Below are 55,907 nucleotides of genomic sequence, written 5' to 3'. Positions count from 1 at the left end.
CTGCACGACGCCATCACCATTGATGGCAAGGTGATCAAGCGCGAAGAGGCCGCCGAAACGGTGCGCCGCGTGATCATGTACAACAAGCCCGACGGCGAAATCTGCACACGTGACGATCCGGAAGGCCGTCCAACCGTGTTCGACAAGATGCCGCGTCCCAAAGAAGGCCGCTGGATCAATATCGGTCGCCTCGACATCAACACCACCGGTCTGTTGATGTTCACCACCGACGGTGAACTGGCCAACCGCTTGATGCACCCCTCCTACGAAATGGACCGCGAATACGCCGTACGTGTGCGTGGCGAAGTCGACGACGAGATGATCGAGCGCTTGAAGACCGGTGTCGTGCTGGAAGACGGCCCGGCGCGTTTCACCGACATTCAGCAGGCGCCCGGTGGCGAAGGCTTCAACCATTGGTACCACTGCGTGGTGATGGAAGGTCGTAACCGTGAAGTGCGGCGTCTGTGGGAATCCCAAGGCCTGGTGGTCAGCCGCCTGAAACGCGTGCGTTTCGGCCCGGTGTTCCTCAACTCCGACTTGCCGATGGGTCGCTGGCGCGAAATGAGCCAGCAGGAAGTCGACATCCTGGCGGCCGAAGTGGGTCTCAAACCAGTGGCGATGCCGCAGATGACCGCCAAGAGCAAGGACAAGCTGGAGCGGATGCAGCGTAAGTCCTCGCGTCCGATGGGCAAGACCGAGCGCGTGCGTACGCTGCGTCCGGCTGCTGAAGGTGCACCGACTGCTGCGCGTCCATCCCGCGAACCGCAGCTCGAAGGCGAGCGCCCGGCGCGCAAGCCAGCGCCGCGTCAGGACGGTGAGCGTGGCCCACGCACACCGCGCCCGGCCAATGGTCGTACCGAGCGTGGTGAAGGTCGCAGTGCTCCGGCAGGTCGTGGCACCCCGGTCGCCGAGCGTCCGGCCGACACCAAGCGCCCGGCCAAACCGGCGCCGAAGAAGCGTCCGGGGATCTCCTTGGTGGATCGCGACGCCCCGTCGGGCAAGCGCCGTGGCGCGCCGGCGGGTTCCGGCCAGCGTCCGGGGTTTGGGCGGCGTAAGCCGGAGTGAGGCAGCTGTGAGTTTTTAGCTGCAAGCTGCAAGAAAAAACGGCAACCGCGAGGTTGCCGTTTTTGTGTCTGGCGCTATTGATATGGTGCCGGTACGGCCGTCTTCGCGAGCAAGCCCGCTCCCACATTTGATCTTCAGTGAATAAGGGATTTGTGTCGGAGCCGCTTCATTGTGGGAGCGGGCTTGCTCGCGAAGAGGCCAGCAGCTCCACACCACGATCCAGAGGCTGCCCGCGCTTCCTTGTTGCTTGAAGCTCGCCGCTTGCAGCTGCTCCTAAAGCACAAACCGCCCGTCAAACACCGGCTCGTTATCCAGCGCCAACACCCCACTCTCGAAAATCAGGTCCAGGTGATGACTGCCCTTGGCGCCGCCGCCGAGCCCCAGGTGCAGGCCGCAGTGGCGCTCTTCGAAACCGGCGTTGCGTGCGTACAGGCTCTTGACCCCTTCATTGGTGCCAATCCCCAGTTCCTCGATACGCCGGTTGGATGGGTTGGCATCCAGGTACTTATTGAAGTCGTGTTCCAGGCCTGGCACGTCGGTGGCGATTTTCTGGATGGTGGAATCTTCTATCCACAGCTCCAGCGGCGATTGCAGCACGCCATATTTGCGCGCGAAGGGGATGGTACTCAGGAACGTCCCGACGAATCTGACCCGGCCATTGATCGTGTCGCTGTGGGTCGCGATCTCACCCGGCGCCAAGTCATAGTTACCGACGCCATTGATATCGGTCCATTTTTTCACGCTGCCGAGGCCGGTATCGAAATACGAGCCATGATCATCCTGGAAACTCAAGGTCGTCGCTTGGGACATTCGTTGGATCAGGTGGCTGTTGAGACCCGCGATGCGCTGGGGAATCACGCTGAAGGTATCGTAGAAATAGTCGCCGTAGTCCTTGAACAGCAGCGATTTTTTCCAGTTGTCCGCCATCACCCCTTGCAGCGCTCGGACAAAGTCCGGACCGTCTGGGCGCGGGTTGGGCAAGGTGGAAGAATCGTAGAAGAAAATATACAGATCGCTGTCGGCAATCGCCCGGGACAGGCGCTCCGTGGATTCAAGGTCCAGGCGCATGGCGCTGAACCGGAAGGGCGAACCGCTGCCTGCCTGTTCGGCAATGGCTCCAATCAGCGCTTCGTACTCGGCGGTATGGCCGAGCAACACCTTGGCGGGCTGAATGCCGGCCAGGGCGGGATGGTGTTCGAGGTAGTAAAGGAAATGTGAGATGGCTCGTTGTGTGTCCATGCTTATTCTTCCCTGACGAATGATTCAGCTTCCCTGACAGCGGACAATAGTGGCGGAGTCGACCGGCCGGACCGCCTCCGCCGGATTATGCCTACAGAGGCCACATCGCCGTGCCGAACGGAACGACGGCGTCGGCCTGCATCATTTCAACGGCGGCTTCATGGGTCGGCGCTTCGAACCATTCGTCCAGCTGCAGTTCGGTTTCCAAGTCTTTGTCCAGTGCTTGCATAGTGAATCTCCTAGATGACTTTTGCGGAAAAAAGCGGGTCGATGCAGCGAGTGAAAACTGGCCGCAAACGGCCCCGCAAAACTTGTCGGCACAATGCCTTGGCAAGTCGGTGAAAACCTAGTCGAGGGATTTTTGAAATGCAAAAAATAATTTTATTTTTTTTATTTGAACTTTTTATTCCATTTTCAGGGGGTAAATTATCCATTCAAAAACAGCTGGCTATGAAGTTTTTTCATTAGGTAGCTGGCTACCGTCAATTTGTAGTCGTCCTACAGAAAATTCCTACATGGAAAGCCTACGTTACGGGTTGTAAAGGATTCCTGACGAATCTTGCTTGTCGGGCCGGTGGGTTTCGTTTTCTGAAAGTTGTGTAAGAAAAAGCTGCCGAGCAGGGGGATTTGACGAGTTTTTTGCTACATCCCAGCGCTTGTTTCGAAACGCCGGGGAGGGTCAGATGCCTGTCAGACCTGAAATGTAAGGGGCGACGCTGATCCGGTGGTGTCTGGCAGCAGCAGGGCAGCGGTGTACAATGCGCCGCGTTTTACTGTGACCCTTCGCGTACCCACGCATTTTCAAGGTTATCCGCCTTGTTCACTCCGCCACGCCACGAGCGTGTCGGGTTCGATTTCGTCACAGATAAAAACAAATAGGTGACGCATGACCGTTGTAGACAATACGCACTCAGGCGAGCTGAAGCGCGGCCTGAAAAATCGCCACATTCAACTGATCGCCCTCGGCGGCGCGATCGGTACCGGCCTGTTTCTTGGCTCGGCGGGAGTTCTGAAATCCGCCGGGCCGTCGATGATTCTCGGCTACGCCATCTGCGGCTTCATCGCCTTCATGATCATGCGCCAGCTGGGCGAAATGATCGTCGAAGAGCCGGTAGCCGGCTCCTTCAGCCATTTTGCTCATAAGTACTGGGGCGGTTTCGCCGGCTTCCTGTCGGGCTGGAACTGCTGGATTCTGTACATCCTGGTGGGCATGTCCGAACTGACGGCCGTGGGCAAGTACATCCACTACTGGGCGCCGGACATCCCGAGCTGGGTCTCGGCGGCGGCATTTTTCATCCTGATCAACGCGATCAACCTGGCTAACGTCAAAGTCTTCGGCGAGGCCGAGTTCTGGTTCGCGATCATCAAGGTGGTGGCGATTGTCGGCATGATTGCCCTGGGCAGCTACCTGCTGGTCAGCGGTCACGGTGGTCCGCAGGCATCGGTGAGCAACCTGTGGTCTCATGGCGGATTCTTCCCCAACGGCGTGAGTGGGCTGGTGATGCCTATGGCGATCATCATGTTCTCGTTCGGTGGCCTGGAGATGCTCGGCTTCACCGCCGCCGAGGCCGACAAACCGAAAACCGTAATCCCCAAGGCCATCAACCAGGTGATCTACCGGATCCTGATTTTCTACATCGGTGCCCTGGTGGTGCTGTTGTCCCTGACTCCTTGGGATAACTTGCTGACCACGCTCAATGCCTCCGGCGACGCCTACAGCGGCAGCCCCTTCGTGCAGGTGTTCTCGATGCTGGGCAGCGACACCGCGGCGCACATCCTCAACTTCGTGGTGCTGACCGCCGCGTTGTCGGTGTACAACAGCGGCACCTACTGTAACAGCCGTATGCTGTTGGGCATGGCCGAGCAGGGCGATGCGCCTAAGGCGCTGTCCAGGATCGACAAGCGCGGCGTGCCGGTGCGTTCGATCCTCGCCTCGGCCGCGGTGACGCTGGTCGCGGTGCTATTGAACTACCTGATCCCGCAACATGCGTTGGAGCTGCTGATGTCGCTGGTGGTCGCGACTTTGGTGATCAACTGGGCGATGATCAGCTATTCGCACATCAAATTCCGCCAGCACATGAACCAGACCCGCCAGGTGTCGCTGTTCAAGGCACTGTGGTATCCGTACGGCAACTACATCTGCCTGGCGTTCGTGGTGTTCATTCTCGGCGTGATGCTGCTGATCCCAGGCATCCAGGTTTCGGTCTATGCGATTCCGGTGTGGCTGGTGTTCATGTGGGTGTGCTACCAGATCAAGAACAAGCGCAGCGTCCAGCATGGATTGACCGTGGCGGCTGCCAAGTAGGCGTCCTTGAAATACCGCAAACCCGGCCGAGTGTCGGGTTTGTTTTTTCTGACTCATCCTCTGTGGGAGCGAGCCTGCTCGCGATGGCGTCGGGTCAGAGGTTTCAATGGTGACTGGCACACCGCAATCGCGAGCAGGCTCGCTCCCACAGGGGTCAAGCGTTGCCTGTGGGATTCGGGGTATTCTGTGGGGCCTGATACCGGACGCATTCCATGCTGGTGATTTCCAACAACGTGCACATTCCCGATGCCGAGATCGAGCTGACGGCCATCCGCGCCCAGGGCGCGGGGGGGCAGAACGTCAACAAGGTGTCCAGCGCCGTGCACCTGCGCTTCGACATCCCGGCCTCGTCGTTGCCCGGATTCTACAAGGAACGGCTGCTGGCCCTGCGTGACAGCCGCATCACCAGCGATGGGGTGCTGATCATCAAGGCCCAGCAATACCGCACGCAGGAACAGAACCGGGCCGATGCACTGGAGCGTTTGGCCGAGCTGATCCTCAGCGCCACCAAGGTCGAAAAGAAGCGTCGCCCGACCAAGCCCACCCTGGGTTCGAAAACCCGTCGCCTGGAGTCCAAGAGTAAGCGTGGCTCGATCAAGGCCGGTCGCGCAAAAGTGGACTTCTAGCTTCTTTCCCGTTCTTCGCGATACCTCGGCGCCAACCGGTAAAGGTATATGCTTAACGCCAAGCCGCCGAGAGCGGCCAATGCAGCGAACAGAAAGATCGAGGCAAAGCCAAACCCTGCCGCAATCGCACCGGCCAACGGCCCGGTGATCCCCAGGGACAAATCAATGAATAATGAGTAGGCGCCTACCGCCGCTCCACGACTGGAAGCCGGTACCAGGTTGACGGCTTCGACACCCAGTGCCGGAAAGACCAAGGAAAAACCGAAGCCACTCAACGCTGCGCCCGCCAGTGCCCATTGTGCATCGGGTGCCAACCACAAGAGCAACAGGCCGAGGGTTTCCACCGACAGGCAGGCAATCGCCACCCGAAAACCTCCCAGGCGGTTGATCAGATTGCCGAACAGCAGGCGCGCACCGATGAAGCATGCACCGAACAGGCTCAGGCACAGGACCGCGTTGTCCCAGTTCCGGGTCGCGTAGTACAGGGTGATGAACGTGGCGATGGTGCCAAAACCGATGGAGCCCAGGGCCAGGCCGCTGCCATGAGGCAGCACGCGCCCCAGCACATGCATGAACGGCAGGCGTTCGCCGACGACGATGGGCGCGGCGGTTTTGGGCCAGGCCAGCGCCACCCCCAGCACCGCCAGCAGAATGATACTGACGCCCATGCTCCACAGCCCCAAGGACTTGACCAGCCACACCCCCAGCGGTGCGCCAATCGCCAGTGCTCCGTAACTGGCGATGCCGTTCCAGGAAATGACCTTGGCGGTATTTGCGGCCCCGACGCGGCCGATGCCCCAGCCGATCGAGCCCGAACCCACCAGGCTTTCCGCGCTGCCCAGCACCAGGCGACCGATCAGTAGGCTGATCAGACTCAGGGTCGGCAGATCATGGGTCCAGGCAGACACCAACATGAACACGCCGCTCAACCCACACCCGGCGAGGCCGAAAATGACGGCGCGCTTGCTGCCCAGATTGTCGATGATCTTGCCCGCGTAAGGACGGCTGAGGAGGGTGGCCAGGTATTGCACGCTGATCACCAGCCCGGCGATGACCGCGCCGAAACCCAACTCGCCATGGACGAACCCGGGGAGCACGGCCAGCGGGATGCCGATATTCAGATAACCGATGAAGGTGAACAGGACGATGGAAACGACTTGCAGCGTGACCGCCAGGGGGCGCTGGGAATCTGACATGGGAAAAGTGTCCACGGAGCAGCGGGATAGATAGGCTGCTTATGATAACGGCGAGCGTGGTGATGAGGCGTAGAAAAGAAAACTATTTGGCTGTCAGCCGTCGTTTTGCCCGGCGATCAAGTGGGTGGTAACCAACGCGGCGAGGGCATTTTCCTCGGTGCCGAAACGGGCCAGCAGCGCGGCTTGTTTCTCTGGCGAAAGGCGCGTCCAGATCTCGACCATTTTTTCAGTGGTGCCGATCAGCACATTGGCCTGGGCTTCGCTGAAGGTGGAGGTGTCATCGGTCATGGTGGGCTCGAGGTTCAGGCAGTGTGGAAAGCGCATCTTAGCGCTTTCCACACGGTCTGGTTACGCGGTGGATCAGTCTTCGCTGTCGGCCTGGCGGCGTTCAGTGGCTTCTTTGGGCTCGGGTTGCCGGGCGTCTGGCTGCCCTGCGGCCTGTAGCGTGGTCGTCTGCTCAGTGTCGTGCAGGCTTGGGAAGGGGAGATTAGGGATCTCGTGCATATCGCGCTCCTCGCAAAGTCTGTTGGTAGATCTGGTAGATCCTCGCTTCTGTAAAGCCGGGGCAGGATACCCCAGGAGAGATGACAAAAAGACTTTTAAATCCCGCTGGACCGACAAATGGGATTGTCTAGACAGGTCAGTCTCAATGGTCTTTTTGCTTGCGAAACGCCCAGCGACCGGCAATCAGGGTGCAGGTCGCCACCAGTGCCGCAAGAATCCAGAAGCCCTTGGGATCAGTGGTCAACGGCACGCCGCCGCTCCGAACAGGTCCGGGGCGCGGACGTTTTTATCGATGCTGTTCAAGGAGGCTCGGTGGCGAGAAATGCCTGTGCTGGCAGGAGGTTCACTTGGACGAGATCATGGCGCCGTTTCTGAAGGGGTGTGTCAGTTGCGCGGTGACCACTTAATTTCTCCGGCGTAGAAAAAGAGCCGCGCAACTCGGGAGTTACGCGGCTCTTTTTTGCAGGTGAATCAAGTGTCTTCTTTGTCGCTCAAGACTTTGCCGGTGGTGGCGTCGAAGTCCACATCGAACTCTTTGCCGTCGGCGGTCTTCAGTTCAACTTCGTACTCATAACCGTTGAAGTGATTGTCCAGGTCGGTATCGGTGATCTTGGCGCCCGGGTGCAACTTCAAGGCTTCTTCGTTCATCGATTCCAGGGACTTGATTTTGCCGTCCTTGACCAACTGGGGAACCTGGTCGATTCGCACGTCCGCCTGGGCCAGGCCAGCGGTGAGGGTCAGGGCAGCAGCGGTAAACAGGGCAGTCAACATTTTCATAAGTGCTTTCCTTGATGTCATTAAGGGGTGATCTGTTTAAGTGGTTTCAGATTATCTGTGACAACTTAATTCACCCTTAATTTGCAAAAAACCGGAATGCACCAAGACGCCTGTGGTTCCCCTCAGGCGTCTGCGCGGTTTCAATAACCGTTCTTTTCCAGCAACTGCGCGACAGTGCCAGTCTCGGGCCGCTTGAAGTACTTGAGCAGTTCGCTGGCGCGGTTGGTGAAGATGCCATCGACACCGGCATCCATCACTTTCTTGAAGTCCACGGCTTCGTCCACGGTGTAGACGTGCACCAGCAGGCCCTGGTCGTGGGTGTACCGGTTCATCCAGGGTTTGACCAGGTCCGCGTAGCTCTGGCTGCCGCCATGGGTCAATGCGGCGGACGGTCCGGTGCCGATGGCGCCCTGGGCCTTGGCGTACCGGACCCATTTTTCGAACTCGGCCTTGTCCTTGGGCTCCTGCTTGGCGTAGTAGGCGGCCTTGTCGGTTTCCCCTGACTCGGTAAATGGCACCTTGGACTTGGGCTCGATGTTGCCTTCGCCGACCCACAGCAACAGGACCTTCGGTACCTTCGGCATTTCTTTGTGCAGCAGTTCGAGACTGCTTTTTTCGAACGTCTGCAAGACCACTTTGCCCTTGCCCTGGCCTACGCCGGTAGCACTTTTGGCGAGCTTGGATCCGGCCGGACTCAGCCAGCCGCGGTCCTGCAATTTATCCTTCAGGTCGCGTTCGATGCCGGGGAACAGTTTCGGCTCCTTGGTTTCGATGTACAGCCCCGGTTTGTGCTGCGGGTTGCCTTCGGCAATATCGATCACTTCATCGAGGGTGAGGATTTTCAGGCCGGCGAACGAAGGGCGGGCGCGGTCCGGGTAGGCAGTATTGAACCAGCTGCCGGCGTCGAGGGTTTTCAGCTCGGCCATGGTGAATGCGTTGGCGCTGCTGTCCTTGCGCTCGGGGAACTTGGTCGCGACGTCCGTGGTGCGCAGCAGGCTGTCATCGTGCAGGACGAACAACACGCCGTCCTTGCTGCGCTGCAGGTCCAGCTCCAGGTAATCGGCGCCGAGGTCGCGGGCCAGCTTGTAGGAGGCTGCAGTGGATTCCGGTGCGTCGAACGAAGCCCCGCGGTGGGCGATCACCGCCGGGTGGGGGATGCCTTGGCGGGTGGCCAAGGCCTTGGGGTTCGGCGCCTCGGCGGCCTGTGTCTGGCCGAAGCCGAGCAACAGGCTCAATATCAACACGCTACGGGTAAAGGTGACGGGCATGCTCGAGATCCTTTCTTCTTGTGCAAAACCTATCTTTTAACAACTGGAAGCCGTCGGCGCTATCGCCACACCGACATAAATGTGTGTGAAGCAGATTTTTCCCACGCATTGGTGCGCCGCTTTGCAGTACCCTTGACCGCACCAGTTTCCCCGGCAGAGGGAGACCTTGAATCAGCATTCGCCGCCCTGCGTGTAAACCATCGATCAGCCGTCCCCTGCGGACGCATCCATGAGGTTTACCATGCGCATCACTTCGACACTCATCTGCCAGGCCGCCGACCAGCTCAAGGGTTTTGTCGGCCTGAACCGCAAGACCGGCCAATATATTGTGCGCTTCAGCGAAGACGCCTTCGGCATGGACGTGGCCGACGACGGCATCATTCCCACCTGCGAATTCGTCTGGGTGCCTGTCACGGACGGCACCATGACCCTCAAGCGCGAGCGGATCCAGTTGCTGCTGGACCAGAACATCGATGATCGCATCAACCTCACCGAACCTTTACGGGTATACATGGCGCGCAGCGACTTGCCGGAGATCGTGGCGATGCGGCAGTTGGTAGATGGCTGATTCCTTGCCGCAAGCCCTGTGGAGCGAGCCTGCTCGCGATGGCGTCGGTACATTCAGCATGTATGCATACTGACCCGCTGCTATCGTGAGCAGGCTCGTTCCCACATGGAATTTGTGTGCTCCACAGGACGGTGTGCTCAGAGCCGGGCCTTTGCACAAACTTCTACAAACGCCCTCACCAGCGGCGGCATACGACCTTCAAGCGCGGCCCGTTCCGGTTGGAACAGCGTCGCGACAAAGAACGGATGATCTCGCAGCTCCACGGCCCGCAGCTCGCCGGCCGAATCCCGGGCTACGGCGTGCAAACGTCCATCCAGTAGCTCGTTCTCAAAATCCGGATTGACCCCGAATCGGCAGTGATAACCCTCGAAAACCGTCTGACGTCCGTACGCCTCGGCAATCAATGACCCCGCGCTGAGCTGGAGGCTATCGATGGTCTCGACCAGTGCGCAACTCAATGGCGACACCAGAACCCGTTCAGCCTCGGGAGACGTTTCGCCATGCGCCGCGTCGGCCCAGCCCAACACATTGCGAGCGTATTCCAATATGGCGTGCTGAAAACCGCCGCAGGTGCCCAGGAAAGGGCGACGCTGTTCGCGGGCAAAACGAATGGCTTGCAAGGCGCCGTCCTCGTTTCGGTAAGGGCTCCCCGGTACACACCAGACACCGTGGCAATCATCCAGCACTCTGTTGTCGGCGATGAGGTCTGTCGCCACCCACTGGAACCGGATGTCATGGCCGCTGTGTTTACCGGCCAGCTCCAGCGCGATGGGAATCGCCCGATGAGCCGTTATCTGCGGGTCGTGATCGCCGACCAGGGCGATGTACAAAGGACGCTGGTTTTCCATGGGAGTCTCGCCGCTTGTTGATTGCTGGCGGCCACTATAGATTGGCGTTCACGCAATCAATATTGGCGTTTACCCAAGTGTTCAATGCATCTGCGCACTATCGACTGGACTATCCCGACCTTTCCCTGATCCTGGCACTGGTGCGTGGCGGTTCGTTGTCCCGGGCTTCCCAGCTGCTGAAAGTAGACGTATCCACGGTGTTCCGTTCCATTCGCCGGCTCGAGGCTGCCTTGGGCCAGCCGTTGTTCGAAAAAAGCCGTTCCGGTTATTTGCCTACGAGCCTGGCCCAGGCGTTGGCCGAGCAAGCCGAGCGTGCCGAACAAGCCCTGGAGGCGGCGCGTATCGGCGTGGAACAGGGCGGCGAGGTCGTCAGCGGCACGGTGCGCCTGACGTGCTCCGACTCGGTCCTGCACGCGCTGTTGTTGCCGGCGCTGGCGCGGTTCATGCCCGCTTATCCGGCGCTGAACCTGGAGCTGAGTACATCGAACGACTTCGCCAACCTGAGCCGTCGCGATGCCGACATTGCCTTGCGCCTGACCCGTACACCGCCTGAGCACCTGGTGGGGCGAAACCTGGGCAAGGTCGCTTATCGGGTTTGCGCAAGCCCAGCGTACCTGGCCTCGAACATGCCGGATGACTTGGCTCGCCTGACATGGATCGCGCCGGACGATTTCCTGCCCGATCACCCTTCGGTGAGTTGGCGTCGCCAGCACTTGCCAGGCGTGATTCCGACCTATCGCTGCAACAGCATGCTGTCGGTCACCGAACTGGTGCGGACCGGCCTGGGGATAGCGGCGCTGCCGGACTTCCTGCTCGGCGCGAATGAAGGCCTGATGCCCATTGGCGAACCGTTGGCGGGGTATGACACGGCGCTTTGGCTCCTGACCCGCCCGGACTGCCGCGCCTTGCGCTCGGTGGTGACATTGTTCGATGAACTGGGACACAACCTGCGACTGCGCTGACCTTCAACACTGATAGCAGGCCAGGAACATGTCGAGTGCCGACTCGATCACCTGCGCCTGTTCGTCCACGGTCAGGCTGGGTTGGCCCATGGAAATCTGCGGCCAAAAGGCAAACGTCTTGAGCAACCCGTGCATCTGTTGGGCGGCAAAGGCCGGTTCGACGGGTTTCAACCGACCATCGGCCTGGGCCTGGCGAATCCAGGCCGTCAGGCCTTCTTCACGCTCGCCCATGCGCGCGACCATGTCCTGGGCTCGCTCGGGGGAATGAATCGTTGCCGCGATGGCAATACGCGCCAGGTCGAGGAGGTTCTCGTCCGCCAGCATTTGCAATTTGGCTTGCAGCAAGGCTCGGAGTTGCTCTCGCAGAGGCTTGTCCGCGCCGTACGGCATGTCTTGTTCGGCCGTAATACTGTTCCATAACCGGTTCAGAATTTCGGCAAACAGCTCTTCCTTGCTCGGGAAGTGGTTGTACACCGTGCGCTTCGACACGCCCGCCGTCGCCGCGATCCTGTCCATGCTGGTGATCTCGAAACCGCTGATACGGAATTCGGCAATCGCGGCTTGGAGGATGGCTTCGCGTTTTCGCTCGGTGAGGCGTTGCGGTACGGTCATGGGCACTCGTCGGTTGAGAAGGGTAAATTACACTCGGCAGTTTACTTGCTCCCGAGATTCATGCAATCTAGAAACTACACCGAGTGGTGTAGTTTTTTTGCGAGCGGCTGAGCGTGCACGTCGCAGCCATCAAGCGTCCCACAAAGACGAAGTGTAATTCGACGACGTTCCTGGAGTGATCGCACCATGAGTATTCCTTCTTCCACGACCGATAGTGCGGCTGCCAACCCGGCCTCCCGACACGAACAAGGGAAGTATCACAATCACGCCCATACACCGCGAGAAGGGTTCGGCCAGATGTTGCGCATCATCTGGAACATGCTGCTCTACAAACCTCGCACCACCCGTCCGGCGAGCGCCATCACCGTCCAGCCGCTGACACGCGCCGAACTGCTGGCAGCGCCGAACCAGAGTGTGTTTCGTCTCGGCCACTCCACGGTTCTGCTCAAGCTGCGCGACAAATTCTGGATCACCGATCCGGTTTTCTCCGACCGTGCGTCGCCGGTGCAATGGGCCGGCCCCAAGCGTTTCCACCAGCCGCCCATCAGCCTGGACGACCTGCCGCCGATTGAAGCGGTGATCCTGTCTCATGATCATTATGACCACCTCGACCACCGGGCCATCCTCAAGCTTGCCGCCAAGACCCGGCACTTCCTCACGCCCCTGGGCGTGGGTGACACCCTGGTCAAATGGGGTATCGAGGCCAGCAAAGTGCGTCAGCTGGATTGGTGGCAGGCGACCGACGTGGACGGCATCGATTTCATTGCCACGCCATCGCAGCATTTTTCCGGTCGCGGTCTGTTCGATGGCAACAGCACGCTATGGGCTTCCTGGGTGATGATCGACGGGGGCACGCGAATCTTCTTCAGCGGCGACACCGGTTATTTCGACGGTTTCAAGCGCATCGGCGAGCGATACGGCCCCTTTGATCTCACGTTGATGGAAACCGGCGCCTATAACGTCGATTGGCCCCATGTGCACATGCAGCCGGAGCAGACCCTCCAGGCTCATATCGACCTCAAGGGCCGCTGGCTGCTGCCGATCCACAACGGCACATTCGACCTGGCGATGCATGCCTGGTTTGAACCCTTCGACCGCATCCTGGCCCTGGCCTGGGATCGCAACGTGTCCATTACCACGCCGCAAATGGGCGAAGCCTTCACTCTGACCCATCCGCAACGCGGTCGTGCCTGGTGGCAGGATGTGGAGGCCTCGGCTTATCAGAACCAGGCCGGTGCGGCCTGACACCTGCTGCAACGCCGACTATTCGATCATCGCGTAGTCGGGTCGCCCCATCGGATCCGGTGTGGCGCCTTTGACATTCATGCCGCGGCCCGGGGCAAAGCCAGGGAAAAACACCAGTCCTTCGGCTTCAAAGCGAAACGCCAGCGCCAGCCGCGTCACATCGAGCAGTTCACCCCCGGCTTCGAAGCGCTGGATGGCGGGTACCGAGACGCCCGACTGCCGGGACAATTCCTCGACGCTCCACCCCAGCATGGCACGGGCCTGTGCACTGTGGGCTGGGGTGAATTGATAGACGGCGATGCGTTCCAGAGTGGTCTTGATTGCGAGAGAGGCCATGGGAATTCTCCAAAGCGGTGGTTTCAAAAATACTGTGTTTTTGTACAGTTGTTTTGAATCCGGATCAATCTCATTTTTTAATGGGTGACCAGTGGTCCAGCTCAAGCAAAATGCTCGCATTGGAAGCAGAAAGCCGCCGGTGCCTGGAGATGAGCTGTCAGCCCAACACGAGACTAGCTGTCGGCCAACCCTGGCGCCTCACGGATAATGAAGTGGTCCAGGTTCTCAATCTGGGCACTGAACACCCCGAACGTCTGCTCGGGGTTTTTCTTGCTCGGCACCTGCTTCAGCTCCGGCGTTACACCGTAGAAGAAACAATACAAATCCCGCTCGCTCTCGGCGGCATGCTTGATCTCTTGCAGAAACGCCTTGCGCTTGCGGTAGCTGTCGATCAGCTTCTTGCTCAGGTAAACGTTGACCGAATAAGGCTTCTTCTTCGTCTCGCCCGGTAGCTGGGTCCAGACCTTCTGCTCGAAGTCCACGCGAAAACTGGCGCTGTGATAATCCTCGATCTTCTTGATCTTGCCCCAGTAGATCAGTCCCTTGTTATCCAGCAAGTATTCGATCTTCTTGAAGAACGATGCATAGGGCGCCGTGTGCTCGCCAATCTTCAGCGGCATGCGCTTGAGCAGGTCCTTGTCCGAGAAGTTCGAGACAAAGCATTCCACTGGATGGGCGAACACATGGGTCTTGTCCGGCGCTGAATCACGGCTCGGGTGCTCGCCAGGACGAGTGGCTGAAGGCTCTCGCTCATCGCGCATGACGTCTGCCGCCACTGCCGGGCTGGACGGCTTACGCAGATACTCACGCCGGGTCAGCAATAATTCCGAAGGAAAGTGTTCCTCCCGACCGTCATCCAACTCCGCAGTATCCGCCTCCAGGCCAGTGGTCGGAGTTTTCAGACTGGCATAAGAACAACCCTCGATATGCCGAGTGCTGGGAATGTTCTTGAAGTGCGGCGTGCGCACGTAGTTCACATTCTTGGCATTGAACGTCCCCAACACATTCGCTGCATCGAACGCCGCCCGACAGGTGTCGTTTGGGCACTGGAATTGTTCCTGCGCCGAATCGAAATCCACCGTCTCGTCGAAATTCAAATCGCGCACGTCATAGATCGACAGCTTGTCGTCGAGGCTGCGGCAGTAGGCGAGGTCGAATTTCATGATGGGGCTTGGGTCCTTGAATGGGATGGGTATTAATAGCGGGTGGTGGGGTGGGTTGCACTGAATGTTTTCAATGCATTACAAAATCGCAGTTATGGATCGTCAATGGCCAAGGCATATTGATAGAAAGTCTGCTTGACGCAGACCCTGTGGCGAGGGAATTCAGCAAAACGTTTCGCTAAATCCCGTCGCCACAGAGTTAGATAGTGTGCTGACTGACGTTGGGCCTGAAACATCAATTGGGCGAGATGCTCAGCTCGCATCTTACCTATCGAAATCTCCCGCTCAGGATAATTTAGCCGACGCTATGGAGGAGCTATATGAGTGAACGGGTGCAAGTGAACATGCGCGAAGCTAAATCCAAGCTCTACCAACTGGCTGAGCGCGCATGGCGTGGCGACAAGGTGGTGATCACGAAGGGCGGCAAGCCTTACCTACACTTGCGGCCTCATGTCGATTCATCTCGGATCCGCGAGCCTGGGCGGTTGAAGGGGAAGATTTGGATATCTGCTGACTTTGATCAGCCTACCGAAGACATGGGGTAATCGGCATCATAATGCCGAATATGAGTGCGAATACGCCGGTAACCGGAATTATATTGCTGGGAGCGGGTAACTGTTGCTTATGGTTGAACTAGGATTTCGATGAAAGAGAACCCCGGCGAACGGCGCAAGATGCTCATCGAAGACATCGCGATGCAGCACGCGACAGGGAACGAAACCCTCGGAACCGCTGTTCGCCGACTAAGGCTCGAGGTAACCGGTCTGGACCAGGACACCTTTGCGCTGATGTGCAAGATGTCGACCAAAGCCCTGTACCAGATCGAGAAGGACAAGGGCAATCCGACCCTCAGCACCCTCGAATCCATTTTGCGGAAATTCGGTCTACGCCTGGGACTGACCACAGCGCTCCAGCCCATTTATGCGCCGCCTGACCCGCACAAGCCTGCTTCTAACGCGCCAATTCGTGGGGCTAAGCCTCGGCGCAAGCCGGCGGGTTAGCTCCGTGGAGTGGCTGCTCTGCGAGCCACTTGAGTAGCCAAGGATGGCGACAAGGGCCCAAGCAGATGAGTAAAGGACCCTTCCTCATCTCTTTTGCCAGATTTACTCAATCTGAGCAGGCGGGATTTCAACAGGCTCCTCACCAATACAGGCCTCGTCGAACTCGTCCATGGTGGCCTCGTCGATAGCGCCGATTTTCTGCAGTGCCTCAGCCGAGCTGTGAATCGACTCGAACGCCTCACTTTTAAACTTGTTATTCATTAAATATCTCCAGTAAAAGTTGGACTGAAGCCTTGCCTCATCCCCGTGGCGAGGGAGCTTGCTCCCGCTGGGCTGCGAAGCAGACCCAAATTCTTATGACCAACCAAAAACCGTGGCCCGAACACGGACGACGGCACTGATCAGTCAAAACCCTCGCAAAATCCGCGACGCCTTCCGCCACCAGGATTCATGCTGATTAAACGGATCATCCACCAGCACCGCCGGCATATCCCGCAAGCGAATCCACGGCTCATCCTGCCAATGCAGCATGCAGAGCGACATCTTCGGCCAATCCAGCACGCTCAACGTAGGACGCTCCACCTTTTGCGAGAAGCGCTCATAGCGCAGCATAGGCACGCTTTTCGAAAACAGGCTATTTAGCTGTTAAAACAGTGCGGGAAAGATGTCGGAAGTCATTGCACGCCATTATTTCTTGTGTTAGTTATCAGTAACACAATGGCAGAGACGATGGCCAGCGCCCACCAACCATAAGCGTATGTTCCGAAACTGTCCCTCGAAAGACCAACCATTGGAGGAACTAATACAACGGATATCTGATTCGCTGTCATCGCCATTCCAAGTGCGAAGCCCTTACGGTCAATTGGAGCAGTCTCGGCAACATAGGCTACCCATGGACCATACCACCCATATGCGAAAAAACCTGTCAGGGCCATGACTGTACCCATGATGATAATATTTTTGGTTACCAGAAATGGTAGTAATGTCAGGATGAGGGTGACCGCGCCTAAGCAAATCAACACCGGATAATATCTTCCTGCCGTACATCGGTCGCTCCAGGCTGCGAGTGCGATTCTTCCTACTATGCCTGCTCCGAGCACGACAAAGAACATCGTCGTCGCAGTGATGGCGTCAATTCCAAGTGAGGTGTGAAGATGCAGCACCAGAAAGACTGAGATTGCATACTGGGAGGCCGTAAGACTAGCACCCGACAGCATAATGGTCCTCATGGATGGGTCGGTTGCTATTAATAATCGTGTTGCGATAATAGATCTAATATTAGTCTGTTTGTTGGGGGCGGTTATTTGTTGTTCCGGAGTTTTGTATAATAGCATAAACAGAGTCGCACCGAATAAAGCGACAACACCACTCGCAAGAAAGGCGGCCTGAACCGAAGAGCGGCTGACTATGAATGGAAGAAGTATCGCTGCCATTGCTCCGCCAAGTGGTAATCCCGCTTGGCGAATTCCCATGGCGAACCCCAGTTGCTTACTTGTAAACCAATTAGATACAGATTTGCTTCCTCCAGGCTGGGCGGTGCTATAACCAAGGCCAAGTATAGTGAAGAGTATTACCATCTCAATATATGAATTGGCCAGCGCAGTTGCACACAAGGCGGCCCCTACGATTATTGTTCCAATACCTACAATAAGCCGCTCGCTGTACCTGTCTAATAACTCGCCGGCAACTAAAAGGCCTGCAAGCGGGATCAATTGTGCAGCTGAAATAAGCATTCCTATCTGCCAGTTGCTGAGGGCCATCTCAGTCTTAATGTTTATTGCAATGGAACCGAATCCTTGGATGAAGAAACAGGCGCAAGCTTGGGCAATAGTCGCAATGGCTAAAATTACCCATCGATATTGATTGATAAAAAAAATCAAGTAATCAGTCTCTGTTTTTAAATGTTTGATAGCATTAGTGTGGCGTAAAATGCGCGAGTGCGTGCGCACATATTGGGTAAAGGGTTACGCCACTTGCAATTGCTGGAAGGCTCAGCTGGCCGTTTCGGTCGGTGTCTTATTTTTCACCGTGGGCTGTTTTAAGCTGAATCCGCATTTTGCAAATATTTGATGGTATTTGGTGACGTTTTGCTTGCTTGTGAATATAGCCATTCTTAATGGCGTCCTATAGGATGAGTCGCTGATTTTTATCAAGGATGCTGCCTGTATAGCAGTTTTTTTTGCGGGGTCAACCCAGTTGTGCACGTTTGGAAAAATATTTCGTAGGTCATCAATTAAGTGTGGGAAGTGTGTGCACCCTAGAATAAGAGTGTCAACCGATAATCGCTGCTCCTCTGTAAGATAATTAGCGATCAGTTTAGCGAAGCTGGCTAAACTAACATCCTCCCCCGCTAGCCTCGCCTCAGATAATTTAACTAGCGATTGTGTCGCGATTGACCATATTCTGGCGCGCCCATTGGTTTCGGCAATTTTTTGGATAACATACCTGCTTTTTACTGTGCCTGGTGTAGCGAGTAAAACAATATTTTTGCTCTCGGATATATCGGCGGCATCAACTATAGGTGGGGTTGTTAATAAGAAATTTATCCAGATTTTATCAAGATTGTTCTCTATTATCGCTACCGAGGCTGTATTACAAGCCACGACTATCGCTGATGGTTTTACCCATGTGCAAAGTGAGTCGATTAATAGCTGAATCCGTTGGGCGACTACCAACCTAGATTTGTTGCCGTAAGGAAACCATTCGTTATCTGCCACATATAAAATGTGTGTTTTTGGGTTTAGCTGTTCTAGCTGCCGTGCTACTGTTAAGCCGCCTATGCCTGAATCTACTATAATAATTGGATGAATGGTTGACAGTTGCAGGCCATCAAACATTGTCTCATCGCCTAGCCAGAGCTTCATGGCGGTAATTGGTGGTTTTTGGGCGCTCATAGTCGTCCCTTCATGCACTGATGGCGCGAGTGTGTATGGTGCTCCGCATTTCGCGTGACTTTCTTAAACTAGAAGCGAAAACTACTCTCGCTAGCCAGCGTGCTCCATCGCCATAGTTTGCTTTGAATGAATCCCTTGCGTGCACGCATCGGTAATTATCTATATATATACAGTCCTTCGCTTCGAGCACAACTGCAACGCGATTTCTTGTAAAATGATCCAAGAGCTTTTCCAGGGCTTGACGTTCAATGCCGCTATACTCATCAATATTCAATGTGGCAGCATTAATTTTGACGTATGGGGCGTTCTTGTGGCCGAAGAGGATAGCCTGGGATGTTTCTTCTATAATGTCAGATGTGTTATGGATTGGGTTGTGAGAGATCTTGAAGTTAGGTTTAAATAGAACTTGTTTTTCTTCAGTACTAAGTTTTATGTTGTCGATGCACGAAATAATAGTGGCGGCACGTTCATCATTGCGCATGCAGACGAGCCCTAAGTACTCGGCGCGTGCAGGATGGAAGGCATCCTCTACATGAAATCCAAAATCTAGAACGGATCCACCGCTTGAATTTGAAGTTTTTCTATGCTCTTCAAGCGGGACAATGTTGTTGAAAAGACTACCGTTGCGCTGTGAAGTGAAGCCTATTCCCTCTCCGAGCAGCGATCCGTATAAGCCATGTAGGACTTTTGCATCATTCAAACGGTAGTCTTCATCTAATTCAATGTATCTGGAAGGACTCGGTCCAGCGCCCTCAGCAAGCACCGGATTTCCGGAGACCAAGAGTGCGGCAGCGACTTCACTGCGTTTGAAATCATAAAATTCTTCACGAACTCTTCGTGGCAATTCATGAGCGTAAAGAGTAGCCTTTTCCATAAAATTATACTGATTCGTCAGAGCCGGATCTTTGATGATCTCATCGAGCAGGCTGCGAATTTGGATTTTTTCTTGAGCTTCAAGAATTATTTTCTGTATTTTGGTTGTCATAACGTTCCATGTTATTAGAGTAATCGATACAGTGATTTGAGTATTGGTTATGCTTGTGGATTAATTTTGAAAAGAGGTGGTATGTCCTTGGTTTTGAAGTTGTTATGTTTATCGCTACGTATTGTTGTAGTTTGCAATGTGGCGTTGATGCTAGAGGCTTTATTGTTGTCTGGCTTTTGTGCTGCAAATAGAAAGGTAGGGCCTTGTAAGGTCTAGAGTCAATTTTTTTGTTGTAGGATGCTTCCTGTATTGGTGTGGGCAAAATAGTTGAGGGGCGCAGCTGCCTAACAGATGTATGTGCATTAACCGTTTATATCAAGAAATAGATTCTTCCTACCGTACAGTACCTTGTGCGCCTGATTATTAAGCAGTCGGTAACCGACGGATAATCGGATTTGCATCTTGGGGGGAATATAGCGCCACAAGCTATATGAGTCTCCGCGGGATCTGATAGGTTCCCGACGAGAATCGACCGTTTTAGGGACGGACTATTAGTACATGTGAGTTTCGATCTTAATCAATACTGGCTGGCCATTACGGCTATCTACGAAAATTCCTACAGAAAAAACTCAGTCTTCGTTCATATTGGCCCTAGGAACTGCATGCCCAGTCCCGTGAAAAATGTAAAGCAACCTACGCCACCAAGGCTTAGCCACCTTCGCTCGACCACGAGTCCGATTAAGCAACAGATACGGCATGTCCCGAAGCCGAATCCAACCGTCGTTTTGCCAGTGCAGCAGACTCAACGACATCTCCGGCCAATCCAAAACACTGAGCATTGGCCGCTCGGTATCGCTTGAAGCCTGTGCATCCCGCAACGCTGGCACTACATGATGCGTGAGCCACTCGCGCAACAAGCGATTCCCTGGCGCGTAGTGGTAAACCAACAAGGCGTACACACCGGACTCGCTGAGCATCAGCCGCTTTTCCGGCTGGCCGTGGTAGCGAATCGGCAAGACGTGCCGCTGATCCTCATCCAGTTTGCTGACCATTCGGTCGTTCAAATGCACACCCATTAGCCGACCGAGGTCGCGAGCACAGAACCAGGGTTGGTTTTCCAGAAGTAGGGCATGGAGGTGGAGGTTCAGGCGAGTGAACACCGCAGGAATGTAAGCATCAGGCATGATTGATCTCCGAGGTGTACGGAGAGCGGGCTGGTTTTTTCGTGAGCATAACGACCTCTACGTATGAAGTTAGCGGCGCGAGCCCGACGTAGAGGATGTAAGAAAAATCCCAACAAGCTATTTCGCAATACAGAGTTGCATACGTCCTCGGACGGTACGCGATTCTATGCTTGGCGATTGGCTACTACGTTGGGCGTTTCTTAGGCACCTGCGACTAAGATAGGTAAGGGGTAGATGCTGAGTCAATGCGGAAAGATTCTGAGTTTTTCGTAGGGCAGCGGTAGCCTAGCCGTTCTGAAGTTAAACGCAGTTTCGCTTCTGTAGAATGCAAAAAACCCCGCTCTCACGGGGTTTTTACTTACGCGTCCGGCCTAGGATTCTTCTTTCGAATCAATCCCAGCTCAAAGCCCCACCCGTCTGATACTCAATCACCCGAGTCTCAAAGAAGTTCTTCTCTTTCTTCAAGTCCATGATCTCGCTCATCCAAGGGAACGGGTTAGTCGTGCCTGGATACTCTTCTTTCAGACCAATCTGCGACAACCGACGGTTAGCGATGAACTTCAGATAGTCCTCCATCATCGCCGCGTTCATGCCCAGCACGCCGCGAGGCATGGTGTCACGCGCATATTCGATCTCCAGCTGAGTGCCTTGCAGGATCATCTGGGTCGCTTCTTCCTTCATTTCGGCGTCCCACAGGTGTGGGTTTTCGATCTTGATCTGGTTGATCACGTCGATGCCGAAGTTCAGGTGCATGGATTCGTCGCGCAGGATGTACTGGAACTGCTCGGCGACGCCGGTCATCTTGTTGCGGCGGCCCATGGAGAGGATCTGGGTGAAGCCGCAGTAGAAGAAGATGCCTTCCAGGACGCAGTAGTAGGCGATCAGGTTGCGCAGCAGCTCTTTGTCGGTTTCCGGGGTGCCGGTTTCGAACTTCGGATCGGAGATCGAGCGAGTGTACTTCAGGCCCCAGGCGGCTTTTTTCGCGACCGATGGGATCTCGTGGTACATGTTGAAGATCTCGCCTTCATCCATGGCCAGCGATTCGATGCAGTACTGGTAGGCGTGGGTGTGGATCGCTTCTTCGAACGCCTGGCGCAGGATGTACTGGCGGCATTCCGGGTTGGTGATCAGACGGTATACGGCCAGGACCAGGTTGTTGGCGACTAGGGAGTCGGCGGTGGAGAAGAAGCCCAGGTTGCGCATCACGATGCGGCGCTCGTCGTCGGTCAGGCCTTCCGGGTTTTTCCAGAGGGCGATGTCGGCGGTCATGTTGACTTCTTGCGGCATCCAGTGGTTTGCGCAGCCGTCCAGGTACTTCTGCCAGGCCCAGTCGTATTTGAAGGGTACGAGCTGGTTGAGGTCGGCACGGCAGTTGATCATGCGCTTTTCATCGACGGCGACACGGGCGGAGGCGCCTTCGAGTTCGGCGAGGCCTTCGGCGACGTCGAGTTTGTCGAGGGCGGCCTTGGCGCGAATGATCGCGGCCGAGTCGCTGGCCGTCACGGCGCGGGCTTCGAGCGCGGCGGCACCGCCGGCGCTGTCGAGGCGGTCCATGTTGGCTTCAGAAGCGTGGCCGGCGTTGGCGCTTTTTACGGCAACTTCGCCGTCTTCTTTGTCGAATTCGTCCCAGCTCAGCATGACGTGTCGTCTCCTGCGTGAGGGCCAGATGCCCGGTGAGGGCCAACTGGCCGCGGTGGATCTTGGAAAAAATCGTTTCTTGCAGCAATGACGCAGGCAACAAACAGAAAAATGTACGGGAGGGCGCTGAAGCGGCGATGGACACAGGGAAGCAATTGGCCCCTGGGTCGGCTTCAGGCTGGCGTGATCCCTGTAAGGGAATATTGCAGGCCCGTTTAAGGCGGCATTATAAGGACTTTTTTGCCTACGTGGTGCGGCGAAATCGCCCACAGGGCCGGGTCACAGGTCGCCGATCGGCATGGGAACTAGGGTTTACAAGGCTTTCGCCGTTGGAGGCCCGCTGAAGATTTTTTTTGCCTGGGTCGCACGGCGGTTTATTTTGATCAAAAAACCATCGATTTTTGCGCTGATGCACAACATGTTGTGTTTGTGAAGGCTTTTCAGCGGTTCCAGACACAACCAGGCCCGGTCGAAACCGGGCCCTGGAAAATGCCAGTAATGATCAATCGGTACGGGCCGAGTCGGTGCGGTCATGGCTGCCGGCGGCGAGGGTGTCCGGGGCGGCCTGGTCATGATCGTCGGCTGCAAGCGTGGCGTCATAACGACTGATGGCGGCGGCGGAACCGGTGCGGTCGAAACCGTCGGCGGCGAAGCTCTGGGCAGTCAGTACGGACAGGGTCAGTGCGAGAATCAATTGGGTTTTCATGGTGGTTGCTCCTGGTTCGTTCGAAGTCGATCAGCCGTTGGAGCAGCCGTTGCCCATGACGCTGTAGCGCAGGATGTGGCGCTGGCCTTTGGAGTCGTCGTATTCCATCTTCGCCGGCACCACTTCGCAGACGTTCGGGATCTCGCTCATGGAGATGATCTTGGCGATGTCCAGGTGGGTGGAGTAGGTGTATTCCTCGATCACCGGTTTTTGCTGTGCGACATCGGTCGGGACTTCGTCTGCCATAGCGGTGGCGCACAGGCTGCCGAGGACCAGAACCCATAGAGCTTTCATTTGTTTCACCTTTCTGAGGTCGAATGGGGTCACGCAACCTTTTTGGGGTTGCGTGTGGAGCAAGTATTGGAAGTTTGATTAACGGCCTTCGTGGGGGCTGTGTTGCGTTAATCGCGTTTGCCGGTTGGCGAGATGGATTTTAGGCAGTGGGGTTGCATGCAAACAGACCGGGTTTTGATAAACACTTTTGGTTGATTTGGTAATAATCGTTGGGAGTAGGGTGCTGTCTGTTACAGCTGTTTTGGATTTGCTGACGTGATCGAGCAAGCTCGCTCCCACAAGGGAAATGGGTGGCAAGTACGGACTTGCACGTTAGTACCGACATTTTGTAGGGACTTGTTACTACCATCGTCGAATGGTTCTATAGGCCCGCCCCAGGCTACAACGGGACCATACAAAAACAACTATGTCTCCGAGGTAAGAAACATGAGTGCGGCTTCTCTGTATCCCGTTCGCCCCGAGGTTGCGGCCAGTACGTTGACTGACGAGGCGACCTACAAAGCGATGTACCAGCAGTCGGTCGTCAACCCGGATGGCTTTTGGCGCGAGCAGGCCAAGCGCCTGGACTGGATCAAGCCGTTCACCACGGTGAAACAGACCTCGTTCGACGATCACCATGTCGACATCAAGTGGTTCGCCGATGGCACCTTGAACGTGTCCTACAACTGCCTCGACCGGCATCTGGCCGAGCGTGGCGATCAGGTGGCGATCATCTGGGAGGGCGATGACCCGTCCGAGAGCCGCAACATCACCTATCGCGAGCTGCATGAAGAAGTCTGCAAGTTCGCCAACGCCCTGCGCGGCCAGGATGTGCACCGTGGCGATGTGGTGACCATCTACATGCCGATGATCCCGGAGGCCGTGGTCGCCATGTTGGCCTGTGCCCGGATCGGCGCGATCCACTCGGTGGTGTTCGGCGGCTTCTCGCCTGAAGCGCTGGCCGGGCGGATCATCGACTGCAAATCCAAAGTGGTGATCACTGCCGACGAAGGCATTCGTGCCGGCAAAAAGATCCCGCTCAAGGCCAACGTCGATGACGCGCTGACCAACCCGGAAACCAGCAGCATCCAGAAAGTCATTGTGTGCAAGCGTACGGCCGGCAACATCAAGTGGAACCAGCACCGGGACATCTGGTACGAAGACTTGATGAAAGTCGCCGGCACCGTTTGCGCGCCGAAGGAAATGGGCGCCGAAGAGGCGCTGTTCATCCTCTACACCTCCGGTTCCACCGGCAAGCCCAAGGGCGTGCAACACACCACGGCCGGCTATCTGCTGTATGCGGCCCTGACCCACGAGCGCGTGTTCGACTACAAGCCGGGCGAAGTCTACTGGTGCACCGCCGACGTCGGTTGGGTCACCGGCCACAGCTACATCGTCTATGGCCCGCTGGCCAATGGCGCGACCACGGTGCTGTTCGAGGGCGTGCCGAACTACCCGGACATCACCCGTGTTGCCCAGGTCATCGACAAGCACAAGGTCAACATCCTCTACACCGCGCCGACCGCGATCCGCGCGATGATGGCTTCGGGCACCGCCGCGGTCGAAGGCGCCGATGGCAGCAGCCTGCGCCTGTTGGGTTCGGTGGGCGAGCCGATCAACCCGGAAGCCTGGGACTGGTACTACAAGAACGTCGGCAAGGAGCGTTGCCCGATCGTCGACACCTGGTGGCAGACCGAGACCGGTGGCGTGCTGATCAGCCCGCTGCCTGGCGCCACGGCGCTGAAGCCGGGTTCGGCCACGCGTCCGTTCTTTGGCGTGGTGCCGGCGTTGGTGGACAACCTCGGCAACCTGATCGAAGGCGCGGCCGAAGGCAACTTGGTGATCCTCGACTCGTGGCCGGGCCAGGCGCGCACGTTGTACGGCGACCACGACCGCTTCGTCGATACCTATTTCAAGACCTTCAGCGGCATGTACTTCACCGGTGACGGTGCCCGTCGCGACGAGGATGGCTACTACTGGATCACCGGTCGGGTCGACGACGTGCTCAACGTGTCCGGCCACCGCATGGGCACGGCCGAGATCGAGAGCGCGATGGTCGCCCACCCGAAAGTCGCCGAAGCGGCGGTGGTCGGGGTGCCGCATGACATCAAGGGGCAGGGGATCTACGTTTACGTCACCCTCAACGCCGGCGAAGAGACCAGCGAAGCCCTGCGCCTGGAGCTGAAGAATTGGGTGCGCAAGGAGATCGGACCGATCGCCTCGCCGGATGTCATCCAATGGGCCCCGGGCCTGCCGAAAACCCGCTCGGGCAAGATCATGCGCCGCATCCTGCGCAAGATCGCCACGGCGGAGTACGACAGCCTGGGCGATATCTCCACCCTGGCCGACCCGAGTGTGGTGGCGCATCTGATCGAGACGCACAAGACCATGAACGTTGCCTGACGGGTAGCAAGCAACACCCGAAAGCCCCGCCTGGCACTTGCCGGGTGGGGCTTTTTCATACGTGGCATAGGTGACGCGTACACACCTGTGGCGAGGGAGCTTGCTCCCGTTCGGCGGCGCAGCCGTCGTAAAACCAGCGTGTGCGGTCTCCCTGCAAAGCTGCGTGGTTCGATTGGGTGGCTTTGCAACCCCGCGGGAGCAAGCTCCCTCGCCACGGGAATATGTGCTGTAGGCAGGGTGAATAAATATCGACGTTCCCTGTCAGACCTTTCTGAACGTTACCGATGTTTCGAAATGTGTAACCGAAGGCGCTGTGCCGAGGCGATGGGAAACGTCGGATCCCGTTTCAGGGCGCTTACGGCCCTTTGTAAAATCAGCCGACACGCTGTGCTTGCCGAATTAGAAGGGTTTGCGAATAATGGGCCCGCAATTTGCAGCATGGATCGGTTTCCCTTCTTTTGCTCTTGCATGAAATTGCAAGACTGTCAATGAGCTTGATCCGCTTTCTCGATGCTTCTGTAATTTGTTGTCGCATTGAAGAAATATCGGCTTCGGACCTGTCGTTAGAATGCCGATCACTCGCTCGTCGTGGCTCGCGTTGAATAAAACGCAGGCTTCCTAGGACGCAGCACCCAGGTTCGTGTTACCCATTCGCATATTGGGCTGTTGCTCACTCTGCCGTTTTGCCCTTTACCGATGGAGTCCCAAGATGAAGAAACTTGTGCTGCTTGGCGCCCTGGCACTGTCCGTGCTCTCCCTGCCGACATTCGCCGATGAGAAACCCCTGAAGATCGGTATCGAAGCGGCTTACCCTCCGTTCGCCTCGAAAGCCCCGGATGGCAGCATCGTCGGTTTCGACTACGACATCGGCAACGCGCTGTGCGAAGAAATGAAGGTCAAGTGCCAATGGGTCGAACAAGAGTTCGACGGCCTGATCCCGGCCCTTAAAGTGCGCAAGATCGACGCGATCCTGTCCTCGATGTCGATCACTGAAGATCGCAAGAAATCCGTTGATTTCACCAACAAGTACTACAACACCCCGGCACGTCTGGTGATGAAGGCTGGTACTCAGGTCGGCGACAACCTGGCTGAACTCAAAGGCAAGAACATCGGCGTACAGCGCGGTTCGATCCATGAGCGCTTTGCCCGCGAAGTCCTGGCTCCGTTGGGTGCCGAGATCAAACCGTACGGTTCGCAGAACGAAATCTACCTGGACGTATCCGCCGGCCGCCTCGACGGCACCGTGGCAGACGCTACGCTGTTGGATGATGGTTTCCTGAAGACCGACGCAGGCAAGGGTTTCGCGTTCGTCGGCCCTGCCTTCACCGACGAGAAGTACTTCGGCGACGGTATTGGTATCGCGGTGCGCAAGGGCGACGCCCTGAAAGACAAGATCAACAGCGCGATCACTGCTATTCGTGAGAACGGCAAATACAAGCAGATCCAGGACAAATACTTCGCCTTCGACATCTACGGCAAGTAACACGTCTCGCTAGCCGTTCGAAATGGCGCAAGCAACAGGCTCCCTGCGGTTTGCGCCATTTTTACATCCCACTTTCGAGGACCTGAATCATGTTGAAAGGCTACGGGGCTGTCATCCTCGATGGCGCATGGTTGACGCTTCAGCTCGCCCTGTCGTCCATGGCCCTGGCCATCGTCCTGGGGCTGATCGGCGTAGCGCTGCGTCTTTCGCCGGTGCGCTGGCTGGCGTGGCTTGGCGACCTGTATTCCACGGTCATTCGCGGCATCCCCGACCTGGTGCTGATCCTGCTGATCTTCTACGGCGGCCAGGACCTGCTCAATCGCGTCGCGCCGATGCTCGGTTATGACGACTACATTGACCTGAATCCGCTGGCGGCTGGTATCGGCACCCTGGGATTCATCTTTGGTGCCTACCTGTCGGAAACCTTTCGCGGTGCATTCATGGCAATCCCCAAGGGGCAGGCCGAAGCCGGCATGGCCTACGGCATGAGTGGTGTGCAAGTGTTTTTCCGGGTGATGGTGCCGCAGATGATCCGCCTGGCGATCCCGGGCTTCACCAACAACTGGCTGGTATTGACCAAGGCCACCGCGCTGATCTCGGTGGTGGGCCTGCAAGACATGATGTTCAAGGCCAAGCAGGCGGCGGATGCCACCCGCGAACCCTTCACCTTCTTCCTGGCAGTGGCGGCGATGTACCTGGTGATCACCAGTGTGTCGTTGCTGGCATTGCGTCATCTTGAGAAGCGCTACTCGGTAGGCGTAAGGGCGGCTGATCTATGATCTTCGACTACAACGTCATCTATGAAGCCTTGCCGCTGTACTTCAGCGGTTTGCTGACCACCTTGAAGCTGCTGGCGCTGTCGTTGTTCTTCGGCCTGCTGGCGGCGCTGCCCCTGGGACTGATGCGAGTCTCCAAGCAGCCGATCATCAACATGACGGCCTGGCTCTACACTTACGTGATCCGCGGCACCCCGATGCTGGTGCAGTTGTTCTTGATCTACTACGGGCTGGCGCAATTCGAGTTCGTGCGCGAGAGCTTCCTCTGGCCTTGGCTGTCCAGCGCGACCTTCTGTGCATGCCTGGCGTTTGCCATCAACACCAGCGCCTACACCGCCGAAATCATCGCCGGCAGCCTGCGGGCCACGCCCAACGGTGAAATTGAAGCGGCCAAGGCCATGGGCATGTCGCGGGCCAAGCTGTATCGCCGGATCCTGTTGCCATCGGCCCTGCGCCGGGCGCTGCCGCAATACAGCAACGAAGTGATCATGATGCTGCAGACCACCAGCCTGGCCTCCATCGTGACCCTGATCGACATCACTGGTGCCGCACGTACCGTGAATGCGCAGTATTACCTGCCGTTCGAGGCCTACATCACGGCCGGCGTTTTCTACCTGTGCCTGACCTTCATTCTGGTGCGCCTGTTCAAGTTGGCCGAGCGCCGCTGGCTGGGTTACCTGGCCCCGCGCAAGCACTGATAACGCATCGACCTGATCGACTGCCCTACGACTGACGTTTTGTGAGAACCGACCGCATGTACAAGCTCGAAGTCCAAGACCTGCATAAACGCTATGGCAGTCACGAAGTGCTCAAGGGTGTGTCCCTGAAAGCCGCCGCCGGTGATGTGATCAGCATCATCGGCTCCAGTGGTTCCGGTAAAAGTACCTTCCTGCGATGCATCAACCTGCTTGAGCAACCTCACGCGGGCAAAATCCTGCTCAACAACGAAGAGTTGAAGCTGGTGGCTGGCAAGGATGGCGCGCTGAAGGCCGCCGACCCCAAGCAACTGCAGCGCATGCGCTCGCGCCTGTCGATGGTGTTCCAGCATTTCAACCTGTGGTCGCACATGACTGCGCTGGAAAACATCATCGAAGCGCCGGTGCATGTACTGGGAGTGTCAAAAGCCGAAGCGCGGGAGAAAGCCGAGCATTACCTGAACAAGGTCGGCGTCGCCCATCGCAAGGACGCCTACCCGGGCCACATGTCCGGCGGCGAGCAGCAGCGCGTGGCGATTGCCCGTGCGCTGGCGATGGAGCCTGAGGTGATGCTGTTCGACGAACCGACCTCGGCGCTGGATCCGGAGTTGGTGGGTGACGTGCTCAAGGTGATGCAGGCTCTGGCCCTGGAAGGTCGGACCATGGTGGTGGTGACCCACGAAATGGGCTTTGCCCGCGAGGTGTCGAACCAGCTGGTGTTCTTGCACAAAGGCATTGTCGAAGAAAGCGGCAACCCGCGCGAAGTGCTGGTCAACCCGCAATCGGAGCGTCTGCAACAATTTCTTTCGGGCAGCCTGAAGTAATCGCTCCCGTTATGCACTGATTCGGGTCATGCTGCGCACCGTGCGCCAGATGGTCTAATTTGGTTGCAGCCGCTTTCGGCTCTCACACTGTTTTTCGTTTCGGATTGCCCGCCATGACTGCCCATCGAATTGGTTTCCTGATTTGGCCCAGCACTAAAGCCTTGACGCTGGCGCTGGCCGAGGAAGCCTTGCGTGTCGCTCAACGGGTGCATCCGGATGTGGTCTATGAGCTGTCGTTCCTGCAGGCCGAGCCGCCGCTCGACGACACCTGGCAACTGCCCGGCGAACCCTGGGCCGGCAAACTCGAAGGTTTCCAGAAGCTGTTCCTGCTGGCCGATGAGCCGCCGACCGCCCTCGCGTCGCCGCTGGGTAGCGCGCTCAAGCAACTGGTGCGCGCCGGTTGTGTGATCGGTGGCTTGTCCGCCGGTGTCTATCCTCTCGCCCAGCTGAGTTTGCTCGACGGTTACCGTGCCGCCGTGCATTGGCGCTGGCAGGACGATTTCGCCGAGCGCTTTCCCAAGGTCATTGCCACCAGCCATCTGTTCGACTGGGATCGTGACCGCCTGACCGCGTGTGGCGGCATGTCGGTGCTCGACCTGTTGCTGGCGGTGCTGGCCCGGGACCACGGTGCGGAACTGGCCGGTGCGGTGTCGGAAGAGCTGGTGGTCGAGCGGATCCGCGAGGGCGGGGAGCGTCAGCGCATTCCATTGCAGAACCGCCTCGGCTCCAGCCATCCGAAGCTCACCCAGGCGGTGCTGCTGATGGAGGCCAACATCGAAGAGCCGCTGACCACCGACGAAATCGCCCAGCATGTGTGCGTTTCTCGTCGGCAGCTGGAGCGGATCTTCAAGCAATACCTCAACCGAGTGCCGAGCCAGTATTACCTGGAACTGCGCCTGAACAAGGCCCGGCAGATGCTGATGCAGACCAGCAAATCGATCATCCAGATCGGCCTTTCCTGCGGTTTCTCCTCGGGACCGCATTTCTCCAGCGCCTACCGCAACTTCTTCGGCGCCACGCCACGCGAAGACCGCAACCAGCGACGCAGCAGCAGCCCGTTCGAATTGTCGTCGGTGCCGTCCGAGCGCGGTTAGGGCAGATAAGGCAGCTTACCTGTGGCGAGGGAGCTTGCTCCCGCTGGGCTGCGAAGCGGACCCAGACGGAAACCTCGTACATCGAATTGATCGGAATTTTTTCTGAGGGGCGCTGCGCGCCCCAGCGGGAGCAAGCTCCCTCGCCACAGATAACTCTTCCAGAACTACAGCGGTGACTGGCCAAGGGAAATGTGGAAGCGAGTGCCTCAAACCCCGTGCCAACGTTTAAACTGCGCCTTTGCGACGCTATTTGTCGCATTGCCGTAAACCCGCGTAAAACGTGGGTTGGCGCTATAAGAAGTTGTCGCTTGGCGGCAAGGCCGGGCTGAAAACTGTCCTTACAATCCTTTCCAAGCTCGCCAGTTCCAGGCGAGTGTTCCTCTTCAGGAGACTCCGATGTCCGTTGAGCAAGCCGCGGTACAACGCGCCGATTTCGACCAGGTAATGGTGCCCAACTATGCGCCTGCTGCCTTTATTCCGGTGCGTGGCGCCGGCTCCCGCGTGTGGGATCAGTCCGGTCGCGAGTTGATCGACTTCGCCGGCGGTATTGCAGTCAACGTACTGGGCCATGCCCACCCGGCCCTCGTCGGAGCCCTGACCGAACAGGCGAATAAACTCTGGCACGTGTCCAACGTGTTCACCAACGAGCCGGCCCTGCGCCTGGCGCATAAACTGATCGACGCGACCTTCGCCGAGCGGGCGTTCTTCTGCAACTCCGGCGCCGAAGCCAACGAGGCCGCGTTCAAGCTGGCCCGTCGTGTCGCGTTCGACCGTTTCGGCAGCGAAAAATACGAAATCATCGCCGCGCTCAACAGCTTCCACGGTCGTACATTGTTCACCGTCAACGTCGGTGGGCAATCGAAGTATTCCGACGGTTTCGGTCCTAAAATTACCGGCATCACCCACGTTCCTTATAACGACCTGGCGGCTCTGAAAGCAGCTGTTTCGGACAAGACCTGCGCCGTGGTGCTGGAGCCGATCCAGGGCGAGGGCGGCGTGCTGCCGGCCGAATTGGCCTACCTGCAAGGCGCCCGCGAACTGTGCGATGCGCACAACGCGCTGCTGGTCTTCGACGAAGTGCAGACCGGCATGGGCCGTAGCGGCGAGCTGTTCGCCTACATGCATTACGGCGTGACCCCGGACATCCTCACCAGCGCCAAGAGCCTGGGCGGTGGTTTCCCGATTGCGGCGATGCTGACCACCGATGCGCTGGCCAAGCACCTGGTGGTCGGCACTCACGGTACTACCTACGGCGGCAACCCGTTGGCCTGTGCAGTGGCCGAGGCCGTCATCGATGTGGTGAACACGCCTGAAGTACTGGGCGGCGTGAAAGCCAAGCACGACAAGTTCAAGACTCGCCTGGAGCAGATCGGCGCCAAGTACGGCCTCTTCACCCAGGTGCGTGGTATGGGCCTGTTGATTGGCTGCGTGTTGAATGACGCCTGGAAAGGCAAGGCGAAGGACATCTTCAACGCTGCCGAACAGGAAGGCCTGATGATCCTGCAGGCGGGCCCGGATGTGATCCGCTTCGCCCCGAGCCTGGTGGTGGAAGACGCCGACATCGACGCTGGCCTGGACCGCTTCGAGAAGGCTGCGGCGAAGCTGACGCAGGTTTGATCCATCTCAATTGAACCGGGTCCCCTGTGGGAGCGAGCTTGCTCGCGAAAGCGGTGGTTCAGCTTGCCTCAATGTTGGATGTGCCGCCGCCATCGCGAGCAAGCTCGCTCCCACAGGAGCTTGGCGGTGGCCTCCAGGCAGGCAGTGAGCCCGGTATTTTTTCTCTGAGTCTCGACCTGATGGTCGAACCCTTTATTTCAAGTTAAGGAGTGACACCATGCTGGTGATGCGCCCCGCGCAAATGGCTGATCTGGGCGAGGTACAGCGTCTGGCTGCGGACAGTCCGATCGGTGTCACTTCCTTGCCGGATGACGTGGAACGCCTGAGCGACAAGATCGCCGCGAGCGAAGCCTCGTTTGCCGCCGAAGTCAGTTTCAATGGTGAAGAAAGCTACTTCTTCGTCCTTGAGGACACCGCCACCGGCAAGCTTGCCGGCTGCTCGGCGATTGTCGCTTCGGCCGGGTACTCCGAGCCGTTCTACAGCTTTCGCAACGAGACCTTCGTTCACGCCTCTCGTGAACTGAAGATCCACAACAAAATTCACGTGCTGTCCCAGTGCCACGACCTGACCGGCAACAGCCTGCTGACCAGTTTCTACGTGGTGCCGGAGCTGGTGGGCTCGCCCTGGTCGGAACTCAATTCCCGCGGGCGCCTGCTGTTCGTCGCCAGCCATCCGGAGCGGTTTGCCGATTCGGTGGTGACCGAGATCGTCGGTTACAGCGACGAGAACGGCGATTCGCCGTTCTGGGACGCTATCGGTCGCAACTTCTTCGACCTCAACTACGCCGCCGCCGAGCGCCTGTGCGGGCTGAAAAGCCGTACCTTCCTCGCCGAGCTGATGCCCCATTACCCGATCTACGTGCCGCTGTTGCCGGACGCCGCCCAGGAAGCCATGGGCCAGGTCCATCCGCGTGCGCAGATCACCTTCGACATCCTGATGCGCGAGGGTTTCGAGACCGATCACTACATCGACATCTTCGACGGTGGCCCGACCCTGCACGCCCGTGTCTCCGGCATTCGTTCGATTGCCCAGAGCCGTGTGGTGCCGGTCAAGATCGGTGAGCCGGTGAAAGGTGCCGGTCGGCAGTACCTGGTGGCCAACGCCCAGTTGCAGGATTACCGCGCGGTGCTGCTGGAGCTCGATTACGCGCCGGGCAAGCCTGTGACGCTGGACATGGAAGCGGCCGAAGCCCTGGGCGTCGGCGAAGGTGCCAGTGTGCGCCTGGTGGCGGTTTAATGAGTTTGGCGGGTGGCGCAAGCGGCCCGTTTGAGGAGATAGCATGATCGTTCGTCCCGTACGCAGCAGCGATTTACCCGCTCTGATCGCCCTGGCCCGTAGCACCGGTACCGGCCTGACCACCTTGCCGGCCAACGAAGAGCGCCTGGCCCACCGGGTCGGCTGGGCCGAGAAGACTTTTCGCGGCGAAGCCGGGCGCGGCGATGCGGACTACCTGTTCGTGCTTGAAGACGACGACGGCAAAGTGGTGGGCATTTCCGCCATCGCCGGTGCCGTGGGGCTGCGTGAGCCGTGGTACAACTTTCGCGTCGGCCTGACGGTCAGTGCCTCGCAGGAATTGAACATCTATCGGGAAATCCCGACCCTGTTCCTGGCCAACGACCTGACCGGCAACTCCGAGCTGTGCTCGCTGTTCCTGCATGCCGATTACCGCAACGGCCTCAACGGTCGCATGCTGGCCAAGGCGCGGTTGCTGTTCATTGCCGAGTTCCCACAGTTGTTCGGCAACAAGATCATCGCCGAGATGCGCGGCATGTCCGACGGCAACGGCCGTTCGCCGTTCTGGGAAAGCCTGGGCCGGCATTTCTTCAAGATGGAATTCAGCCAGGCCGATTACCTGACCGGTGTTGGCAACAAGGCGTTCATCGCCGAATTGATGCCGAAATTCCCGTTATACACCTGCTTCCTGTCCGAAGACGCCCGAGCGGTGATCGGCCAGGTTCACCCCGACACCGAGCCGGCGCTGTCGATGCTCAAGAGCGAAGGCTTCAGCTACCAGGGTTATGTCGACATCTTCGACGCCGGCCCGGCCGTTGAATGCGAAACCGGCAAGATTCGCGCAGTCCGCGACAGCCAGGCGCTGGTGCTGGCCATCGGCACGCCGGGCGACGACGCCACGCCGTTCATCATGCATAACCGCAAACGCGAAGATTGCCGCATCACGGCGGCACCGGCGCGCTTGGCCGCTGGCACCCTGGTGGTCGATCCGCTGACCGCCAAACGTCTTCAACTCAACGCCGGCGACCAGGTACGTGCCGTCGCGTTGTCCGCTGCTCGGGAGTCGAAATAATGAAGTCGCTGTACATTGCAGGCAGTTGGTTGGAAGGCCAGGGTGACGTCTTCGAGTCGTTGAACCCGGTGACTCAGCAGGTGCTGTGGTCTGGCAAGGGCGCCACGGCCGCTCAGGTGGAGTCGGCCGTGCAGGCGGCGCGCCAGGCGTTCCCCGATTGGGCCCGGCGTTCGCTGGATGAACGCATCCAGGTGCTGGAGGCCTTTGCCGCTGCATTGAAGCAGCGTGCCGACGAACTGGCCCGCTGCATCGGTGAGGAAACCGGCAAGCCGTTGTGGGAAGCAGCCACTGAAGTCACCAGCATGATCAACAAGGTAGCGATTTCGCTGCAGAGCTACCGCGAGCGCACCGGCGAGAAGAGCGGCCCGCTGGGCGACGCCACTGCGGTGCTGCGTCACAAGCCCCACGGCGTGGTGGCGGTGTTCGGCCCTTACAACTTTCCTGGCCACCTGCCCAACGGCCACATCGTGCCTGCCTTGCTGGCCGGCAACTGCGTACTGTTCAAGCCGAGTGAACTGACCCCGAAAGTCGCCGAGCTGACGGTCCAGTGCTGGGTCGAGGCCGGTCTGCCGGCGGGCGTGTTGAACCTGCTGCAAGGTGCTCGGGAAACCGGTATTGCCCTGGCAGCGAACCCAGGTATCGACGGGCTGTTTTTCACCGGCTCCAGTCGCACCGGTAACCTGCTGCATCAACAATTTTCCGGGCGCCCGGACAAGATCCTGGCCCTGGAAATGGGTGGCAACAATCCACTGGTGGTGGATGAGGTGGCAGACGTCGATGCAGCGGTCTACACCATCATCCAGTCCGCATTCATTTCCGCCGGCCAGCGTTGCACCTGTGCCCGTCGGTTACTGGTGCCGCAAGGCGCCTGGGGCGATGCCTTGCTGGCGCGACTGGTGGCGGTCAGCTCGACTCTGGAAGTCGGTGGCTTCGACCAGCAACCGGCGCCGTTCATGGGCTCGGTGATTTCCCTGGGCGCTGCGAAGGCGCTGATGGATGCGCAGAATCACCTGCTGGGCAAGGGCGCCGTGCCGCTGTTGACCATGACCCAGCCGCAAGCCCAGGCTGCATTGCTGACGCCGGGTATCCTCGACGTCACCGCAGTGGCCGAGCGCCCCGACGAAGAGCTGTTCGGACCGCTGCTGCAAGTGATCCGCTACGCGGATTTCCCAGCGGCAATCGCCGAGGCCAACAACACCCAATATGGCCTGGCCGCCGGCTTGTTGTCGGATTCGCAAGAGCGTTACCAGCAGTTCTGGCTGCAAAGCCGGGCCGGCATCGTCAACTGGAACAAACAACTGACCGGCGCCGCCAGCAGCGCGCCGTTCGGCGGTGTCGGCGCCTCGGGCAACCATCGCGCCAGTGCTTACTACGCCGCCGACTATTGTGCGTACCCGGTGGCGTCACTGGAGACGCCGAGCCTTGTCATGCCAGCGGCTCTGACGCCTGGCGTGAGAATGGCGTGAGCCCGATCGCGAGCAGGCTCGCTCCCACAGGTTCCGTGCAGTCCTCGTGGGGGTATGCAATTCCTGTGGGAGCGAGCCTGCTCGCGATAGAAGCGCCGCCGATGTTACTTGATGCCTATAAAAACCAGATTCTCGTGGAGCCTCGCTGATGAAATCCTATGAAGTCAACTTTGACGGTCTAGTGGGGCCGACCCATAACTACGGCGGGCTCTCCTACGGCAACGTCGCCTCCCAGAGCAACAGCCAGCAGTCTTCCAACCCCAAGGAAGCGGCGTTGCAGGGCCTGGCGAAGATGAAAGCGCTGATGGACATGGGTTTCCAGCAAGGCGTGCTGGCGCCGCAAGAGCGTCCCGACATCGCGGCTTTGCGCCGCTTGGGCTTTGCCGGCAGCGATGCCGAGGTGATCCAGCAGGCCGCGAAGGAAGCGATGCCGCTGCTGGTGGCCAGTTGCTCGGCTTCCAGCATGTGGGTGGCCAACGCCGCCACGGTCAGCCCGAGCGCCGATACGGCCGACGGTCGCGTGCATTTCACCGCCGCCAACCTGAACTGCAAATACCATCGCAGCATCGAGCATCCGACCACCAGCCGCGTATTGGCGGCGATGTTTGCCGACTCGAAACACTTCGCCCATCACTCGGCCTTGCCGGCGGTGGCGCAGTTCGGTGACGAAGGCGCGGCCAACCACACCCGTTTCTGCCGAGCCTACGGCGAAGCAGGCGTGGAATTTTTCGTGTTCGGTCGCAGTGCCTTCGACACCCGCTACCCGGCGCCGCAAAGATACCCGGCGCGCCAGACCCTCGAAGCCTCCCGTGCCGTTGCCCGTTTGCATGGCCTGAAAGAGGAGGGCGTGGTCTATGCCCAGCAGAACCCGTCGGTGATCGACCAGGGTGTCTTCCACAATGACGTGATTGCCGTAGGCAATGGCGAAGTGTTGTTCTACCACGAGGACGCTTTCCTCGAGACCGACAAAATGCTGGCCGAGCTGACCAGCAAACTCGCCAAGGTCGGTGGGAAATTCCAGGCGGTGTGCGTGCCGCGTTCGGCCGTTACCGTCGATGACGCGGTACGCTCCTACCTGTTCAACAGCCAATTGCTGTCGCGTGCCGATGGCTCGATGCTATTGATCGTGCCGGAAGAATGCCGTAGTAACGAGCGCGTCTGGCAGTACCTGCAAAGCCTGACGGGGTCCGGCGGAGTGATTCGCGAGGTCAAGGTCTTCGACCTCAAGCAAAGCATGCAGAATGGCGGCGGCCCCGCTTGCCTGAGGTTGCGCGTGGCGCTCAACGAAACCGAACTGGCGGCGGTCAACCCAGGGGTTATCATGACCGCGCCGCTGTACGAGTCGCTGACCCAGTGGGTCGAGCGCCACTACCGCGACCGCATGACCGAAAACGACCTGGCAGACCCGCAGTTGCTGCTCGAATGCCGCGCAGCGCTGGATGAACTGACACAAATCCTAAAACTTGGCGCGGTCTATCCTTTCCAGATCAATTGAAAGCGCGCGCGACCTGACTACAGTCAAAGCAGGGCGCGTTGCCTTATCTTCCGACGAGAACGTAAAAACATGAGCGATTCCCTGCAACTGATCCTTGAAGACACCGACGGCACCCAACTGCAAACCTCCTGCACCCGCGTCGCGGTGATGTGGCAAGGCAAGGAGTTGTGGATCCAGCAGGATGGCCGCGGCCAGCTGCTGATCGGTGTGGATGTCGAGGAAGGCGACGAGGAATACGCCAACCTGTTGTTGCGTCCCCTGGCGACCAACCTGGTCAGCCTGCAGCTGGAAATGGAACCGGCGGACCTCGGCGATGACGACCACGTCCATGGCCCTGACTGCGGCCACGACCATTAAGGAAACCGCGCTATGCTCGCCCTCGGCAAACTGCTTGAACTGACCCTCGCCGGCCGTGAACCGGCGGAGAAGACTCAACTGACTGTCGAAGGCGTAAGGATGCGCTGGTTGAGCGAAGGCGCGCTGGAGGTCAAGCCGCCCGAAGCCCGGGACAACGGCCTGGACCTGCTGTTGTCAGCTGGTATCCACGGCAACGAAACCGCGCCGATCGAACTGCTCGACCGCCTCCTGCATGACATCGCCCGTGGCGATTTGAAGCCGCGGGCCCGCATTCTGTTCCTGTTCGGCAACCCCGAGGCCATCCGCCGCGGCGAGCGTTTCATCGAGCAGGATGTCAACCGGCTGTTCAATGGCCGCCACGAACTGAGTGGCGGCGCCGAGGCGCTGCGCGCTTGCGAGCTGGAGCGGTTGGCGGCCAGTTTTTTCAACAAGCCTGAGCGCAGTCGCCTGCACTACGACCTGCACACCGCCATCCGTGGTTCGAAGATCGAGCAGTTTGCCCTGTATCCGTGGAAGGAAGGCCGCCAGCATTCACGCCGTGAGCTGGCGCGCCTGCGTGCGGCGGGCATGGAAGCGGTGTTGCTGCAGAACAAGCCGTCCATCGTCTTCAGTGCCTACACCTACGACCAGCTCGGCGCCGAGTCCTTCACCCTGGAGTTGGGCAAGGCCCGGCCGTTCGGGCAGAACGACGGGGTCAACGTCAGCCTGCTGGAAACCCGGCTGAAACAGATCATCGAGGGCAACGAGCCTGAGTCGGACGAAGGCCTCGACGGCCTGCAACTGTTCAGCGTGGCGCGGGAAATCATCAAGCACAGCGACAGCTTCCGCCTGAACCTGCCGGCGGACATCGAGAACTTCTCGGAACTGGAAAAAGGCTATGTGCTGGCCGAAGACATCGCCCAGACCCGCTGGGTGATTGAAGAAGAGGGCGCGCGGATCATCTTCCCGAACCCCAAGGTGAAGAATGGGCTGCGCGCGGGGATCCTGATCGTGCCGGCCACGGATGAAAACCTGGCCTGACCGGATCAGACTCGGCGCATCAACCCTGTGGGAGCGAGCCTGCTCGCGATAGCGATGCATCAGTCGACATTGAGAGTGACTGACACTCCGTCATCGCGAGCAGGCTCGCTCCCACATTGGGGGCGGTGCTTAGACGGCTAAAGCACGCGGCTCAGTACGACGTAACGCCCGGGTCTTGTTCAGGGTATCGGCGCAGGTCTTCGCCGCTTCCTGGCCCTTGTGCACGAAATGGTCGAAAAAGAACTTCTGATGTTCTTCCCCGGCATGGAAGTGATGCGGTGTGAGGACCACCGAGAACACTGGCACTTCGGTTTCCAGCTGGACCTGCATCAGGCCGCTGATCACCGATTGGGCGACGAACTCGTGGCGATAGATACCGCCATCCACCACCAGGCCGGCGGCGACAATGCCGGCGTAGCGGCCCGACTTGGCCAACAGCTTGGCGTGCAACGGGATTTCGAAGGCACCACCGACTTCAAAGAAGTCGATATCGCTTTCCTGATACCCCTGGCTGATCATTTCAGCGACGAAGCCTTTACGGCTCTGGTCGACGATTTCCTTGTGCCAGCAGGCCTGGATGAACGCGACGCGCTCGCCCGAGTGTTTGGTTTTGCTATCGATTGCAGTGGGTTGCATGTTCTGGTTCCTGTTTGTGTGAAAAACAGGGCGTCATGAATCGAAGGGGATCTAAGGGTACGCCGCGTACAACAGTCGCAGTCGGCCCTTGGGTGTCAATCCCGTTCTCTCTTCATCCGGACTATGACCGTCGGCCCCGGAATCACACCGGGTCTGCTGACCTTGTCGTTACACCGCTGAAGCCGTGTACCGCCAAGCGCTCGCGGGCTATGCACCTTGCGTGCAATTACCGCCGGTGGGGAATTGCACCCCGCCCTGAGAACGTTTTTGCCGCCATGGTTTGTGACGGCGAACGATTTTTAACACATAACTTTTGTGGGAGCGAGCTTGCTCGCGATAGCGGTGGGGCAGTCAACATCAACACTGCCTGGCACGACGCCCTGTGGCGAGGGAGCTTGCTCCCGCTGGACTGCGAAGCAGGCCCAATTGCTGGCGGCTGCTTCGCACTGGAGCGCCAGCCCGGCCGAGCGGGAGCAAGCTCCCTCGCCACGGAATTTCCTGCTCAGCCTTGATTATTTCCCGCCATGCCCGCAGTAATTGCCCTTCGACAGGGAATTCCCCCACCAGAACCCGAGGCCAGATTCATGAGTGTTATCGATCTTCGCAGCGACACGGTCACCCAGCCATCCGCCGGTATGCTCGATGCCATGGCCAGCGCGCCGACCGGCGACGATGTGTATGGCGAAGACCCGACCGTCAATCGCCTCGAGGCTGAGCTCGCCGAGCGCCTGGGGTTCGCGGCGGCGCTGTTCGTGCCCAGCGGGACCATGAGCAACCTGTTGGGGTTGATGGCTCACTGCGAGCGCGGCGATGAATACATCGTCGGTCAGCAGGCCCACACCTATAAATACGAAGGGGGCGGGGCGGCGGTGCTCGGTTCGATCCAGCCCCAGCCCCTTGAAGTGCAAGCGGACGGCTCGCTGGACCTGGCGCAGGTCGCCGCCGCCATCAAGCCCAATGACTTCCACTTCGCCCGTACGCGCCTGCTGGCCTTGGAAAACACCATGCAGGGCAAAGTCCTGCCACTGGACTACCTGGTCCGGGCCCGAGCGTTCACCCGCGAGCACGGCCTGGCCCTGCATCTGGACGGGGCGCGCCTGTACAACGCGGCGGTCAAGCTCAACGTGGATGCCCGGGAGATCACCCGGCATTTCGATTCGGTCTCGGTGTGCCTGTCCAAAGGCCTTGGCGCCCCGGTGGGCTCGGTGCTCTGCGGCAGCGTGGAGCTGATCGCCAAGGCCCGACGGTTACGCAAGATGGTCGGTGGCGGGATGCGCCAGGCCGGGATTCTCGCGGCGGCGGGGTTGTATGCCCTGGAACATCAGGTCCAACGCCTGGCCGATGACCACGCCAATGCCCAGCGCCTCGCCGAAGGCCTGCGGGCGGCGGGTTACGAAGTCGAGCCGGTGCAGACCAACATGGTCTACGTGCAGATAGGCGAGCGGGCCGAGGCGATCAAGACCTTTGCCGCTGAGCGGGGGATCAGGCTCAGCGCTGCGCCGCGCCTGCGGATGGTGACTCATATGGACGTCGGCAGTGCGCAAATCGACCAGGTGATCGACACTTTCGTCGAATTTTCCCGCGCCTGAGCCGTCAAGCGGGCCAATTGACAGTTTCTATCGCATAAACACGCTGTACCCCAGGCGAAGGGCCGATATAATGCGGCCCTTTGCCGTTGCTTCGTCTGTCGACGTTTTGCACAGGCCTTTGGCCGCAGCCTCCGTGGAAGAACCTAATGAAAAGCGCAGAAATCCGTGAAGCCTTCCTTCGCTTCTTCGAAGAGCAAGGTCACACCCGAGTAGCCTCCAGCTCTTTGATCCCGGGCAACGACCCGACCCTGCTGTTCACCAACGCGGGGATGAACCAGTTCAAGGACTGCTTCCTGGGCCAGGAAAAACGTGCCTATACCCGTGCGGTGAGCAGCCAGAAATGCGTGCGTGCCGGCGGCAAGCACAACGACCTGGAAAACGTCGGCTATACCGCCCGTCACCACACTTTCTTCGAAATGCTGGGTAACTTCAGTTTCGGCGACTATTTCAAGCGCGACGCCATCACCTTCGCCTGGACCTTCCTGACTTCCGACAAGTGGCTGAACCTGCCCAAGGAGAAGCTGTGGGTCACGGTCTACGCCAGCGATGACGAAGCCTATGACATCTGGACCAAGGAAGTCGGTGTCCCGGCCGAGCGCATGGTGCGTATAGGCGACAACAAAGGCGCGCCTTACGCCTCCGACAACTTCTGGACCATGGGCGACACCGGCCCGTGCGGCCCATGCACCGAGATTTTCTACGATCACGGCGCCGACATCTGGGGCGGCCCACCCGGCTCGCCGGAAGAGGACGGTGACCGCTACATCGAGATCTGGAACAACGTGTTCATGCAGTTCAACCGCACCGCCGACGGCGTGTTGCATCCGCTGCCGGCGCCGTCGGTGGATACCGGCATGGGCCTGGAGCGGATCAGTGCGGTGCTGCAGCACGTGCATTCCAACTACGAGATCGATCTGTTCCAGAGCCTGCTGAGTGCGTCGGCCAAGGCCATCGGTTGCACCAACGACAACCAGGCCTCGCTCAAAGTGGTCGCCGACCACATCCGTTCCTGCGGTTTCCTGATTGCCGACGGCGTGCTGCCGTCCAACGAAGGCCGTGGCTATGTGCTGCGCCGGATCATCCGTCGTGCCTGCCGTCACGGCAACAAGCTGGGCGCCAAGGGCAGCTTCTTCTATCAGATCGTCGCGGCCCTGGTGGCCGAGATGGGCGACGCCTTCCCGGAGCTCAAGTCCCAGCAGGCGCACATCGAGCGCGTGCTCAAGGCCGAGGAAGAGCAGTTCGCCAAGACCCTGGAACAAGGCCTGAAGATCCTCGAGCAGGACCTGGCCGAGCTCAAGGGCAACGTGGTCCCGGGCGACGTGGTTTTCAAACTGTACGACACCTATGGCTTCCCGATGGACCTGACCGGCGACATCGCCCGCGAGCGCAACCTGACCCTCGATGAGGAAGGTTTCGAGCGCGAGATGGAAGCTCAGCGGGTGCGTGCGCGTTCCGCCAGTTCCTTCGGCATGGACTACAACAGCCTGGTCAAGGTCGACGTGGCCACCGAATTCACCGGTTATGCCGGCACCACCGGTTCGGCCAAGATCGTAGCCATCTACAAGGACGGGCAATCGGTCGACATCCTGAGCGAAGGCCAGGAAGGCGTGATCGTGCTCGACAAGACGCCGTTCTACGCCGAGTCCGGCGGCCAGATCGGCGACAGCGGCTACTTGCAGGCCGGCAGTTCGCGCTTCGATGTGCGCGACACCACCAAGACCGGCGGCGCGTTCCTGCACCACGGTGTGCTGGCCTCGGGCAGTCTGATGGTCGCGGCCCCGGTGGCGGCCCATGTCGATGCCGAGGTGCGTCATGCCACCTCGCTGAATCACTCGGCCACTCACCTGTTGCACGCGGCGTTGCGCAAGGTACTGGGCGAGCACGTCCAGCAGAAAGGCTCGCTGGTGGACAGCCAGCGCTTGCGCTTTGACTTCAGCCACTTCGAAGCCATCAAGCCCGAGCAGCTCAAGGCGCTGGAAGACATCGTCAACGCCGAGATCCGCAAGAACTCCCCGGTCGAGACCGAGGAAACCGACATCGAGACCGCCAAGCAGAAGGGCGCGATGGCCTTGTTCGGCGAGAAGTACGGCGACAGCGTGCGCGTGCTGAGCATGGGCGATTTCTCGGTGGAGCTGTGCGGCGGCATCCACGCCAACCGTACCGGTGACATCGGCCTGCTGAAGATCGTCAGCGAAGGTGGCGTCGCGGCCGGCGTGCGTCGGATCGAAGCGGTTACCGGCGCCGTGGCCCTGGCGTACCTCAACGCCGCCGAAGAACAACTCAAGGAAGCGGCGAGCCTGATCAAGGGCAGCCGCGACAATCTGATCGACAAGCTGTCGGCTGTGCTGGAACGCAATCGCCTGCTGGAAAAACAGCTTGAGCAGCTGCAAGCCAAGGCTGCCAGCGCCGCTGGCGACGATCTCTCGGCCCAGGCCGTGGACGTCAAGGGCGTGAAGGTCCTGGCGGCGCGCCTGGATGGCCAGGATGGCAAGGCGTTGCTGGCGCTGGTCGATCAACTGAAAAACAAACTCGGCCGCGCAGTGATCCTGCTCGGCGGTGTCCATGAGGAAAAGGTCGTTCTCGTCGCAGGCGTGACCAAAGACCTGACTGGCCAACTCAAAGCCGGTGATTTGATGAAGCAGGCCGCTGCGGCAGTGGGCGGTAAGGGCGGTGGTCGTCCGGACATGGCGCAGGGCGGCGGTACCGACGCCGGCGCACTGGACGCGGCACTGGCTCAGACCGTGGCATTTGTAGAGCAGGGTATTTAAGGCAGCGTCCCGGGTTCGCAGTCTAGTGGCGGGCCCGGTCGCTGTTGTGATTATTGGGCGCCCTTCATGGGCAGAGGCGGCTTTGAAATGGCTTTGATCGTACAGAAATTTGGCGGCACTTCGGTCGGCACTGTCGAACGAATCGAACAGGTCGCCGACAAGGTTAAGAAATTCCGTGATGCGGGCGATGACCTGGTGGTTGTGCTGTCGGCAATGAGCGGCGAGACCAACCGTCTGATCGATCTGGCCAAGCAAATCAGCGGCGAACAGCAACCGGTTCCGCGCGAGCTGGACGTGATCGTTTCCACTGGTGAGCAGGTGACCATCGCCTTGCTGACCATGGCGCTGATCAAGCGTGGCGTGCCGGCGGTGTCCTACACCGGCAACCAGGTTCGTATCCTGACGGACAGCGCGCACAACAAAGCGCGTATCCTGCAGATCGACGATCAGAAAATCCGCAGTGACCTGAAAGCCGGTCGCGTCGTGGTCGTGGCCGGTTTCCAGGGCGTGGACGAGCACGGCAACATCACCACCCTCGGCCGTGGCGGTTCCGACACGACGGGTGTGGCGCTGGCGGCGGCGCTGAAGGCAGACGAATGCCAGATCTACACCGATGTGGACGGCGTCTACACCACCGACCCACGGGTGGTGCCCGTGGCCCAGCGCCTGGACAAGATCACCTTCGAAGAGATGCTGGAAATGGCCAGCCTCGGCTCTAAGGTACTGCAGATCCGGGCGGTGGAATTTGCCGGCAAGTACAACGTTCCGCTGCGCGTCCTGCACAGCTTCAAAGAGGGTCCGGGCACCCTCATTACTATTGATGAAGAGGAATCCATGGAACAGCCGATCATTTCCGGCATCGCTTTCAACCGCGATGAAGCCAAGCTGACCATTCGTGGCGTGCCAGACACTCCCGGCGTGGCGTTCAAGATTCTCGGCCCGATCAGCGCCGCGAACATCGAAGTCGACATGATCGTGCAGAACGTTTCGCACGATAACACCACCGACTTCACCTTCACCGTACACCGCAACGACTACCAGTCGGCCGAAGCGATCCTGAAAAAGACCGCAGGCGAAATCGGTGCCCGGGAAGTCGTCGGCGATACCAAGATCGCCAAGGTCTCGATCGTCGGTGTCGGCATGCGCTCCCACGCAGGCGTGGCCAGCCGTATGTTCGAATCCCTGGCCAAGGAAAGCATCAACATCCAGATGATCTCGACCTCGGAAATCAAGGTTTCCGTGGTGATCGAAGAGAAGTATCTGGAACTGGCCGTGCGCGCCCTGCACACGGCCTTCGAACTTGACGCCGCTGCCCGACAGGGCGAGTAAGCGTTGTCCTGAGGGCGCGGCTGGACCGCGCCCTTTGTTTTTTTGAATGGCGCGTCCCAAAACTGTTCTTTTGCCCGCGCTGGTCAATACTTAGGCGTGTGGGCTTCGGCCGTTTCGGTTGTTGGCCCAACCCCCATTTTTTGCAGACTGTTGTCCCTGAACTGAATTGCGTGAGGAGAAAGGTATGCTGATTCTGACTCGTCGGTGCGCGGAAAGCCTGATTATTGGCGACGGCGAAATCACCGTGACCGTGCTCGGCGTCAAAGGAAACCAGGTGCGTATCGGCGTCAACGCCCCGAAAGAGGTTGCGGTACACCGTGAGGAAATCTACCTGCGGATCAAGAAAGAGAAGGACGACGAACCAAGCCATTAATTTTTATCGATTTTTATGTTTGCAAACGGGGATGAAGGTGGTTAATATACGCCCCGTGTTGCGGAGAGCTGGCCGAGTGGCCGAAGGCGCTCCCCTGCTAAGGGAGTACACCTCAAAAGGGTGTCGGGGGTTCGAATCCCCCGTTCTCCGCCATTATTCGTTTAGTGCGTCAAAGCCTGGCTTGTTCGGTAAGTGATTGAAATTACTGAAAAAAAGCGCTTTACAAAAGGAATTGACGACCTATAATGCGCGGCAACAAATGCACTCGTAGCTCAGCTGGATAGAGTACTCGGCTACGAACCGAGCGGTCACAGGTTCGAATCCTGTCGAGTGCACCATTTAAGAGTTGTTTGCAGTAATGTAAATGACTTGGCTTCAACCAGTTGTGATCTGGTATAAAACCACAACCTGCACTCGTAGCTCAGCTGGATAGAGTACTCGGCTACGAACCGAGCGGTCACAGGTTCGAATCCTGTCGAGTGCACCATATACCAAAAAGCCCGCGTTTTACGCGGGCTTTTTGCTGTCTAGGGATTGCCTTTTACACACCCTCTCTCATCGAACACGACTTCTGCGCTGCGACCTTTCTTCGCCTTGTAGGAATAGCGCGTACTCGAATTCTTCACTTTGATCGAATCCGGCTTGCCCAAGGCGCTCTCTACGTCTTGCTGAGTCATGCCGGGCATGATCCGCCGGTCGAGGATGGCGTCGCGGCGTTGCCTGGGGTCGAGAAGGTTGCCGCAGCGATCCTGGAACTGGCCGACGATGGTCGGTTCCTTGCGTCTGGTTTCAATGGCTGATGTTTGTCGCCACTCTGCTTCGGGCAGTAGCGGCCCGACGGTCGGTCCGGTGCTGGCAATACTGCCGGGGCTGTAGGGATGGATCTGTTGCAGCGACAGGTTTTCTCCTGGTTCGCAGCTCAGGGTCGTGAATGTCACGTGCCCGGCCATATTTTCGCAACGGTGCACGGTTTGCCCACTGGCCCATAGAGGCAGGCAAAGCAGGTTGGCCAGCAGAAACAGGTGGCGGTTGGCAGGCATTCTGGCGTCCTCCTTGACGCTGAAAATCAAAAGCCTAGCCGCTGCTTCTGCGGTGGGTGGTGTGTTTTCTTTTCAGGATAAGTCGTCGTATGGAGACAGGTTCAGCCTATGTTCAGCTTTGTCTCGCAAGCGCTTGTTCTTGCCACTATTTTTTAACGTGTAAACGCGTCAAGCGGTGTATGATTGCGCCCGTCAGCCCCGCCGGGGCTTTGGAATACTTCCATGGACTTACCCAGTAGTTACTCAATATTTAGTTTTGCCAATCAAGAATTGACTGATTGATCTTCCGGCGTGCTCCACTGCTGGGAGTGGAGTTCGCCTATGACCCAAGTTGAAGTAAAGAAAACACAGGAAAGCCTTCAGGATCGTCTGGCTCAGGTCGTCGAGCTGCTGCATCGCCAGCGGGTCGTCGAAGACCTGACGCATCGCCAGGAAGGTCCGCATCACGACCGGGTCGAGAACCTGGTCCACCGGCAGAATCTCGTTGAGTTGCAGCGCAAGCTCGATGACCTGCACTCCGCCGACGTCGCCTACATCCTTGAAGCCTTGCCACTGGAAGAGCGTCTGACGGTCTGGCAGTTGGTCAAGGCCGATCGCGACGGTGACATCCTGCTCGAAGTATCCGACTCGGTTCGGGAAACCCTGATCGCCGACATGGATGACCACGAGTTGCTGGCGGCGGCCAAGGAAATGGACGCTGACGAGCTCGCCGACCTCGCGCCTGAGCTGCCGCGGGACGTTGTCCATGAACTGATGGAAGCCCTCGACGGCCAGCAGCGTGAGCGCGTGCGCTCGGCATTGTCCTATGATGAGGAGCAGGTCGGCGCACTGATGGACTTCGAGATGGTGACGATCCGCGAGGACGTCAGCCTTGAAGTGGTCCTGCGTTACCTGCGTCGCCTGAAGGAATTGCCAGGGCATACCGACAAGCTGTTCGTCGTCGACTACGACGGCGTGCTGAAGGGCGTGTTGCCGATCAAGCGTTTGCTCGTCAACGACCCGGAAAAACAGGTAGCGGAGGTCATGGCCAGCGATCCGGTGAGCTTTCACCCGGATGAAGACGCTTACGACGCGGCCCAGGCATTCGAGCGTTATGACCTGATTTCGGCGCCGGTGGTCGACAAGAACGGCAAACTGATTGGCCGTCTGACCATCGATGAAATGGTCGACCTGATTCGTGAGGAAAGCGAAAGCGAAGTCCTCAACATGGCGGGTCTGCGCGAGGAAGAAGATATCTTCGCCTCGGTCTGGAAATCCCTGCGTAACCGTTGGGCCTGGCTGGCGATCAATCTGATCACGGCGTTTGTCGCGTCCCGGGTCATCGGGCTGTTCGAGGGTTCCATCGAGAAACTGGTGGCGCTTGCGGCGCTGATGCCGATCGTGGCCGGCATTGGCGGTAATTCGGGCAACCAGACCATCACCATGATTGTCCGGGCCATGGCGCTGGACCAGGTCAGCACCGGCAATACCTCGCGCTTGATGCGCAAGGAGCTGGCCGTCGCGCTGATCAATGGCGTGATCTGGGGGGGCGTGATCGGTGTGGTGGCTTATCTGCTTTATGGCAGCTGGTCGTTGGGTGTGGTGATGACTGCCGCGATGACCCTCAACTTGCTGCTCGCGGCTTTGATGGGGGTTTTGATTCCCATGACCCTGGCGCGCATGGGGCGCGACCCGGCCATGGGCGCCAGCGTAATGATCACCGCCATGACGGACAGCGGGGGGTTCTTTATTTTCCTCGGATTGGCGACGGTTTTCCTGCTCTAAAGCTAGCCTGATTAATCGTGGCGAGGGAGCTTGCTCCCGCTGGGCTGCGTAGCGGCCCCAATTTTTGTGGGTGCTACGCACTCAAGCGGAAGCAAGCTCCCTTGCCACGGTCCATTCGAAAAATCCCAATCGAGCCCGAACTCCAGACAAAAAAAAGCCAGCGCAAGGCTGGCTTTCTATAGCTTGGGTGCGATCAGGATGCTTCAGCGTTCTGCTCTGCATCATGAGCGATCAGCGAAACGAGGGCGTTCTGCTGACGATGAGACAGTTGTCGGAAACGTTGAAGCAGTTCGCGTTCATGCAATGACAGCTCCGGGCTGTCCAGACGCATGCTCAACTCTTCACCCAACGCGCCTTCCTGAATGAGACTTTGCTCGAGGCGCGCGATGATTTCGGAGTTCATGCTGCGATGATGATTGCGAGCCACCTCGGCAATGCGTTCCCGCATTCCGTCTGGCAGACGTACGACGAACTTGTCAGCCGTACGGCTGGAATAAATTGCCTGTTTCAATGGGCGCATATATTTAACCGGTTAGTTCAGGGGAGCGGTTCTCGGGATTGGCCGCAGGATGTCGATAGGACAAGCGTCGCAGCCAAATGTTCAACCTGAATTGTTAAGAGGCCCGCATCATGCCTCAAAATTGCCAGATCATTGGCGCCAATTCTGTGACAAATTCTGATCGGCGTAAAGGCGTTATGCCAGTACCCTTCGTCAAAAAATGCGGACTGGTTGGAAAAATCAACAGGTCAGGATGTGTGACCGCCGTATCGTGTCGTTGTGCCATACCGTCTGGCGGATAACCGACCGAGCACAAAAAACGCACTGTCCTTGTCTGTATAGGATAGTGGCAAAAGGCCGATTTACTACGCGGGTTCGCGAAAGACAGATGAGCGGTGACCCGCCTCCGGACCACCGGCACCTGGGAGGACGGTAAGCGGTACCATTTGCCTACACTTTAAAAACAGGGACAACATGACAAACGCAGGGCGGGTCGTTAACATGCACGCCGTCCCGCACACCGCGTATCTCGCGGTCGACTCGTGTCTCAGTAGCTCAATTGGATAGAGCATCCCCCTCCTAAGGGGAAGGTTGGCAGTTCGAACCTGCCCTGGGACACCATATAAACAGCCTCTGAATCAGTCTCTCCTGGGTGCCTGGCATCCAACCTCTCCCTACAGCTTCCACTCCTCAACTGTGACCAACTGCCCATTTTCACGAACTCGTCCATCAGCGGTTCGGGCGGCGGGAAACTTTTTTTTCACTTTGCTATCAGACCGTCTCGGTACGTCGTAGGACCTTTCCTTCGCTGATGGCGGACGCGTACCTCTTTATCTTGTGTCATCGGGCGTGCCGTCTCAGGCGTGTCCTGACGCACCGTGTCTTTGATCAGCGCCACAAGGATGTGACATGCACCCAGCCGCACCCGGCCGAGCGCGAAATCCGGGAATTGCCCGTCGCTCTGTTGACCGAACTCGCCCATCCGCACGAAACGCCAGGTACCTCACGCTGCTGTTGCTGGCCGCCTGGACAGTGGGTGCGGGAAGCGCCGCGCAAGCGGCCGGGCCTGAAGAAGAGCTGCTGCGCCAACGTGAGCGCGAGCGGGTGCTGCGGGAGCAGTTGGAGTCCCGGCCGGATGTGCGCCTGCAAGCTGCGCCGGTCGCCGAAGGTGCTGATCGTCTACCCGCCAAGGAAAGCCCTTGCTTTGCCATCAACGACATTCGCTTGATCGGTGAGGCGTCGGAAAAATTCCAGTGGGCCTTGCGCGCCGCCAACCCCGAACATGATCCCGCCATGGGCCGTTGCCTGGGCGGCGGTGGGATAAACCTGACGATGAAGCGTATGCAGAATGCGATCATCGAAGCGGGCTACGTCACGACCCGCGTACTTGCCGAAGCCCAGGATCTGAACAGCGGAGTGCTGGTACTGACTCTGGTGCCGGGGCGGATCCGCGAGATTCGTTTCGAGGAGGGTACCAGTTCCCGGGCCAATGCCTGGAACGCGATGCCTGCCAAGCCTGGCGATCTGCTGAACCTGCGCGACATCGAGCAGGCGCTGGAAAACTTCAAACGGGTGCCGACCGCCGAAGCCGATATCCAGATCGCGCCTGCCCGCGCCAGCGACGCCAGGCCTGGTGAAAGTGACGTGGTGATCGCCTGGAGCCAGCGCTTTCCAGCCCGCGTAAGCCTGTCGGTCGACAACTCGGGCAGCAAGACCACCGGTAAGTACCAAGGCAACGTATCGCTGTCCCTGGACAACCTGCTGTCCCTCAACGACTTGTTCTACGCCAGCCTCAACCATGACCTGGGCGGTGGCGAGTCTGGTCATCGGGGATCCGACGGCAGCACCCTGCATTACTCGTTGCCGTTTGGCTATTGGCAGTTGGCTTTTACCACCAGCGAGTACAACTACGAGCAGTCCGTCGCGGGCGCCAACCAGACCTATCAATACCGGGGCGAGAGTCGCAACAACGAGTTGCGCCTCTCGCGCCTGCTCTACCGTGATGCCGTACGCAAGACCAGCGCCTGGGGCAGTCTCTGGACGCGCTCGTCAGAGAATTTCATCGACGACACCGAGATTGGCAACCAGAAACGGCGCATGGCCGGCTGGCAGTTGGGGTTGAACCATCGTGAGTTCATCGGCGCCTCGATTCTTGACCTGGGCGCCGCCTATCGTCGCGGCACCGGCGCCCATGACTCGCTCAGGGCCCCGGAAGAGGATTTCGACGCCGGCACTTCCCGTTCGCAAATCATCACCGCCGACGCTCAGTTGCAGGTGCCGTTCGTGCTCGGTGACCAACGCCTGCGCTACATCGGTGGCTGGCGTGCGCAATGGAACCGAACGCCGCTCGTGCCCCAGGATCGCTTCTCCATTGGCGGGCGCTACAGCGTGCGCGGGTTCGACGGGGAAAACATTCTGTCCGCCGACCGTGGCTGGACGTTACGCAATGAAGTCGGCCTGTCCTTGGGGCAGAGTGGCCAGGAACTCTACACCGGCATCGACTATGGCGAAGTCAGCGGCCAGGCCAGTGAGTTCCTGATCGGCAAGCGCCTGGCGGGGGCGGTGGTGGGTATCCGCGGTGGATACAAAGGCCTGTCCTATGACTGGTCGCTGGGCACGCCGCTGAAGAAGCCTGACGGTTTCGAGACGGCCAACGTGACCAGTGCCTTCACCGTCATCTGGTCCTTTTGAGGTGATCCCATGCAGTTCGACACACTCGACATCATTGCTCCGGGCCTGATCGACGAACCGTGGAACGAAGCCGCGGTGTTCGGCTCCGCCACCTGGTTGTGGATGCATTCCAAGGCGCATCGCGATGCTCCGTTGCACACGCTGCCGACGCTGCTCTTGCCCGCAATCAAGCATCGTCAATTCGTGCTCGCCAGTGAACAGGGAAAACCGGTGTTCTACCTTTCCTGGCTCAATCTCGACGAGGCCGCCGAGCACCGCTACCTGAGCCAATCGCCGCTGACGCTGACAGAAACCGATTGGAACAGCGGCGAGCGCCTCTGGCTCAACGACTGGATCGCGCCCTTCGGCCACACCGCTGCAATGACCCGCTTGCTGCATCGGCAATTGTTTGCCAATCGGTGTGGACGCGCGCTGTATCACCGAGGCGAGGAGCGTGGCCTGCGGGTCAAGACATTCCAAGGGATCGGGGTCATCCCCGAGCAGGCCAAGGCCTGGTTTGCCGCGCATCCGCTGGTAATCGCACCGTAACCCCAACCTCAGTACGTGCGGGCTGGAACCGCAAATGGAATTGCCATGAACAAGCACCTTTACCGAATCGTGTTCAACAAGGCCCGCGGACTGCTGATGGTCGTGGCCGAGAACGTCACCCGCCAGGTCAAGGCCCCCGGGACCCGTTCCGGTCCGTTGGCGAGCGCCACGTCTTGCACAGTGACGCTTGGGGCATTGCGCTTTGCCTTGATGACGGCGATCGGGCTAGTGTCGTTAAGCGCAGTGCCTGTCTGGGCCGGTACGATTGTCGCCGATCCCGGTGCGCCGGCCGGTCAGCGGCCGATGGTGATCGACAGCGCCAACGGCACGCCGCAGGTGAACATCCAGGCGCCCAGTGCCGCGGGGGTTTCGCGCAACACCTACAACCAGTTCGACGTCGACAGCCGTGGTGTGATCCTCAACAACGCCGCAGCCAATAGCCAGACCAGGCTGGGCGGCTGGATCGAAGGCAACCCGATGCTGGGTAATGGCAGCGCCCGGGTCATTCTCAATGAGGTCAACGCTGCCAACCCCAGCCAATTGCGCGGTTATGTCGAGGTCGCCGGCCAGCGCGCCGAAGTGGTCATCGCCAACCCGTCGGGCATCACCTGTAACGGCTGTGGTTTCATCAACGCAGATCGAGCGACCCTCAGTACGGGCCGGGCGCAGTTGGAGAACGGGCGCATCACGGGTTACACCGTGCAGGGCGGGACGATCAATATCGAAGGCAAGGGCCTAGATGCCCGGGAGACCGACTACACCGATCTGATTGCCCGCAGCGTGCAGGTCAATGCCGGGGTCTGGGCCAACGACCTGAAAGTCACAGCCGGACGCAACCAGGTCAATGCGGATAACACCCAGGCTACGCCGCTGGCGGCGGGCGACGGGGAAAAACCGAGCGTGGCCATCGATGTCGCCAGACTCGGCGGCATGTACGCCGGCAAGATCATGTTGGTGGGCACCGAATCCGGTGTCGGCGTGCGCAACGCCGGGCATATTGGTGCCATGGCCGGAGAGGTGGTGATCAGCGCCGACGGCAAGCTGCAGAACCAGGGCGCTATCAGCAGCGCCACCGCGACCCGGGTCAACGCCACCCAGGTGGAAAACAGTGGAACGCTCTACGCCAAAGGCGACCTGACCCTCGACAGCAGCGGTGACATCGACAACAGCGGCACCGTTGCCAGCCAGAATCACACGACACTGACCGCCAAGGCCATTCGCAGCACCAGCGCCTCCAGCGTGGCGGCGGGCGTCGGCGCGGACGGAAAACTGGGCAGCAGCGGCAACCTGGCGCTACGGGCCGGCACGGTCAAGGCGCAAGGGCAGAACCTTGCCGCTGGCGATCTGAGCGTCGAAGCTGGCGAACTGGATTTGAGCGCCAGTCAGACCCAGGGGCGCAATATCACCCTGACCGCCAGCGCGGGTGACGCCAACCTCACGGACAGTCAGATCGATGCGACTCAGGCTTTCGACGCTACCGCCGCCAAGACCTTGCGTACCGACGCGGCCAGGGTCAACGCCGGTAATCTGCAGGCCAGCGCCCGCGACCTGTCCAATGTCGGTGGTGAACTGGTGCAGACCGGCACCGCCGATTCGTCGATCAAGGCCAGTGCTGCGCTCGACAACCGCAACGGGCGTATCGCTTCCAATGCCGGCAACCTGAAGCTTGGCGCCAATCGCCTCGACAACGGCAAGGGCAAGGTCGAGCACGCCGGCAAGGGCACCTTGGACGTTCAGGCCAGCCAGTTGGTCGGTGCCAAAGGCACGGTGGCGAGCAACGGCCAGGTAACGATCAAGGCCACCGACGTGCTGGTCGACGACGGCCTGACCCAGGGCCAGCAGATCACCCTCGATACCAAAACCCTGTCCAACCAGCGCGGGCAGATTCTCCAGACCGGCGCGCAGCCGTTGCAGATCACGGCCCAAGAGCGTTTCGATAACCAAGGTGGGCAGGTCAGCAGCCCGGGCGCGGTGGCATTGGATGTCGGTACGCTGAACAACCAGGGCGGCAAAGTCCTGGCCACTGATGGCGGGGCACTGACGGTGACCGCCGGTCAACTGATCGACAACAGCGGCGGCACGCTGGCCGCCAGCGGCAAGACGCAGGTCAGCGGCGTACGTCTGGACAACCACCAGGGCACCTTGAGCGCCGGCGGTGAGTTGCGCGCGCAGTTCGATCAGTTGAACAACCTCGGCGGCACGCTCGCGGCCACCCAGCGCATGGAGATCATCGCCGGGCAACTGAACAACACCAACGGTGTGCTGGGTTCAGTGAAGGCCGGGCTGCTGGTCAGCGTATCGGGTGAAGCGCTCGATAACAGTGGTGGACGCCTGGAAGCCTTGGGCGACATCACACTTTCAGCCCAGGGCCTGAACAATCAGGGCGGCGTGATCAGCGGTCAGGCCCTGGACCTGGACAGTCATGGCCTGCTGATGGATAACAGCCAGGGCACCCTGAATGCCGGTGCAACGCTCGACTTGCGCAGCGGTGAGTTGCGTAACGCGGCGGGCTTGATCCAGGCCAAAGGCAAGCTGTTCATCGACACCGGCAGCCAGGCGCTGAACAATCTCCAGTCCGGCACCACCCAAGGCATCAGCGGCCAGGACGCTGTCGAGATCCGCAGCGCCAACTTCAATAACCGTTCGGGTTTCCTTGGTGCCAAGGGGGCTTTGCTGCTCAGGGCCACTGACCTGGGCAATGGCAATGGCGGCCAGATCATTGGTGAGAAAACCGTACGGGTCGAAGGTGCCCGTGCGGATAACCGTGGCGGTCAGTTGCAAGGCCTCGGCGATGTCGAGATAGTGCTGGGCGAGACGCTGAACAACCAGGGCGGGCTGGTTCGCAGCGCCGGGACATTGGAAGTCAGCGCCGACGCACTCGACAACAGCGCGACCCAAGGTGCCAACCAGGGGCTTGAAGGCCGCGTCATGAGTCTGGCGCTCAACACCTTCGCCAACCAGAGTGGTGCCGTGCGCGCCGACCAGGGCTTAACCCTGGGCGTCAGTCAGATGCTGGATAACCAGGGCGGGCTGATGTCTTCAGGCGCTGGCCTGAGCATTGGCGATCGCGACCCGGCCCAGCGCCGCCAGTCTGTGCACAACCAGGGCGGTACCTTGCTCGCGGGCAGCCTGCTTTCGCTCAACGCGGCTTATTACAGTGGTACGGGACGAGCCCTGAGCCTGGGTGACCTGACGTTCAACCTGCAAAGCGGTCTGAACCTGAGCGGGCAAATCCAGGCCAATGACAAAGTTGAACTGACGATCGAGGGGGCTTTCAACAACAGCGGGCAGCTGCTGGCCGGCAGCCACCTGTCGGTCCGCTCCCGGACCCTGGACAATGCCAGCAACGGCGAACTCAGCGCCGGCCAGGTTCGTCTGACGGTCAACGACAGCCTGACCAACCGGGGCCTGATCGACGGCCAGCAGGTGCGGGTGCAGGCCCTGTCGCTCAACAACCTGGGAACGGGCCGTCTGTACGGTGATCGCCTGGCAATTGCCACGTCGGCATTGAGCAACCGCGATGAAAACGGCACCGCCGCGACCATCGCCGCCCGCGAGTCGCTGGACATCGGCGCCGGCACCCTGGACAACCGCGAACAGTCGCTGATTTTCAGTGCCGGTGACCTCGCCATCGGTGGCGCGCTGAGCACGACTGACAAGGCCCAGGATCGTGCGCAACTGTTGACCAACGCCAGTGCCACCATCGAAGCCCTCGGCAACCTGTCGCTGAATGTGCAAAGCGTGCGCAACACCAATGAACATTTCAGCACCCGCCAGGTGGAAGTCAGCCGCACTGCCTTGCAGGAATTCCAGCTCACC

The 55,907-nt window shown here is 59.0% G+C and carries 51 protein-coding genes, 4 tRNA genes, 2 pseudogenes and 1 riboswitch (2 of these 58 cut by a window edge); of the genes and pseudogenes, 33 read left to right on the top strand and 24 right to left on the bottom strand.

Annotated features, from left to right (window positions below; all coding sequences use genetic code 11):
* Positions 1 to 1,065: the 3' portion of a 23S rRNA pseudouridine(2605) synthase RluB gene (gene rluB / locus ACLEJQ_RS11590; RefSeq protein ID WP_440795038.1), read on the top strand. 171 nt of this gene lie to the left of the window's left edge; the window shows 1,065 of its 1,236 coding nt (coding positions 172-1,236); its start codon lies off the left edge, out of view; the stop codon is at positions 1,063 to 1,065.
* 273 nt (positions 1,066 to 1,338) lie between these two features.
* Here the strand turns inward: rluB and ACLEJQ_RS11585 are convergent, their stop codons facing one another.
* Together ACLEJQ_RS11585 and ACLEJQ_RS11580 are read right to left on the bottom strand one after the other, a co-directional pair.
* Positions 1,339 to 2,304: a leucyl aminopeptidase gene (locus ACLEJQ_RS11585; RefSeq protein WP_440795036.1), complete on the bottom strand. Its 966-nt coding sequence runs from the start codon at positions 2,302 to 2,304 to the stop codon at positions 1,339 to 1,341.
* 91 nt (positions 2,305 to 2,395) lie between these two features.
* Positions 2,396 to 2,533 (bottom strand): hypothetical protein, encoded by a 138-nt coding sequence (locus tag ACLEJQ_RS11580; RefSeq protein ID WP_003178782.1) that lies wholly within the window; start codon positions 2,531 to 2,533, stop codon positions 2,396 to 2,398.
* 657 nt (positions 2,534 to 3,190) lie between these two features.
* Here ACLEJQ_RS11580 and ACLEJQ_RS11575 point away from each other — a divergent pair.
* Together ACLEJQ_RS11575 and arfB are read left to right on the top strand one after the other, a co-directional pair.
* Positions 3,191 to 4,609, top strand: coding sequence for an amino acid permease (locus ACLEJQ_RS11575; protein WP_440795034.1), 1,419 nt, complete (start codon positions 3,191 to 3,193; stop codon positions 4,607 to 4,609).
* 212 nt (positions 4,610 to 4,821) lie between these two features.
* A complete protein-coding gene (gene arfB / locus ACLEJQ_RS11570; RefSeq protein WP_440795032.1) occupies positions 4,822 to 5,235 on the top strand; it encodes an alternative ribosome rescue aminoacyl-tRNA hydrolase ArfB in 414 nt (137 codons plus the stop codon).
* Here arfB and ACLEJQ_RS11565 read toward each other — a convergent pair.
* The 6 genes and pseudogenes from ACLEJQ_RS11565 to ACLEJQ_RS11540 form a co-directional block, all read right to left on the bottom strand.
* Positions 5,232 to 6,431: an MFS transporter gene (locus ACLEJQ_RS11565; RefSeq protein WP_440795030.1), complete on the bottom strand. Its 1,200-nt coding sequence runs from the start codon at positions 6,429 to 6,431 to the stop codon at positions 5,232 to 5,234. The genes arfB and ACLEJQ_RS11565 overlap by 4 nt on opposite strands.
* 93 nt (positions 6,432 to 6,524) lie before the next feature.
* Positions 6,525 to 6,755 carry a hypothetical protein gene (locus tag ACLEJQ_RS11560; protein ID WP_440795028.1) on the bottom strand — a complete coding sequence of 77 codons (231 nt, stop codon included), beginning with the start codon at positions 6,753 to 6,755 and terminating at the stop codon, positions 6,525 to 6,527.
* Between the two features lie 36 nt (positions 6,756 to 6,791).
* A complete protein-coding gene (locus ACLEJQ_RS11555) occupies positions 6,792 to 6,935 on the bottom strand; it encodes a hypothetical protein (protein ID WP_178111823.1) in 144 nt (47 codons plus the stop codon).
* A gap of 142 nt (positions 6,936 to 7,077) precedes the next feature.
* Positions 7,078 to 7,191: pseudogene (locus ACLEJQ_RS11550) on the bottom strand (magnesium transporter CorA); the annotation flags it as partial.
* Between the two features lie 215 nt (positions 7,192 to 7,406).
* A complete protein-coding gene (locus tag ACLEJQ_RS11545; RefSeq protein ID WP_440795025.1) occupies positions 7,407 to 7,712 on the bottom strand; it encodes a PepSY domain-containing protein in 306 nt (101 codons plus the stop codon).
* A gap of 140 nt (positions 7,713 to 7,852) precedes the next feature.
* Positions 7,853 to 8,980, bottom strand: coding sequence for a glycerophosphodiester phosphodiesterase (locus tag ACLEJQ_RS11540; protein WP_440795023.1), 1,128 nt, complete (start codon positions 8,978 to 8,980; stop codon positions 7,853 to 7,855).
* 241 nt (positions 8,981 to 9,221) lie between these two features.
* Here ACLEJQ_RS11540 and ACLEJQ_RS11535 point away from each other — a divergent pair, with 241 nt between their 5' ends.
* Positions 9,222 to 9,548: a DUF2025 family protein gene (locus ACLEJQ_RS11535; protein ID WP_440795021.1), complete on the top strand. Its 327-nt coding sequence runs from the start codon at positions 9,222 to 9,224 to the stop codon at positions 9,546 to 9,548.
* Between the two features lie 137 nt (positions 9,549 to 9,685).
* Here ACLEJQ_RS11535 and ACLEJQ_RS11530 read toward each other — a convergent pair whose 3' ends face one another.
* Positions 9,686 to 10,396 carry a CTP synthase C-terminal region-related (seleno)protein gene (locus ACLEJQ_RS11530; RefSeq protein WP_440795019.1) on the bottom strand — a complete coding sequence of 237 codons (711 nt, stop codon included), beginning with the start codon at positions 10,394 to 10,396 and terminating at the stop codon, positions 9,686 to 9,688.
* A 14-nt stretch (positions 10,397 to 10,410) separates the two neighbouring features.
* On the opposite strand from ACLEJQ_RS11530, the gene ACLEJQ_RS11525 reads away from it, so the two are divergent.
* Positions 10,411 to 11,358, top strand: coding sequence for a LysR family transcriptional regulator (locus tag ACLEJQ_RS11525; RefSeq protein ID WP_440795017.1), 948 nt, complete (start codon positions 10,411 to 10,413; stop codon positions 11,356 to 11,358).
* A 3-nt stretch (positions 11,359 to 11,361) separates the two neighbouring features.
* Here the strand turns inward: ACLEJQ_RS11525 and ACLEJQ_RS11520 are convergent, their stop codons facing one another.
* Complete coding sequence (locus ACLEJQ_RS11520; RefSeq protein ID WP_440795016.1) at positions 11,362 to 11,970, bottom strand: TetR/AcrR family transcriptional regulator; 609 nt, start codon at positions 11,968 to 11,970, stop codon at positions 11,362 to 11,364.
* A gap of 186 nt (positions 11,971 to 12,156) precedes the next feature.
* On the opposite strand from ACLEJQ_RS11520, the gene ACLEJQ_RS11515 reads away from it, so the two are divergent.
* A complete protein-coding gene (locus ACLEJQ_RS11515; protein WP_440795014.1) occupies positions 12,157 to 13,215 on the top strand; it encodes an MBL fold metallo-hydrolase in 1,059 nt (352 codons plus the stop codon).
* 18 nt (positions 13,216 to 13,233) lie between these two features.
* On the opposite strand, the gene ACLEJQ_RS11510 is transcribed toward ACLEJQ_RS11515, so the two are convergent.
* Positions 13,234 to 13,551, bottom strand: coding sequence for a helix-turn-helix domain-containing protein (locus ACLEJQ_RS11510; protein ID WP_440795012.1), 318 nt, complete (start codon positions 13,549 to 13,551; stop codon positions 13,234 to 13,236).
* Positions 13,552 to 13,724: 173 nt separating this feature from the next.
* A complete protein-coding gene (locus ACLEJQ_RS11505) occupies positions 13,725 to 14,714 on the bottom strand; it encodes a hypothetical protein (protein WP_440795010.1) in 990 nt (329 codons plus the stop codon).
* A 320-nt stretch (positions 14,715 to 15,034) separates the two neighbouring features.
* Here ACLEJQ_RS11505 and ACLEJQ_RS11500 point away from each other — a divergent pair, with 320 nt between their 5' ends.
* Both ACLEJQ_RS11500 and ACLEJQ_RS11495 read left to right on the top strand, forming a co-directional pair.
* A complete protein-coding gene (locus tag ACLEJQ_RS11500; protein WP_440795008.1) occupies positions 15,035 to 15,259 on the top strand; it encodes a type II toxin-antitoxin system Phd/YefM family antitoxin in 225 nt (74 codons plus the stop codon).
* Positions 15,260 to 15,358: 99 nt separating this feature from the next.
* The gene (locus ACLEJQ_RS11495) at positions 15,359 to 15,715 is read left to right on the top strand and encodes a helix-turn-helix domain-containing protein (protein WP_440795006.1); all 357 of its coding nucleotides are present in this window, start codon (positions 15,359 to 15,361) and stop codon (positions 15,713 to 15,715) included.
* A gap of 102 nt (positions 15,716 to 15,817) precedes the next feature.
* Here the strand turns inward: ACLEJQ_RS11495 and ACLEJQ_RS11490 are convergent, their stop codons facing one another.
* The 9 genes and pseudogenes from ACLEJQ_RS11490 to ACLEJQ_RS11450 all read right to left on the bottom strand — a co-directional run bounded on the left by ACLEJQ_RS11490 (position 15,818) and on the right by ACLEJQ_RS11450 (position 23,356).
* Positions 15,818 to 15,976 (bottom strand): DNA-binding protein, encoded by a 159-nt coding sequence (locus ACLEJQ_RS11490; RefSeq protein WP_440795004.1) that lies wholly within the window; start codon positions 15,974 to 15,976, stop codon positions 15,818 to 15,820.
* Between the two features lie 144 nt (positions 15,977 to 16,120).
* Positions 16,121 to 16,333, bottom strand: a pseudogene (locus ACLEJQ_RS11485) (BRO-N domain-containing protein); the annotation flags it as partial.
* A gap of 56 nt (positions 16,334 to 16,389) precedes the next feature.
* Positions 16,390 to 17,595, bottom strand: coding sequence for an MFS transporter (locus tag ACLEJQ_RS11480; protein WP_440795003.1), 1,206 nt, complete (start codon positions 17,593 to 17,595; stop codon positions 16,390 to 16,392).
* A gap of 111 nt (positions 17,596 to 17,706) precedes the next feature.
* Positions 17,707 to 18,609, bottom strand: a complete 903-nt coding sequence (gene murI / locus ACLEJQ_RS11475; RefSeq protein WP_440795001.1) for a glutamate racemase — start codon at positions 18,607 to 18,609, stop codon at positions 17,707 to 17,709.
* A gap of 10 nt (positions 18,610 to 18,619) precedes the next feature.
* Positions 18,620 to 19,594, bottom strand: a complete 975-nt coding sequence (locus ACLEJQ_RS11470) for a TauD/TfdA family dioxygenase (RefSeq protein ID WP_440794999.1) — start codon at positions 19,592 to 19,594, stop codon at positions 18,620 to 18,622.
* A 569-nt stretch (positions 19,595 to 20,163) separates the two neighbouring features.
* On the bottom strand, positions 20,164 to 20,718 hold the full coding sequence (locus ACLEJQ_RS11465) for a BRO-N domain-containing protein (protein ID WP_440794998.1): 555 nt from the start codon (positions 20,716 to 20,718) through the stop codon (positions 20,164 to 20,166).
* A gap of 390 nt (positions 20,719 to 21,108) precedes the next feature.
* On the bottom strand, positions 21,109 to 22,356 hold the full coding sequence (locus tag ACLEJQ_RS11460) for a ribonucleotide-diphosphate reductase subunit beta (protein WP_440794996.1): 1,248 nt from the start codon (positions 22,354 to 22,356) through the stop codon (positions 21,109 to 21,111).
* Positions 22,357 to 22,858: 502 nt separating this feature from the next.
* Positions 22,859 to 23,062: a hypothetical protein gene (locus ACLEJQ_RS11455; protein ID WP_440794994.1), complete on the bottom strand. Its 204-nt coding sequence runs from the start codon at positions 23,060 to 23,062 to the stop codon at positions 22,859 to 22,861.
* Between the two features lie 30 nt (positions 23,063 to 23,092).
* On the bottom strand, positions 23,093 to 23,356 hold the full coding sequence (locus ACLEJQ_RS11450) for a DUF2790 domain-containing protein (protein WP_440794992.1): 264 nt from the start codon (positions 23,354 to 23,356) through the stop codon (positions 23,093 to 23,095).
* A 426-nt stretch (positions 23,357 to 23,782) separates the two neighbouring features.
* Here ACLEJQ_RS11450 and acs point away from each other — a divergent pair, with 426 nt between their 5' ends.
* The 13 genes from acs (at position 23,783) to astE (ending at position 38,871) form a co-directional block, all read left to right on the top strand.
* On the top strand, positions 23,783 to 25,738 hold the full coding sequence (gene acs, locus ACLEJQ_RS11445) for an acetate--CoA ligase (protein ID WP_440794990.1): 1,956 nt from the start codon (positions 23,783 to 23,785) through the stop codon (positions 25,736 to 25,738).
* Between the two features lie 709 nt (positions 25,739 to 26,447).
* Complete coding sequence (locus ACLEJQ_RS11440) at positions 26,448 to 27,221, top strand: ABC transporter substrate-binding protein (RefSeq protein WP_440794988.1); 774 nt, start codon at positions 26,448 to 26,450, stop codon at positions 27,219 to 27,221.
* A gap of 89 nt (positions 27,222 to 27,310) precedes the next feature.
* Positions 27,311 to 28,000: an ABC transporter permease gene (locus ACLEJQ_RS11435; protein WP_440794986.1), complete on the top strand. Its 690-nt coding sequence runs from the start codon at positions 27,311 to 27,313 to the stop codon at positions 27,998 to 28,000.
* Positions 27,997 to 28,695: an ABC transporter permease gene (locus ACLEJQ_RS11430; protein ID WP_440794984.1), complete on the top strand. Its 699-nt coding sequence runs from the start codon at positions 27,997 to 27,999 to the stop codon at positions 28,693 to 28,695. The genes ACLEJQ_RS11435 and ACLEJQ_RS11430 overlap by 4 nt, the downstream gene beginning before the upstream one ends.
* A 56-nt stretch (positions 28,696 to 28,751) precedes the next feature.
* Complete coding sequence (locus tag ACLEJQ_RS11425; protein WP_053147221.1) at positions 28,752 to 29,516, top strand: ABC transporter ATP-binding protein; 765 nt, start codon at positions 28,752 to 28,754, stop codon at positions 29,514 to 29,516.
* A gap of 113 nt (positions 29,517 to 29,629) precedes the next feature.
* Positions 29,630 to 30,610, top strand: coding sequence for a GlxA family transcriptional regulator (locus ACLEJQ_RS11420; RefSeq protein ID WP_440794982.1), 981 nt, complete (start codon positions 29,630 to 29,632; stop codon positions 30,608 to 30,610).
* Between the two features lie 396 nt (positions 30,611 to 31,006).
* A complete protein-coding gene (locus ACLEJQ_RS11415) occupies positions 31,007 to 32,227 on the top strand; it encodes an aspartate aminotransferase family protein (protein WP_440794980.1) in 1,221 nt (406 codons plus the stop codon).
* A 217-nt stretch (positions 32,228 to 32,444) separates the two neighbouring features.
* A complete protein-coding gene (gene aruF / locus ACLEJQ_RS11410; protein ID WP_003178851.1) occupies positions 32,445 to 33,464 on the top strand; it encodes an arginine/ornithine succinyltransferase subunit alpha in 1,020 nt (339 codons plus the stop codon).
* Between the two features lie 43 nt (positions 33,465 to 33,507).
* Positions 33,508 to 34,533: an arginine N-succinyltransferase gene (astA, locus tag ACLEJQ_RS11405; RefSeq protein WP_440794978.1), complete on the top strand. Its 1,026-nt coding sequence runs from the start codon at positions 33,508 to 33,510 to the stop codon at positions 34,531 to 34,533.
* Positions 34,530 to 35,999 carry a succinylglutamate-semialdehyde dehydrogenase gene (gene astD, locus ACLEJQ_RS11400; RefSeq protein WP_440795144.1) on the top strand — a complete coding sequence of 490 codons (1,470 nt, stop codon included), beginning with the start codon at positions 34,530 to 34,532 and terminating at the stop codon, positions 35,997 to 35,999. The genes astA and astD overlap by 4 nt, the downstream gene beginning before the upstream one ends.
* 148 nt (positions 36,000 to 36,147) lie before the next feature.
* Complete coding sequence (gene astB / locus ACLEJQ_RS11395; protein ID WP_440794976.1) at positions 36,148 to 37,494, top strand: N-succinylarginine dihydrolase; 1,347 nt, start codon at positions 36,148 to 36,150, stop codon at positions 37,492 to 37,494.
* A gap of 69 nt (positions 37,495 to 37,563) precedes the next feature.
* On the top strand, positions 37,564 to 37,851 hold the full coding sequence (locus ACLEJQ_RS11390; RefSeq protein WP_053147236.1) for a hypothetical protein: 288 nt from the start codon (positions 37,564 to 37,566) through the stop codon (positions 37,849 to 37,851).
* Positions 37,852 to 37,863: 12 nt separating this feature from the next.
* On the top strand, positions 37,864 to 38,871 hold the full coding sequence (astE, locus tag ACLEJQ_RS11385; RefSeq protein WP_440794974.1) for a succinylglutamate desuccinylase: 1,008 nt from the start codon (positions 37,864 to 37,866) through the stop codon (positions 38,869 to 38,871).
* A 129-nt stretch (positions 38,872 to 39,000) separates the two neighbouring features.
* On the opposite strand, the gene ACLEJQ_RS11380 is transcribed toward astE, so the two are convergent.
* Complete coding sequence (locus tag ACLEJQ_RS11380) at positions 39,001 to 39,507, bottom strand: 6,7-dimethyl-8-ribityllumazine synthase (protein WP_440794972.1); 507 nt, start codon at positions 39,505 to 39,507, stop codon at positions 39,001 to 39,003.
* Between the two features lie 99 nt (positions 39,508 to 39,606).
* Positions 39,607 to 39,774: riboswitch (FMN riboswitch) on the bottom strand.
* A 317-nt stretch (positions 39,775 to 40,091) separates the two neighbouring features.
* Here ACLEJQ_RS11380 and ltaE point away from each other — a divergent pair.
* From ltaE to ACLEJQ_RS11345, 7 genes are all read left to right on the top strand, one after another.
* Entirely contained in the window at positions 40,092 to 41,096 is a 1,005-nt protein-coding gene (gene ltaE, locus ACLEJQ_RS11375) for a low-specificity L-threonine aldolase (protein ID WP_440794970.1), read from the top strand.
* A 146-nt stretch (positions 41,097 to 41,242) separates the two neighbouring features.
* Positions 41,243 to 43,864: an alanine--tRNA ligase gene (alaS, locus tag ACLEJQ_RS11370; RefSeq protein ID WP_440794968.1), complete on the top strand. Its 2,622-nt coding sequence runs from the start codon at positions 41,243 to 41,245 to the stop codon at positions 43,862 to 43,864.
* A gap of 87 nt (positions 43,865 to 43,951) precedes the next feature.
* The gene (locus ACLEJQ_RS11365) at positions 43,952 to 45,193 is read left to right on the top strand and encodes an aspartate kinase (protein ID WP_440794966.1); all 1,242 of its coding nucleotides are present in this window, start codon (positions 43,952 to 43,954) and stop codon (positions 45,191 to 45,193) included.
* 184 nt (positions 45,194 to 45,377) lie between these two features.
* The gene (gene csrA / locus ACLEJQ_RS11360) at positions 45,378 to 45,566 is read left to right on the top strand and encodes a carbon storage regulator CsrA (RefSeq protein ID WP_003178872.1); all 189 of its coding nucleotides are present in this window, start codon (positions 45,378 to 45,380) and stop codon (positions 45,564 to 45,566) included.
* A gap of 62 nt (positions 45,567 to 45,628) precedes the next feature.
* Positions 45,629 to 45,719: transfer RNA gene (locus ACLEJQ_RS11355), tRNA-Ser, on the top strand.
* A 108-nt stretch (positions 45,720 to 45,827) separates the two neighbouring features.
* A tRNA-Arg gene (locus ACLEJQ_RS11350) sits at positions 45,828 to 45,904 on the top strand.
* A gap of 72 nt (positions 45,905 to 45,976) precedes the next feature.
* Positions 45,977 to 46,053 (top strand) — tRNA-Arg (locus ACLEJQ_RS11345).
* Between the two features lie 40 nt (positions 46,054 to 46,093).
* On the opposite strand, the gene ACLEJQ_RS11340 is transcribed toward ACLEJQ_RS11345, so the two are convergent.
* Complete coding sequence (locus ACLEJQ_RS11340) at positions 46,094 to 46,606, bottom strand: cell envelope protein SmpA (RefSeq protein ID WP_440794964.1); 513 nt, start codon at positions 46,604 to 46,606, stop codon at positions 46,094 to 46,096.
* 321 nt (positions 46,607 to 46,927) lie between these two features.
* Here ACLEJQ_RS11340 and mgtE point away from each other — a divergent pair, with 321 nt between their 5' ends.
* Entirely contained in the window at positions 46,928 to 48,370 is a 1,443-nt protein-coding gene (mgtE, locus tag ACLEJQ_RS11335) for a magnesium transporter (RefSeq protein ID WP_245142462.1), read from the top strand.
* 193 nt (positions 48,371 to 48,563) lie between these two features.
* Here the strand turns inward: mgtE and ACLEJQ_RS11330 are convergent, their stop codons facing one another.
* A complete protein-coding gene (locus tag ACLEJQ_RS11330; RefSeq protein ID WP_245142464.1) occupies positions 48,564 to 48,890 on the bottom strand; it encodes an Arc family DNA-binding protein in 327 nt (108 codons plus the stop codon).
* A 523-nt stretch (positions 48,891 to 49,413) separates the two neighbouring features.
* Between ACLEJQ_RS11330 and ACLEJQ_RS11325 the strand changes: the two genes are divergently transcribed.
* The 4 genes from ACLEJQ_RS11325 to ACLEJQ_RS11310 all read left to right on the top strand — a co-directional run.
* A tRNA-Arg gene (locus ACLEJQ_RS11325) sits at positions 49,414 to 49,490 on the top strand.
* Between the two features lie 288 nt (positions 49,491 to 49,778).
* Complete coding sequence (locus tag ACLEJQ_RS11320; RefSeq protein ID WP_440794961.1) at positions 49,779 to 51,560, top strand: ShlB/FhaC/HecB family hemolysin secretion/activation protein; 1,782 nt, start codon at positions 49,779 to 49,781, stop codon at positions 51,558 to 51,560.
* 9 nt (positions 51,561 to 51,569) lie between these two features.
* The gene (locus tag ACLEJQ_RS11315) at positions 51,570 to 52,088 is read left to right on the top strand and encodes a toxin-activating lysine-acyltransferase (protein ID WP_440794959.1); all 519 of its coding nucleotides are present in this window, start codon (positions 51,570 to 51,572) and stop codon (positions 52,086 to 52,088) included.
* Positions 52,089 to 52,133: 45 nt separating this feature from the next.
* Positions 52,134 to 55,907, top strand: partial view of a two-partner secretion domain-containing protein gene (locus ACLEJQ_RS11310; protein WP_440794957.1) — the start only. Its footprint extends 5,295 nt past the window's final position; 3,774 of the gene's 9,069 nt are visible here — the first part of the coding sequence; the start codon lies at positions 52,134 to 52,136; its stop codon lies beyond the right edge, outside the window.

This window comes from Pseudomonas sp. SMV71 (assembly GCF_052042015.1).
Lineage (GTDB): Bacteria > Pseudomonadota > Gammaproteobacteria > Pseudomonadales > Pseudomonadaceae > Aquipseudomonas.
The sequence above is the reverse complement of the archived record's forward strand: the minus strand, read 5'-3'. Positions and strand labels throughout refer to the sequence as shown.

Excerpts from the sequence above, each read along its gene's own strand:
- ACLEJQ_RS11530 (WP_440795019.1), bottom strand. The coding sequence starts at position 10,396 with ATGGAAAACCAGCGTCCTTTGTACATCGCCCTGGTCGGCGATCACGAC.
- ACLEJQ_RS11365 (WP_440794966.1), top strand. The coding sequence starts at position 43,952 with ATGGCTTTGATCGTACAGAAATTTGGCGGCACTTCGGTCGGCACTGTC.
- ACLEJQ_RS11535 (WP_440795021.1), top strand. The coding sequence starts at position 9,222 with ATGCGCATCACTTCGACACTCATCTGCCAGGCCGCCGACCAGCTCAAG.
- astB (WP_440794976.1), top strand. The coding sequence starts at position 36,148 with ATGAAATCCTATGAAGTCAACTTTGACGGTCTAGTGGGGCCGACCCAT.
- ACLEJQ_RS11490 (WP_440795004.1), bottom strand. The coding sequence starts at position 15,976 with ATGAATAACAAGTTTAAAAGTGAGGCGTTCGAGTCGATTCACAGCTCG.
- ACLEJQ_RS11435 (WP_440794986.1), top strand. The coding sequence starts at position 27,311 with ATGTTGAAAGGCTACGGGGCTGTCATCCTCGATGGCGCATGGTTGACG.
- ACLEJQ_RS11500 (WP_440795008.1), top strand. The coding sequence starts at position 15,035 with ATGAGTGAACGGGTGCAAGTGAACATGCGCGAAGCTAAATCCAAGCTC.
- ACLEJQ_RS11440 (WP_440794988.1), top strand. The coding sequence starts at position 26,448 with ATGAAGAAACTTGTGCTGCTTGGCGCCCTGGCACTGTCCGTGCTCTCC.
- ACLEJQ_RS11340 (WP_440794964.1), bottom strand. The coding sequence starts at position 46,606 with ATGCCTGCCAACCGCCACCTGTTTCTGCTGGCCAACCTGCTTTGCCTG.
- ACLEJQ_RS11380 (WP_440794972.1), bottom strand. The coding sequence starts at position 39,507 with ATGCAACCCACTGCAATCGATAGCAAAACCAAACACTCGGGCGAGCGC.
- ACLEJQ_RS11330 (WP_245142464.1), bottom strand. The coding sequence starts at position 48,890 with ATGCGCCCATTGAAACAGGCAATTTATTCCAGCCGTACGGCTGACAAG.
- ACLEJQ_RS11585 (WP_440795036.1), bottom strand. The coding sequence starts at position 2,304 with ATGGACACACAACGAGCCATCTCACATTTCCTTTACTACCTCGAACAC.
- ACLEJQ_RS11510 (WP_440795012.1), bottom strand. The coding sequence starts at position 13,551 with ATGGCCTCTCTCGCAATCAAGACCACTCTGGAACGCATCGCCGTCTAT.
- acs (WP_440794990.1), top strand. The coding sequence starts at position 23,783 with ATGAGTGCGGCTTCTCTGTATCCCGTTCGCCCCGAGGTTGCGGCCAGT.
- ACLEJQ_RS11455 (WP_440794994.1), bottom strand. The coding sequence starts at position 23,062 with ATGAAAACCCAATTGATTCTCGCACTGACCCTGTCCGTACTGACTGCC.
- ACLEJQ_RS11545 (WP_440795025.1), bottom strand. The coding sequence starts at position 7,712 with ATGAAAATGTTGACTGCCCTGTTTACCGCTGCTGCCCTGACCCTCACC.
- astE (WP_440794974.1), top strand. The coding sequence starts at position 37,864 with ATGCTCGCCCTCGGCAAACTGCTTGAACTGACCCTCGCCGGCCGTGAA.
- ACLEJQ_RS11560 (WP_440795028.1), bottom strand. The coding sequence starts at position 6,755 with ATGCGCTTTCCACACTGCCTGAACCTCGAGCCCACCATGACCGATGAC.
- ACLEJQ_RS11460 (WP_440794996.1), bottom strand. The coding sequence starts at position 22,356 with ATGCTGAGCTGGGACGAATTCGACAAAGAAGACGGCGAAGTTGCCGTA.
- ACLEJQ_RS11420 (WP_440794982.1), top strand. The coding sequence starts at position 29,630 with ATGACTGCCCATCGAATTGGTTTCCTGATTTGGCCCAGCACTAAAGCC.
- ACLEJQ_RS11520 (WP_440795016.1), bottom strand. The coding sequence starts at position 11,970 with ATGACCGTACCGCAACGCCTCACCGAGCGAAAACGCGAAGCCATCCTC.
- alaS (WP_440794968.1), top strand. The coding sequence starts at position 41,243 with ATGAAAAGCGCAGAAATCCGTGAAGCCTTCCTTCGCTTCTTCGAAGAG.
- ACLEJQ_RS11580 (WP_003178782.1), bottom strand. The coding sequence starts at position 2,533 with ATGCAAGCACTGGACAAAGACTTGGAAACCGAACTGCAGCTGGACGAA.
- ACLEJQ_RS11470 (WP_440794999.1), bottom strand. The coding sequence starts at position 19,594 with ATGACAACCAAAATACAGAAAATAATTCTTGAAGCTCAAGAAAAAATC.
- astA (WP_440794978.1), top strand. The coding sequence starts at position 33,508 with ATGATCGTTCGTCCCGTACGCAGCAGCGATTTACCCGCTCTGATCGCC.
- ACLEJQ_RS11315 (WP_440794959.1), top strand. The coding sequence starts at position 51,570 with ATGCAGTTCGACACACTCGACATCATTGCTCCGGGCCTGATCGACGAA.
- ACLEJQ_RS11415 (WP_440794980.1), top strand. The coding sequence starts at position 31,007 with ATGTCCGTTGAGCAAGCCGCGGTACAACGCGCCGATTTCGACCAGGTA.
- murI (WP_440795001.1), bottom strand. The coding sequence starts at position 18,609 with ATGAGCGCCCAAAAACCACCAATTACCGCCATGAAGCTCTGGCTAGGC.
- csrA (WP_003178872.1), top strand. The coding sequence starts at position 45,378 with ATGCTGATTCTGACTCGTCGGTGCGCGGAAAGCCTGATTATTGGCGAC.
- ACLEJQ_RS11555 (WP_178111823.1), bottom strand. The coding sequence starts at position 6,935 with ATGCACGAGATCCCTAATCTCCCCTTCCCAAGCCTGCACGACACTGAG.
- ACLEJQ_RS11430 (WP_440794984.1), top strand. The coding sequence starts at position 27,997 with ATGATCTTCGACTACAACGTCATCTATGAAGCCTTGCCGCTGTACTTC.
- ACLEJQ_RS11465 (WP_440794998.1), bottom strand. The coding sequence starts at position 20,718 with ATGCCTGATGCTTACATTCCTGCGGTGTTCACTCGCCTGAACCTCCAC.
- ACLEJQ_RS11540 (WP_440795023.1), bottom strand. The coding sequence starts at position 8,980 with ATGCCCGTCACCTTTACCCGTAGCGTGTTGATATTGAGCCTGTTGCTC.
- ACLEJQ_RS11505 (WP_440795010.1), bottom strand. The coding sequence starts at position 14,714 with ATGAAATTCGACCTCGCCTACTGCCGCAGCCTCGACGACAAGCTGTCG.
- ACLEJQ_RS11575 (WP_440795034.1), top strand. The coding sequence starts at position 3,191 with ATGACCGTTGTAGACAATACGCACTCAGGCGAGCTGAAGCGCGGCCTG.
- ACLEJQ_RS11515 (WP_440795014.1), top strand. The coding sequence starts at position 12,157 with ATGAGTATTCCTTCTTCCACGACCGATAGTGCGGCTGCCAACCCGGCC.
- ACLEJQ_RS11565 (WP_440795030.1), bottom strand. The coding sequence starts at position 6,431 with ATGTCAGATTCCCAGCGCCCCCTGGCGGTCACGCTGCAAGTCGTTTCC.
- ACLEJQ_RS11450 (WP_440794992.1), bottom strand. The coding sequence starts at position 23,356 with ATGAAAGCTCTATGGGTTCTGGTCCTCGGCAGCCTGTGCGCCACCGCT.
- ACLEJQ_RS11495 (WP_440795006.1), top strand. The coding sequence starts at position 15,359 with ATGAAAGAGAACCCCGGCGAACGGCGCAAGATGCTCATCGAAGACATC.
- aruF (WP_003178851.1), top strand. The coding sequence starts at position 32,445 with ATGCTGGTGATGCGCCCCGCGCAAATGGCTGATCTGGGCGAGGTACAG.
- ACLEJQ_RS11425 (WP_053147221.1), top strand. The coding sequence starts at position 28,752 with ATGTACAAGCTCGAAGTCCAAGACCTGCATAAACGCTATGGCAGTCAC.
- arfB (WP_440795032.1), top strand. The coding sequence starts at position 4,822 with ATGCTGGTGATTTCCAACAACGTGCACATTCCCGATGCCGAGATCGAG.
- ACLEJQ_RS11320 (WP_440794961.1), top strand. The coding sequence starts at position 49,779 with ATGCACCCAGCCGCACCCGGCCGAGCGCGAAATCCGGGAATTGCCCGT.
- ltaE (WP_440794970.1), top strand. The coding sequence starts at position 40,092 with ATGAGTGTTATCGATCTTCGCAGCGACACGGTCACCCAGCCATCCGCC.
- ACLEJQ_RS11390 (WP_053147236.1), top strand. The coding sequence starts at position 37,564 with ATGAGCGATTCCCTGCAACTGATCCTTGAAGACACCGACGGCACCCAA.
- mgtE (WP_245142462.1), top strand. The coding sequence starts at position 46,928 with ATGACCCAAGTTGAAGTAAAGAAAACACAGGAAAGCCTTCAGGATCGT.